60 protein-coding genes and 1 other RNA gene (2 of these 61 cut by a window edge) are annotated in these 57,671 nt (G+C 36.5%); 51 read left to right on the forward strand and 10 right to left on the reverse strand.

All coding sequences use genetic code 11. From position 1 onward, the window contains the following. Together V6S17_RS05070 and recU are read right to left on the reverse strand one after the other, a co-directional pair. Positions 1 to 483 carry the start of a transglycosylase domain-containing protein gene (locus tag V6S17_RS05070; protein WP_051536026.1) on the reverse strand. Its footprint begins 1,911 nt before the window's first position, so only the first 483 of its 2,394 coding nucleotides appear in the window; its start codon is at positions 481 to 483; the stop codon falls past the left edge of the window. Between the two features lie 19 nt (positions 484 to 502). Further along, on the reverse strand, positions 503 to 1,111 hold the full coding sequence (recU, locus tag V6S17_RS05075) for a Holliday junction resolvase RecU (RefSeq protein WP_029092606.1): 609 nt from the start codon (positions 1,109 to 1,111) through the stop codon (positions 503 to 505). 202 nt (positions 1,112 to 1,313) lie between these two features. Between recU and V6S17_RS05080 the strand changes: the two genes are divergently transcribed. From V6S17_RS05080 to V6S17_RS05195, 24 genes are all read left to right on the forward strand, one after another. Then, on the forward strand, positions 1,314 to 1,670 hold the full coding sequence (locus tag V6S17_RS05080) for a DUF1798 family protein (RefSeq protein WP_029092605.1): 357 nt from the start codon (positions 1,314 to 1,316) through the stop codon (positions 1,668 to 1,670). Beyond that, entirely contained in the window at positions 1,664 to 2,215 is a 552-nt protein-coding gene (locus tag V6S17_RS05085; RefSeq protein ID WP_029092604.1) for a DUF1273 domain-containing protein, read from the forward strand. The genes V6S17_RS05080 and V6S17_RS05085 overlap by 7 nt, the downstream gene beginning before the upstream one ends. Before the next feature lie 140 nt (positions 2,216 to 2,355). Continuing rightward, positions 2,356 to 2,670, forward strand: a complete 315-nt coding sequence (gene gpsB, locus V6S17_RS05090) for a cell division regulator GpsB (RefSeq protein WP_029092603.1) — start codon at positions 2,356 to 2,358, stop codon at positions 2,668 to 2,670. A gap of 50 nt (positions 2,671 to 2,720) precedes the next feature. Beyond that, an RNA gene (gene rnpB, locus V6S17_RS05095) (RNase P RNA component class B) lies at positions 2,721 to 3,090 on the forward strand. A 190-nt stretch (positions 3,091 to 3,280) separates the two neighbouring features. Beyond that, positions 3,281 to 4,435 (forward strand): THUMP domain-containing class I SAM-dependent RNA methyltransferase, encoded by a 1,155-nt coding sequence (locus V6S17_RS05100; RefSeq protein WP_036027758.1) that lies wholly within the window; start codon positions 3,281 to 3,283, stop codon positions 4,433 to 4,435. Positions 4,436 to 4,460: 25 nt separating this feature from the next. Further along, entirely contained in the window at positions 4,461 to 5,969 is a 1,509-nt protein-coding gene (locus V6S17_RS05105) for a carboxypeptidase M32 (RefSeq protein ID WP_029092601.1), read from the forward strand. Between the two features lie 239 nt (positions 5,970 to 6,208). Then, the gene (locus tag V6S17_RS05110) at positions 6,209 to 6,439 is read left to right on the forward strand and encodes a glutaredoxin family protein (protein ID WP_029092600.1); all 231 of its coding nucleotides are present in this window, start codon (positions 6,209 to 6,211) and stop codon (positions 6,437 to 6,439) included. Between the two features lies 1 nt (position 6,440). Continuing rightward, positions 6,441 to 6,824: a class Ib ribonucleoside-diphosphate reductase assembly flavoprotein NrdI gene (nrdI, locus tag V6S17_RS05115; RefSeq protein WP_029092599.1), complete on the forward strand. Its 384-nt coding sequence runs from the start codon at positions 6,441 to 6,443 to the stop codon at positions 6,822 to 6,824. Further along, a complete protein-coding gene (nrdE, locus tag V6S17_RS05120) occupies positions 6,799 to 8,970 on the forward strand; it encodes a class 1b ribonucleoside-diphosphate reductase subunit alpha (protein ID WP_036027755.1) in 2,172 nt (723 codons plus the stop codon). Before nrdI ends, nrdE begins: the two co-directional genes overlap by 26 nt. After that, positions 8,924 to 9,967, forward strand: coding sequence for a class 1b ribonucleoside-diphosphate reductase subunit beta (gene nrdF / locus V6S17_RS05125; protein ID WP_080712978.1), 1,044 nt, complete (start codon positions 8,924 to 8,926; stop codon positions 9,965 to 9,967). The genes nrdE and nrdF overlap by 47 nt, the downstream gene beginning before the upstream one ends. A 1,083-nt stretch (positions 9,968 to 11,050) precedes the next feature. After that, positions 11,051 to 13,132 carry an L-type lectin-domain containing protein gene (locus V6S17_RS05130; protein ID WP_029092596.1) on the forward strand — a complete coding sequence of 694 codons (2,082 nt, stop codon included), beginning with the start codon at positions 11,051 to 11,053 and terminating at the stop codon, positions 13,130 to 13,132. Between the two features lie 36 nt (positions 13,133 to 13,168). Further along, positions 13,169 to 13,522, forward strand: coding sequence for an LPXTG cell wall anchor domain-containing protein (locus V6S17_RS05135; protein ID WP_029092595.1), 354 nt, complete (start codon positions 13,169 to 13,171; stop codon positions 13,520 to 13,522). Continuing rightward, on the forward strand, positions 13,523 to 14,107 hold the full coding sequence (locus V6S17_RS05140; RefSeq protein WP_029092594.1) for a WxL domain-containing protein: 585 nt from the start codon (positions 13,523 to 13,525) through the stop codon (positions 14,105 to 14,107). Positions 14,108 to 14,166: 59 nt separating this feature from the next. Next, a complete protein-coding gene (locus V6S17_RS05145; RefSeq protein ID WP_036027752.1) occupies positions 14,167 to 14,847 on the forward strand; it encodes a WxL domain-containing protein in 681 nt (226 codons plus the stop codon). A gap of 21 nt (positions 14,848 to 14,868) precedes the next feature. Beyond that, positions 14,869 to 15,570 carry a WxL domain-containing protein gene (locus V6S17_RS05150; RefSeq protein WP_051457260.1) on the forward strand — a complete coding sequence of 234 codons (702 nt, stop codon included), beginning with the start codon at positions 14,869 to 14,871 and terminating at the stop codon, positions 15,568 to 15,570. Between the two features lie 115 nt (positions 15,571 to 15,685). Further along, positions 15,686 to 16,201: a DUF916 domain-containing protein gene (locus tag V6S17_RS05155; RefSeq protein ID WP_051536024.1), complete on the forward strand. Its 516-nt coding sequence runs from the start codon at positions 15,686 to 15,688 to the stop codon at positions 16,199 to 16,201. 2 nt (positions 16,202 to 16,203) lie between these two features. After that, positions 16,204 to 16,686 (forward strand): DUF3324 domain-containing protein, encoded by a 483-nt coding sequence (locus tag V6S17_RS05160; RefSeq protein WP_051536023.1) that lies wholly within the window; start codon positions 16,204 to 16,206, stop codon positions 16,684 to 16,686. 165 nt (positions 16,687 to 16,851) lie between these two features. Then, positions 16,852 to 17,277, forward strand: a complete 426-nt coding sequence (locus tag V6S17_RS05165; protein ID WP_029092592.1) for a VOC family protein — start codon at positions 16,852 to 16,854, stop codon at positions 17,275 to 17,277. Positions 17,278 to 17,279: 2 nt separating this feature from the next. After that, positions 17,280 to 17,999: a Type 1 glutamine amidotransferase-like domain-containing protein gene (locus V6S17_RS05170; protein WP_051536022.1), complete on the forward strand. Its 720-nt coding sequence runs from the start codon at positions 17,280 to 17,282 to the stop codon at positions 17,997 to 17,999. A 236-nt stretch (positions 18,000 to 18,235) separates the two neighbouring features. After that, positions 18,236 to 19,255, forward strand: coding sequence for a branched-chain amino acid aminotransferase (locus tag V6S17_RS05175; RefSeq protein WP_029092591.1), 1,020 nt, complete (start codon positions 18,236 to 18,238; stop codon positions 19,253 to 19,255). Between the two features lie 304 nt (positions 19,256 to 19,559). Further along, a complete protein-coding gene (locus tag V6S17_RS05180) occupies positions 19,560 to 20,141 on the forward strand; it encodes a xanthine phosphoribosyltransferase (protein WP_029092590.1) in 582 nt (193 codons plus the stop codon). A gap of 85 nt (positions 20,142 to 20,226) precedes the next feature. Continuing rightward, the gene (locus V6S17_RS05185; RefSeq protein WP_029092589.1) at positions 20,227 to 21,108 is read left to right on the forward strand and encodes a 5'-3' exonuclease; all 882 of its coding nucleotides are present in this window, start codon (positions 20,227 to 20,229) and stop codon (positions 21,106 to 21,108) included. A gap of 29 nt (positions 21,109 to 21,137) precedes the next feature. Beyond that, positions 21,138 to 21,512, forward strand: a complete 375-nt coding sequence (locus V6S17_RS05190) for a YrvL family regulatory protein (RefSeq protein ID WP_029092588.1) — start codon at positions 21,138 to 21,140, stop codon at positions 21,510 to 21,512. Between the two features lie 314 nt (positions 21,513 to 21,826). After that, a complete protein-coding gene (locus V6S17_RS05195) occupies positions 21,827 to 22,693 on the forward strand; it encodes an ROK family protein (RefSeq protein WP_029092587.1) in 867 nt (288 codons plus the stop codon). 81 nt (positions 22,694 to 22,774) lie between these two features. Here the strand turns inward: V6S17_RS05195 and V6S17_RS05200 are convergent, their stop codons facing one another. After that, a complete protein-coding gene (locus V6S17_RS05200) occupies positions 22,775 to 23,167 on the reverse strand; it encodes a ribonuclease HI family protein (RefSeq protein WP_029092586.1) in 393 nt (130 codons plus the stop codon). A 78-nt stretch (positions 23,168 to 23,245) separates the two neighbouring features. After that, positions 23,246 to 23,452 carry a cold-shock protein gene (locus V6S17_RS05205; RefSeq protein ID WP_029092585.1) on the reverse strand — a complete coding sequence of 69 codons (207 nt, stop codon included), beginning with the start codon at positions 23,450 to 23,452 and terminating at the stop codon, positions 23,246 to 23,248. 272 nt (positions 23,453 to 23,724) lie between these two features. Here V6S17_RS05205 and mntR point away from each other — a divergent pair, with 272 nt between their 5' ends. Next, positions 23,725 to 24,135: a transcriptional regulator MntR gene (mntR, locus tag V6S17_RS05210; RefSeq protein WP_029092584.1), complete on the forward strand. Its 411-nt coding sequence runs from the start codon at positions 23,725 to 23,727 to the stop codon at positions 24,133 to 24,135. Positions 24,136 to 24,229: 94 nt separating this feature from the next. Here the strand turns inward: mntR and V6S17_RS05215 are convergent, their stop codons facing one another. Continuing rightward, positions 24,230 to 24,499, reverse strand: coding sequence for a glutaredoxin family protein (locus V6S17_RS05215; RefSeq protein WP_029092583.1), 270 nt, complete (start codon positions 24,497 to 24,499; stop codon positions 24,230 to 24,232). Positions 24,500 to 24,952: 453 nt separating this feature from the next. Between V6S17_RS05215 and V6S17_RS05220 the strand changes: the two genes are divergently transcribed. From V6S17_RS05220 to V6S17_RS05245, 6 genes are read left to right on the forward strand one after another with little or no spacing between them, the layout of a single operon-like run. Continuing rightward, positions 24,953 to 26,629 (forward strand): formate--tetrahydrofolate ligase, encoded by a 1,677-nt coding sequence (locus V6S17_RS05220; RefSeq protein WP_029092582.1) that lies wholly within the window; start codon positions 24,953 to 24,955, stop codon positions 26,627 to 26,629. Positions 26,630 to 26,658: 29 nt separating this feature from the next. Further along, a complete protein-coding gene (locus V6S17_RS05225) occupies positions 26,659 to 28,557 on the forward strand; it encodes an ABC-F family ATP-binding cassette domain-containing protein (protein WP_029092581.1) in 1,899 nt (632 codons plus the stop codon). Positions 28,558 to 28,571: 14 nt separating this feature from the next. Continuing rightward, a complete protein-coding gene (locus tag V6S17_RS05230) occupies positions 28,572 to 28,829 on the forward strand; it encodes a NifU N-terminal domain-containing protein (protein ID WP_029092580.1) in 258 nt (85 codons plus the stop codon). Positions 28,830 to 28,843: 14 nt separating this feature from the next. Next, the gene (locus V6S17_RS05235) at positions 28,844 to 29,803 is read left to right on the forward strand and encodes a thymidylate synthase (RefSeq protein WP_029092579.1); all 960 of its coding nucleotides are present in this window, start codon (positions 28,844 to 28,846) and stop codon (positions 29,801 to 29,803) included. Between the two features lie 10 nt (positions 29,804 to 29,813). Next, on the forward strand, positions 29,814 to 30,299 hold the full coding sequence (locus tag V6S17_RS05240; RefSeq protein ID WP_029092578.1) for a dihydrofolate reductase: 486 nt from the start codon (positions 29,814 to 29,816) through the stop codon (positions 30,297 to 30,299). A gap of 33 nt (positions 30,300 to 30,332) precedes the next feature. Then, positions 30,333 to 30,497, forward strand: coding sequence for a hypothetical protein (locus tag V6S17_RS05245; RefSeq protein ID WP_154657753.1), 165 nt, complete (start codon positions 30,333 to 30,335; stop codon positions 30,495 to 30,497). A gap of 462 nt (positions 30,498 to 30,959) precedes the next feature. On the opposite strand, the gene hisJ is transcribed toward V6S17_RS05245, so the two are convergent. Further along, the gene (gene hisJ, locus V6S17_RS05250; RefSeq protein WP_029092577.1) at positions 30,960 to 31,793 is read right to left on the reverse strand and encodes a histidinol-phosphatase HisJ; all 834 of its coding nucleotides are present in this window, start codon (positions 31,791 to 31,793) and stop codon (positions 30,960 to 30,962) included. 601 nt (positions 31,794 to 32,394) lie between these two features. Between hisJ and V6S17_RS05255 the strand changes: the two genes are divergently transcribed. The 7 genes from V6S17_RS05255 to deoD are packed head-to-tail and all read left to right on the forward strand — an operon-like array spanning position 32,395 to position 36,567. Further along, positions 32,395 to 33,234 carry a DegV family protein gene (locus tag V6S17_RS05255; RefSeq protein WP_029092576.1) on the forward strand — a complete coding sequence of 280 codons (840 nt, stop codon included), beginning with the start codon at positions 32,395 to 32,397 and terminating at the stop codon, positions 33,232 to 33,234. A gap of 8 nt (positions 33,235 to 33,242) precedes the next feature. Further along, on the forward strand, positions 33,243 to 33,980 hold the full coding sequence (locus V6S17_RS05260) for a GDSL-type esterase/lipase family protein (RefSeq protein ID WP_029092575.1): 738 nt from the start codon (positions 33,243 to 33,245) through the stop codon (positions 33,978 to 33,980). 13 nt (positions 33,981 to 33,993) lie between these two features. Continuing rightward, the gene (locus V6S17_RS05265; RefSeq protein ID WP_029092574.1) at positions 33,994 to 34,593 is read left to right on the forward strand and encodes a YpmS family protein; all 600 of its coding nucleotides are present in this window, start codon (positions 33,994 to 33,996) and stop codon (positions 34,591 to 34,593) included. Positions 34,594 to 34,611: 18 nt separating this feature from the next. Next, positions 34,612 to 35,145, forward strand: coding sequence for a peptide-methionine (S)-S-oxide reductase MsrA (gene msrA, locus V6S17_RS05270; protein ID WP_029092573.1), 534 nt, complete (start codon positions 34,612 to 34,614; stop codon positions 35,143 to 35,145). A gap of 2 nt (positions 35,146 to 35,147) precedes the next feature. Next, a complete protein-coding gene (gene msrB, locus V6S17_RS05275) occupies positions 35,148 to 35,585 on the forward strand; it encodes a peptide-methionine (R)-S-oxide reductase MsrB (protein WP_029092572.1) in 438 nt (145 codons plus the stop codon). 16 nt (positions 35,586 to 35,601) lie between these two features. After that, positions 35,602 to 35,835 (forward strand): YozE family protein, encoded by a 234-nt coding sequence (locus tag V6S17_RS05280; protein WP_029092571.1) that lies wholly within the window; start codon positions 35,602 to 35,604, stop codon positions 35,833 to 35,835. Positions 35,836 to 35,859: 24 nt separating this feature from the next. Next, positions 35,860 to 36,567, forward strand: a complete 708-nt coding sequence (gene deoD / locus V6S17_RS05285; protein WP_029092570.1) for a purine-nucleoside phosphorylase — start codon at positions 35,860 to 35,862, stop codon at positions 36,565 to 36,567. A gap of 303 nt (positions 36,568 to 36,870) precedes the next feature. On the opposite strand, the gene V6S17_RS05290 is transcribed toward deoD, so the two are convergent. Next, the gene (locus V6S17_RS05290) at positions 36,871 to 37,506 is read right to left on the reverse strand and encodes an ABC transporter ATP-binding protein (protein WP_036027749.1); all 636 of its coding nucleotides are present in this window, start codon (positions 37,504 to 37,506) and stop codon (positions 36,871 to 36,873) included. Beyond that, positions 37,503 to 39,596, reverse strand: coding sequence for a bacteriocin-associated integral membrane family protein (locus tag V6S17_RS05295; protein ID WP_029092569.1), 2,094 nt, complete (start codon positions 39,594 to 39,596; stop codon positions 37,503 to 37,505). Before V6S17_RS05295 ends, V6S17_RS05290 begins: the two co-directional genes overlap by 4 nt. A 1,020-nt stretch (positions 39,597 to 40,616) precedes the next feature. Here V6S17_RS05295 and kdpA point away from each other — a divergent pair. The 7 genes from kdpA to V6S17_RS05330 all read left to right on the forward strand — a co-directional run bounded on the left by kdpA (position 40,617) and on the right by V6S17_RS05330 (position 50,634). Further along, positions 40,617 to 42,299, forward strand: coding sequence for a potassium-transporting ATPase subunit KdpA (gene kdpA / locus V6S17_RS05300; protein ID WP_029092567.1), 1,683 nt, complete (start codon positions 40,617 to 40,619; stop codon positions 42,297 to 42,299). 12 nt (positions 42,300 to 42,311) lie between these two features. Continuing rightward, positions 42,312 to 44,363 (forward strand): potassium-transporting ATPase subunit KdpB, encoded by a 2,052-nt coding sequence (gene kdpB / locus V6S17_RS05305; RefSeq protein WP_029092566.1) that lies wholly within the window; start codon positions 42,312 to 42,314, stop codon positions 44,361 to 44,363. A 14-nt stretch (positions 44,364 to 44,377) separates the two neighbouring features. Beyond that, complete coding sequence (gene kdpC / locus V6S17_RS05310) at positions 44,378 to 44,953, forward strand: potassium-transporting ATPase subunit KdpC (protein WP_029092565.1); 576 nt, start codon at positions 44,378 to 44,380, stop codon at positions 44,951 to 44,953. 16 nt (positions 44,954 to 44,969) lie between these two features. Further along, positions 44,970 to 47,654 (forward strand): sensor histidine kinase, encoded by a 2,685-nt coding sequence (locus tag V6S17_RS05315; RefSeq protein ID WP_029092564.1) that lies wholly within the window; start codon positions 44,970 to 44,972, stop codon positions 47,652 to 47,654. Beyond that, positions 47,655 to 48,341: a response regulator gene (locus V6S17_RS05320; RefSeq protein WP_029092563.1), complete on the forward strand. Its 687-nt coding sequence runs from the start codon at positions 47,655 to 47,657 to the stop codon at positions 48,339 to 48,341. A 726-nt stretch (positions 48,342 to 49,067) separates the two neighbouring features. Then, on the forward strand, positions 49,068 to 49,715 hold the full coding sequence (locus V6S17_RS05325; RefSeq protein ID WP_029092562.1) for an ATP-binding cassette domain-containing protein: 648 nt from the start codon (positions 49,068 to 49,070) through the stop codon (positions 49,713 to 49,715). Further along, a complete protein-coding gene (locus V6S17_RS05330; RefSeq protein WP_029092561.1) occupies positions 49,699 to 50,634 on the forward strand; it encodes a hypothetical protein in 936 nt (311 codons plus the stop codon). Before V6S17_RS05325 ends, V6S17_RS05330 begins: the two co-directional genes overlap by 17 nt. Positions 50,635 to 50,878: 244 nt before the next feature. Here V6S17_RS05330 and V6S17_RS05335 read toward each other — a convergent pair whose 3' ends face one another. After that, positions 50,879 to 51,502 carry an acetate uptake transporter gene (locus V6S17_RS05335; RefSeq protein WP_029092560.1) on the reverse strand — a complete coding sequence of 208 codons (624 nt, stop codon included), beginning with the start codon at positions 51,500 to 51,502 and terminating at the stop codon, positions 50,879 to 50,881. A 586-nt stretch (positions 51,503 to 52,088) separates the two neighbouring features. On the opposite strand from V6S17_RS05335, the gene V6S17_RS05340 reads away from it, so the two are divergent. Genes V6S17_RS05340 through V6S17_RS05350 form a run of 3 tightly spaced genes read left to right on the forward strand, consistent with a single transcriptional unit; the run spans position 52,089 to position 54,175 of the window. Continuing rightward, positions 52,089 to 52,289, forward strand: coding sequence for a hypothetical protein (locus tag V6S17_RS05340; RefSeq protein ID WP_029092559.1), 201 nt, complete (start codon positions 52,089 to 52,091; stop codon positions 52,287 to 52,289). A gap of 35 nt (positions 52,290 to 52,324) precedes the next feature. Further along, the gene (locus tag V6S17_RS05345) at positions 52,325 to 52,627 is read left to right on the forward strand and encodes a metal-sensitive transcriptional regulator (protein WP_029092558.1); all 303 of its coding nucleotides are present in this window, start codon (positions 52,325 to 52,327) and stop codon (positions 52,625 to 52,627) included. 33 nt (positions 52,628 to 52,660) lie between these two features. Next, positions 52,661 to 54,175, forward strand: coding sequence for a S41 family peptidase (locus V6S17_RS05350; RefSeq protein WP_029092557.1), 1,515 nt, complete (start codon positions 52,661 to 52,663; stop codon positions 54,173 to 54,175). A gap of 33 nt (positions 54,176 to 54,208) precedes the next feature. On the opposite strand, the gene V6S17_RS05355 is transcribed toward V6S17_RS05350, so the two are convergent. Then, on the reverse strand, positions 54,209 to 55,093 hold the full coding sequence (locus V6S17_RS05355) for a TetR/AcrR family transcriptional regulator (protein ID WP_029092556.1): 885 nt from the start codon (positions 55,091 to 55,093) through the stop codon (positions 54,209 to 54,211). 157 nt (positions 55,094 to 55,250) lie between these two features. Between V6S17_RS05355 and V6S17_RS05360 the strand changes: the two genes are divergently transcribed. From V6S17_RS05360 to V6S17_RS05370, 3 genes are all read left to right on the forward strand, one after another. Then, a complete protein-coding gene (locus tag V6S17_RS05360; protein WP_029092555.1) occupies positions 55,251 to 56,732 on the forward strand; it encodes a DHA2 family efflux MFS transporter permease subunit in 1,482 nt (493 codons plus the stop codon). Positions 56,733 to 56,957: 225 nt separating this feature from the next. After that, entirely contained in the window at positions 56,958 to 57,197 is a 240-nt protein-coding gene (locus V6S17_RS05365) for a hypothetical protein (protein ID WP_029092554.1), read from the forward strand. A gap of 221 nt (positions 57,198 to 57,418) precedes the next feature. Next, on the forward strand, positions 57,419 to 57,671 hold the start of the coding sequence (locus tag V6S17_RS05370; RefSeq protein WP_080712975.1) for a helix-turn-helix domain-containing protein. It continues 470 nt past the right edge of the window; 253 of the gene's 723 nt are visible here — the first part of the coding sequence; its start codon is at positions 57,419 to 57,421; the stop codon falls past the right edge of the window.

Below are 57,671 nucleotides of genomic sequence, written 5' to 3' on the forward strand. Positions count from 1 at the left end.
AAGTTTAATGACTTGTTGAGTTAACGTACTTCCTCCTTGAGATCCAAAACCACCTGTTACGTTAGCTACTGCTGCACCGGCTATACGAATGGGGTCGATACCATGGTGCTTATAAAAGCGCATATCTTCAACGGATATTAACGCATCAGTCACATCGGTAGGCACATCTTTGATATCAATATGTTCTCGTTGTTCTTTACCAATCTTAGCAAAAACCTTCCCCTCGATATCATAAAGATTCGATGACAACGTATCACTTAATGCTTGATCTGTTATTTTTGGTGCAGTATCAGCATATGTTTTGAAAACAATGAGGCCAGCGGTGATACCTACAATCATCAGTGCTAACATCGTGAAGACCAACCATTTTATTGCTCTCCATAGAATGCTTTGTTGTTTATTTTGTTTTTGTTGTTTCTTTTTAGCGGGTTGTTTTTTGTTGCTTTGATTCTTTTGAACCCGTGTTTGTGTTTGGTCCGACATTTAAAAAATTCCTCTCTGTTTACAAGTGATAGACGTTTTTAATCACTTGAATGTAATCTACTCTTGGGTGGTAGCCTAAAATAATAGGATGCCCAGTTGCTTCTATTTCTTTAAGTGCAATTGATTTCCGACCATCGTTAAGCATCCGCTGCCAATAGTAATGTAGTTGTTTGATATCTAATAGATAGGTTGATGATAAGTTTGTGAAGCGGATAATAACAAAGGCGATGCCGGACTGTTCATGGACTTGAAGCATGTGTTTTAATTGATGCTCATGGATATTTTTCAGTGGGAAAGCAGTGCTACTTGTGGTTTCTTTGGCTTCGAAATCAATATACTTTCCTTTAAAGACACCGTTGTAGTCCGTAGTAGACGCTTGTGAAAAATAGGCCTCCGTAATCAATGCTTGTGAACGACTAGGATATTTAACTTTCACAATTTTAATAGGAGTAGGTTTTTTATGTACTACCGCTATGTTGTGAGCTAAATAATAACGATTGCTGTCGTTAAGGTCATCTTCTAAGCTCATCCCACGCTTTGAATGGCTCATTTTTTTTAAGCTTGTTAATTTTTTGGGGGTAGTAGTTAAGGGTGTGTATTTTTTCCCGTTTGAATAATTGATTGTCATACACAAACCTCCCCATCTTAATTTAATAGCAATATCATCTATTGTACCAAAAAAAAAGTAAAAAAGAGAGATTTAACCCTAAATTTAGAATAAATCGTATAATTTTAGCATGCATAACTACATTGTAAGACGAGTAATGATATTATAGAAGAAAGTCATTATAAAATAAAGTGAGATAAGTTATAAAGGGGTTTTGATAAAAATGATAGAAAAACAAATACAAGCTGTTTTAGATGGTATAAAAGAGATTGAAGCTATCAAAAAACGAGCAGAAAATGGCGAGACGTTCGATTTTAGAACGGATATTGAACCATTTGTAAATCGTATGTCAGAAATAGCTGAAATTTATAAAAAAGAAGGTGTTGGTTATATTCAAAAAACACCAGTAAAGTATATGTCAGACGCACAGATCATTACAGCGGGTGACAATTTAAAAAGATTAGCTGTGAGTTGTTTTGCTCCTAAAGTGAATGAAACACAGTATAATCGTCATATTTATGCGGTGACATATACACAAGAACGCTTTTTAGAAGGACTTACTGGTGGTGAATTATTGTGAAACGAGTGGCTATCACAGGATATAAATCGTTTGAATTGGGTATATTTAAAGATAACGACCCTAGTGTAACAATTATCAAAAAAGTAATCCAACAGCGTCTTGAACAGTATATTGATGAAGGGTTAGAGTGGGTCATTATTTCAGGACAACTGGGCATTGAACTATGGGCTGGACAAGTGGTCATTGAACTGAAAAAAGAGTACCCGGAGTTACAATTGGCGATAATAGCACCTTTCATTGAACAAGACAGTAAATGGAACGAAACCAATAAATTAGCATACTCAACCCTGATTAATGCAGCAGACTATACGAATAGTGTCTCTCATTCACCGTATGAGTCACCACAACAATTTCGTGATAAAGATGTTTTTCTTATCAAAAACACGGATGGTGCTTTGGTCATTTATGATGAAGAACAAGAAGGTGGACCAAAATTTATTTTGAAATTGATGGCAAAATATGCAGAAACAACCGATTATATTATTGACCAAGTTGATTTTTTTCAACTACAAGATATTGCGTCAGGTGATGGGTTTATTGATTGAATTAAGGGCAAAACATTGACATCGTCGTTGATTTTTGGAAAAATAGAGTTATGATAAGCATATAGACGTTAATTTAGAGAAATATAAAAATATCGATATTAATAAAATGTGTTTAATAAAATGATAAAGGTGGTTATGATATGCCAGTAGAAAAATTCAACTTAACATCTCAAGAAATTTTAGACAAAGAATTCAAAACCGGTATGCGCGGTTACTCTGCAGAAGAAGTAGATCAATTTTTAGATTTGGTCATCAAAGATTATAATACTTATAATGATGAAATCAAACAATTAAAAGCCTCTATATCTCGTTTAGAACAACGTTTGAGTACTGAAACTCCTGTTGTTAAAGAAACTGTTGAGGCTCCAGAACAACAAGGGACAACTAATTATGATATTTTAAAACGATTGTCTAATTTAGAACGTCATGTTTTTGGCAGCAAAATGAACGATTAATACAAATAAACCTTGCAATTTCGCACAGTAGTTTTATAATTAAGGATGTAGTATTCGGGTAATCGCTGGAATAGCAATGTTTCAGAGGAAAGTCCATGCTCGCACGGTACTGAAATGTCCGTAGTGTTTGTGCTCGGTGAAAAAATAAGCCGAGGCCCGCTTAGGCGGTGATGGCGAGTGACACACCTAAGTCTTTGATATGGTGTTAGCTCTGAAAGTGCCACAGTGACGTAGTCTTTTTGGAAACAAAGAGAGTGGAACGAGGTAAACCCCACAAGCGAGCAACCCAAATTTTGGTAGGGGCACTTTGTTCACGGAATAACAACGTAGAACAGAGGCGAATAGTTCGTAGACAGATGGTTATCGCTCTTGTATCCGTTAAACCTGGCGGTATAGGAGTACAAAACATGGCTTATAGAATACTACATCAGGTTTTTAATTAACAAAAACGTCAGTAGTAACTGGCATTCAAATATCACGCCCGAACCTAGTTTGGACATAGTCCTTCGCGTATCCATGTGAAGGACTTTTATATTGTGTTGAGACCGAAGTGGATTTTTATCTGTGACGGGTTAAAATAGAGATAAAAGAGAAGAAAGTGGGAAAATACATGTCGAAAAAATATCAGTTAGTTGCCACAGCAGCATCGGGTTTAGAAGCTGTAGTTGGGCAAGAAATGCGTCATTTAGGTATTGAACATAAGGTTGAGAACGGGAAGGTTTATTTTTCAGGGGATGAGCATACAATCGCGAAAGCCAATTTATGGTTACGTGTAGCCGATCGTGTGAAGATTATTATTGGAACGTTTAAAGCAACAACATTTGATGAATTATTTGAACAAACAAAAGCATTACCATGGGAAGATTATTTGCCGCTTGATGCCGCTTTTCCAGTTGCGGGTAAAAGTGTCAAATCAACACTTTATAGTGTCCCAGATTGCCAAGCAATTACTAAAAAAGCAATTGTTGATCGCTTGAGTACTGTGTATCATCGCTCATCACGTCTTACTGAAACGGGATCGCTTTTTAAATTAGAAGTGGCAATTTTAAAAGATGAAGTAACATTGACGCTCGATACTTCAGGTGCTGGCTTGCATAAACGTGGGTATCGTGTGGCGCAAGGTGGCGCACCGTTGAAAGAAACAATGGCAGCAGCGTTAGTATTGCTTACTAACTGGCACCCAGACCGCCCATTCGTTGACCCGCTTTGTGGTTCAGGAACATTAGCTATTGAAGCAGCTTTAATTGGACAAAACATCGCACCAGGGTTTAATCGTGAATTTGCTTGTGAAGCATGGGATTGGATGCCTAAATCTGTCTTTGAAAAAGCTCGACTTGAAGCAGAAGAAGCTGCAAACTATGATCAGGTCTTGAATATCAAAGGTCGCGATATTGATCATCAAATGATTAAAGTCGCAACACAAAATGCAATTGAAGCCGGTTTAGGAGATATTATCGACTTTAAACAAATGCAAGTGCGTGATTTTTCAGACGATGCAGAAGCTTATGGTGTTATTGCAACCAACCCGCCTTATGGTGAACGTTTGTCAGATGAACCAGGTATTATTGAAATATACCGTGATATGGGAGCGTCGTTTAAACAATTAACTAATTGGTCTTTCTATGTATTAACTTCGTATGAAGATTTTGAAATTGCTTTTGGCAAACGCGCAACCAAAAAACGCAAATTGTATAATGGTTTTTTACGTACTGACTATTATCAATTCTGGGGCCCACGCCCTAAACGTCCACAAAGAGATGCATAAAATATAATTTCAAGGAGTGAGTAGGATGACGGAAATAAAAACGGTAAGTATCAATTTTACTAAACAATGTCAGACCATTAAATCATATGAAGAAGCTTTAGCGCTTGTCTATTGGGATATGCGTACAGGGATTCCTCCCAAAGGAACGCAACAGCGTTCTGAAGTTGTTGGTCTTTTATCAGCAGAGATTTTTCGTTTATCTACTGCTCCTGAATTTATGAAAAACTTAACGTTTTTAAAGACAGTGCAAGATGAAGTAGAGCCATTAGTTCAAGCGCTAGTAATTGAGATGTCTAAAAAGGCCGCGTTATTTGAAGCGATCCCTGCTGATGAATATGCAGCATATGCTGTTTTGCAATCAAAAGCAGAAGCTGCTTGGTCAGAAGCACGCGACCAGTCAGATTATAAGATTTTCCAACCACATCTAGAAGAAATTATTGCGTACAAGAAAAAATTCATTGGTTATTGGGGCAAAAAAGCAACCGCCTATGATACACTACTAGATCAATTCGAACCAGGAATGACCGTAGCCATCCTTGACGAGGTTTTTGCAGAGGTTCGTGAAGCAGTGATTGCTTTACTTAAACAAACGCAAGCTGCGCCACATCAGCCTAAGTCTAATTTGCTGGAACGTTCATTTGCCAAGGATAAACAAATTGCGTTTAGCCGTGAAATATTGACTAAAATGGGTTTTGATTTTGAAGCGGGGCGTATCGATGACACCATTCATCCTTTTGCGATTACAATGAATCAAGGCGATGTGCGAATTACAACGCGTTACGATGAAATGAATTTTAAAATGGCTGTGCTTGGCTTGATTCATGAAGGCGGTCATGCCATTTATGAACAAAATATCGCGCCGGAATATGATGGAACACCATTATCTGAAGCTGTATCGATGGGGATTCACGAATCACAATCACTCTTTTATGAAATTATCTTAGGTTCAAGCCGCGCTTTTTGGGAAGATAATTATGCGCGTTTCCAACACTATGCTGCACCATCGTTCGATGATGTTTCTTTTGAGTCATTCTATGAAGCGTTAAATGTGACTGAACCGTCACTCGTTCGTATTGAAGCTGACATATTAACCTATGCATTGCATATTATTATCCGCTATGAAATTGAAAAAGCGATATTTAACGATGATTTGGATGTTAAAGAGCTTCCAACAGTTTGGAAGGCTAAGTATAAAGAGTACCTCGGTATCGAGCCAAAAAACGATTTAGAAGGCATTTTACAAGATATTCATTGGGCGGGTGGCGATTTTGGCTATTTCCCTTCTTATTTGCTTGGTTTGCTTAATGCTGCACAGTTAGAAGTCGCAATGCGTCAAACGATTGATATTGAGGCAACTGTTGCTACAGGAGACTATACAGCTATTAAAAACTGGTTGACAGAAAACGTCCATCAATTCGGTAAAGCAAAAGAACCATTAGCTATTATGGTTGATGCAACAGGGGAAAAATTAAATCCAAAATACCTCATTGACTTCTTGACAAAACGATACAAAGATGTCTATAAACTAAAATAAATTTTCAAAAAAAATTCTATAAAAATATTTTAATTGTGCAAACATGCGTGGTAATTGACTTCTTCTTGTCAAGTGTTTTTTTGAGAAGACATAACACTACATTTTGTGTTTATGATATGATAGAATAGTTTTTGTACACAATATGATGTTATGTGAAAGAAAGCGTTCCTGTCGTTTTAGGTTATCAAACGAGCTGCGGGAAGGTCTTTTCTTTTTTTGTAACGAAGGAGGAGCAGAACGTGAGTAAAACAATTGTATATACGAAATACGGGTGTCCACAATGTGATATGACGAAAACATTATTAGCAGGTGAAGGTATTGATTTCGAGATACGCAATGTGATGGATGATGAAAAAGCTTTAGCATTCTTGAAAGATAGTGGTTACAGCAGTACACCAGTTACTTTTAAAGATGGCTTTGATCCGATTGTTGGCTTTGCTCCAGATAAATTAAAAGGATTAGCTGATTAGAATGATTGTTGTTTATATGACTTTGACTGGTCAGTCAAGGCGATTTGTCAATAAACTACAATTTGAAAGCTATGAATTATCGACAGCTTTTCCATCTAAAGAAATGACAACGGATTTTGTTGTTGTTGCACCTACTTATGATTATGAAATGACAAGTATTATCGATGATTTTATCGATTACAAAAATAATGGTCACTTTTTTAAGGGAGTAGCAGGAAGTGGTAATATCAACTTTGCGGATTTATTTGTCTTCACTGCGAGGGATATTGCTAAGAAATACAATGTACCGATTATCGCTGAATTTGAATTTAGCGGTACTGAAACGGACGTTGAAAAATTTATTAAAGGGGTTGAGTCGATTGGAAACACCTCGTTTACAGAGTAAACCAAAAGAAATAACATATTTTAAGCTTAACAATGAATTGAATCGACCTGTTGATGGTAAGATTCCTTTAAACAAAGATCGTGAAGCAGTTCATGCCTATTTTTTAGAGCACGTTAATCCAAACACTGTTTTTTTCCACTCATTACAAGAAAAATTACATTATTTAATTAATAATGATTATATTGAACGTGAATTTATTGAACTTTATTCAGGTGAATTTGTGAAAAAAGTTTTCCAAAAAGCCTATGCAAAAAAATTCCGTTTCCGCTCGTTCATGGGAGCGCATAAATTTTATACACAGTATGCTTTAAAAATGAATGATGGTGAGCGTTATTTAGAACGTTATGAAGACCGAGTATCATTTAATGCTTTATACTTTGCAAATGGTGATGAAGAATTAGCGCTTGATTTAGTTGACGAAATGATTCATCAACGTTATCAACCAGCAACGCCTTCATTCCTTAATGCAGGACGTAAACGCCGAGGAGAACTTGTTTCGTGTTTCTTGATTCAAGCAACCGATGATATGAACAGTATTGGGCGTATTGTTAACTCAGCATTACAATTGTCACGTATTGGTGGTGGTGTTGGAGTATCTCTTTCTAACCTACGTGCAGCTGGTGATCCAATCAAGGGTTACGAAGGTGCCGCAAGCGGTGTCGTTCCTGTTATGAAGATTCTTGAAGATTGCTTTAGTTATAGTAATCAACTTGGTCAACGTCAAGGAGCAGGTGCTGTATACCTAAGTGTCTTCCATCCTGATGTCGTATCTTTCTTAGCAACTAAAAAAGAAAATGCGGATGAAAAAATCCGTGTTAAAACACTTTCACTTGGGCTAGTTGTTCCAGATAAATTTTATGACTTGGCTAAAAATGATGATTTTATGTATCTTTTCAGTCCTTATGATGTTGAGCGTGTATATGGAAAACCATTTTCATACGTTGATATCACAGCAGAATATGAGGCAATGGTTAACAACCCTGACATTCAAAAATCAAAAATTCGCGCACGTGAGTTAGAGACAGAAATCTCTAAATTACAACAAGAATCAGGTTATCCGTATGTTATTAACATCGATACTGTTAATAAGGAAAACCCTGTTGATGGTAAAATTGTTATGAGTAACCTTTGTTCAGAAATTTTACAAGTACAAAAACCATCAATCATTAATGATGATCAAACGTACGAAGAAATGGGAACAGATATTAGCTGTAACCTCGGATCTTCAAATATTGTTAACTTAATGGCTTCGCCAGACTTTGGTAAGTCTGTTCGAACAATGACACGTGCCTTAACATTTGTTACTGATTCATCATCAATTGAAGCAGTACCTTCAATCAAAAAAGGTAATGATTTAGCACATACAATTGGTTTAGGTGCAATGGGATTACACACGTATCTTGCGATGAATAAAATGTCATATGGTTCAGAAGAATCACTTGATTTTACCAATATCTACTTCTTGTTATTAAATTATTGGACATTAGTTGAAAGTAATAACATTGCTAAAAATCGTAATGAAACTTTTGATGGATTTGAAAAATCTAAATATGCTGATGGTTCATACTTTGATAAATATACAGATAAAACATGGGCGCCAGAAACAGATAAGGTAAAAGACATCTTTAAAGATATCTTTGTTCCAACGCCTGAAGATTGGGCTGCCTTACGTACTGAAATTATGGCAACTGGTTTATACAACCAAAACCGTCTTGCAGTAGCTCCTAACGGCTCTATTTCATATGTGAATGAAACAAGTGCATCATTGCACCCAATCACGCAACGTATCGAAGAACGCCAAGAGAAAAAAACAGGTAAAACTTATTACCCAGCGCCTTATCTTTCGGATGAAACGATTCCTTATTATACATCTGCTTATGATATGGATATGCGTCGAGTGATTGATGTTTATGCAGCAGCACAACAACATATCGATCAAGGTATGAGTTTAACGTTGTTCATGCGTTCGACAATGTCGACTGAGATTTATGAATGGAAAAAATCTGAGAAACAAACAACACGTGACTTAACAATCCTACGTCACTACGCACATCGCCAAGGTATTAAATCGCTTTACTACATTAGAACATATACTGACGATGCTGAAGAAGTGGGAAGCAACGATTGTGAAAGCTGCTCAATCTAAAGCAAGCGCATGTGAGAAGGAAGGGGTAATACCAGTGACTACTAACAATAAAGCATATACAGCAATTAACTGGAACGAGATTGAAGATGTTCTTGATAAAAAAACATGGGAGAAATTAACTGAGCAATTTTGGTTAGATACACGAATCCCTATTTCAAATGATTTAGATGACTGGCGTTCACTTTCTGATGTTGAAAAACATCTTGTTGAGCGTGTGTTCGGTGGTTTAACATTATTGGATACATTACAATCACAAGATGGTATGGCATCATTACGTGAATCTGTACGTACACCTCATGAAGAAGCAGTATATAATAATATTCAATTTATGGAGTCTGTTCACGCAAAAAGTTATTCATCGATTTTCAGTACACTTAATACACCAAAAGAAATCAATGAAATTTTCTCATGGACAAATACCAATGAATTCTTACAGAAAAAAGCATTGATGATCAATGAAGTGTATCAAAATGGTACTGCTCTTGAAGCGAAAGTTGCCAGCGTTTTTCTTGAAAGCTTCTTATTCTATTCTGGTTTTTATACGCCGCTTTACTTCTTAGGTAACAACAAGCTACCTAACGTAGCGGAGGTTATTAAACTTATCATTCGTGATGAAAGTGTTCATGGAACTTACATAGGTTATAAATTCCAGTTAACATTTAATGAAACAAGCGAAGCAGAGCAAGAAAAATTAAAAGGTTGGGTTTATGCTTTCCTTTATGAACTTTATGAAAATGAAGTGAAGTACACTGAATCTTTATATGATGCAGTTGGTTGGACAGAAGACGTTAAGGTCTTCTTGCGCTACAATGCAAATAAAGCCTTGGCTAATATGGGCTTCAGCCCACTTTTCCCAGATACTGCCGATGATGTGAGCCCAATCGTTATGAATGGATTATCTACTGGAACAAACAACCATGATTTCTTCTCACAAGTGGGAAATGGTTATTTACTTGGACAAGTAGAATCAATGTCTGACAGCGATTACCTCATCTAATCGTAAACTTTTAAACTAATAAAAAGATATAAAAACATCCTATCAGTACATTACTTTGAAAAAAGTTTTGCTGAGAGGGTGTTTTTTTGTGCTACTATCGTAGCGAATTTATTCGCTTTACGAGAGTAGTATGGGACGGAAATTGCGATAGCAATTGAGTACCAAACCTTCAATGAATTGAGTACCACACCTTATGTTAATGTCATGAGAGTAGGAGTCCTTAAGAGTATCACACCTTATGTTAATGTCATGAGAGTAGGAGTCCTTAAGAGTATCACACCTTATGTTAATGTCATGAGAGTAGGAGTCCTTAAGAGTACCACACCTTATGTTAATGTCATGAGAGTAGGAGTCCTTAAGAGTACCACATCTTATGTTAATGTCATGAGAGTAGGAGTCCTTAAGAGTACCACACCTTATGTTAATGTCATGAGAGTAGGAGTCCTTAAGAGTACCACTTCTTATATTAATCTTTTGAGAGCATCAGCCTATTTGAGCTCCATTCGACTAAGTTTTCAAAATTTATTATCAAGGATGTCACACTTTGTGTGGCTTTTTTTGTTGCTAGTAATGTGATTTTTTTGATTACGAGAGTGCTATTCAACTAATTCAGTTTAAAGTTATCTAGGCAGTTGCTTTTTGTTAGTGATTTATTTTAATAAACTCACACAAAAATTATAGTGAAAAAATATAATTAATACCCCTATAAAGCTAAAAATTACGCTTTTTAACAGTATTGAATATCAAAAATTACATTATTAGATGGATAAAATGAAAAAGACCATTCAAATATATATTTTTGAACAACATGTTTTGAAACCTTCATCCTGTTATGAGTGCTAAATTTACTATGTATTGTAATTTATTGACATTTTTAACAATGTTTTATTGAGTAATAATCACTGTTTTTAGTTGAAATGCTTTATATATAGGGCTTAACCACAGATTCCAAATACAGTTGTATGTTGCTCTTAGAATGGGACACGCAGACATAACAAATATTATATAGTTATACAAGTAGGCAAGAACCGTGGTTAAGAGTGTAGTAAATATTCAATATAATAACGAGGGGAGACTATCAATTTGAAAGACACACGAAAGAAAATTAACGGTTTGTTAGCATTAGCGATTATGGGCGTGGGGTTTACAATGGCACCGACAATGACGTCGGCATTGACGCTGCCTGAGCCTAGCGCAATAGCACCGGATGCTCTGGATTTGACAAATATTTTTGAAGCAGCTTCTGGAGGTACAAGTAGGATTATTGATGAAGGTGTTGGTCAGTCAGTGGTTGTAACTGATAATAGCCTTAATCAAGTCGGCGCAATATTTTCAACCGATGATTATAGAATTAAATTAACAGAAGACTACCATGCGCGTTTTGCTTTGTACTTCGGCAGCTCTGATCCTTCGAATGCTGGAGACGGAATGGCCTTCGTTATACATAGTGATCCTAAATATGCAAAACAGATTTTAGCAGAAGCTAAAGGTCAGCGTTTAGGTGTGTATGGGAAAGATACTGTGTCGAATAAAGGAGCGAATGCAATAGCAAATTCATTTGCAATTGAATTTGATGCATTTGCAAACCAAGATTATAAAACTGCTGATGGATCAAACTTTGATTACGGCGGGGATTTTTCAAAAGAAGCCAACCATATTGCGTATAACTATCCTTCAAAACCAGCAACATATATCGAGAATAGCCATGGTGGCGTTTTAGGTATAGGAGCTACTAAATCAGTTAAGATAATCCATAATAACTTGCAATCAAAGAAATTTGTTGATAATAAGTGGCATTATTTAGACATTAGCTATGAATTATCGTTAAATCAATTAACCTATCAATTTGATAACCTTCCGCCGGTCAAAGCCATAACTTCTAACGCAGATTTCGGAGGAGCCAATGATTTATATTGGGGATTTACAGGTGCGACAGGTCAAAAAAGTTTAAATCAAAAAGTGCGTTTTGTAGAGTTGCCAGGTTTGGTTAATGCGAAAATTTCGATGTCTGCTGAGGTAGCTACAGGTGACGGTTTGGGTTGGAGTGATTTACCTAACGGTACAGTTGTTGAACCTAATCAACGCGTGAAGCATATAGCATCATTACATTATACAGATGGTAAACAAGGGTGGGTAAAACCACAAGTGCAAATACCTTTAGATGTAAATGAAGAATTGGTACCAAATACTACAAAATATATTAGTGCTGGTAATCGAGATGCTAAGATTTCAGATGATGATTGGATAGTAGGTGCTGACGGGCAATTAACACTAAAAACTACAGTTCCTGATCTGAATGGTATAAAGTATTTCACAGATGTTACCTATGAAACACGTCCCAAAAATGTAAAAACAGAGACCACTGTTACAAATACATATGATGTTGTTGGTAAGAATTTAATTAAAAATTTAGAAACAAAACCAACTTATAAAATCGCTGCAAATAAAAAACCTGTTATACGTTGGCCTGATGCCTACAAGTCATTTGAGATTGGTCGTTCAGAAGTAATTGAAACTTATGCCAATGTCAGTGATGTTGACAGTGACTCTGTTGATGTTTTCTATAGATTAAATAGTGCTCCTTATAAAAAATTTGGAACTGTAAAAGGTAAACAAAAAGAAGCAGTTAAAGTTCCCTTTGAAATTAAAGGAACTGATTTAGTCGAAGGTAAAAATACCATACAAGTAGTAGCGACAGATTCATTAAATGCTGATTCAGATATTGATGTCGGAACTATTGCTAGTAATGTTTTCTTAGTTGGAAAACTAGAAATGATGTCGATTCCGAACTTCAGTTTCGGGGATTATACAATAGATCAATTACCTCAAACTGCAAAAATAACGGTGGATAAGCCATTGATAGTTTCAGATTTCCGTGAAAAAAATCAAACGTGGAAATTATATGCACAAATGAAAACGCCTTTTAAAAACGAGGATGACCACATTGGATTTGTAGAAGGATTTACGTACACTTCACCAATTAGCGGTGCAACAGTAAGTGATATATCTAATAATACTTTGATTATAGAAGGTAAATCAGGCGGTAAAGAAGAAACGCTAACGGTAGATCAACTACAAGACAGTTTTAAATTAACTATTCCGGATGGAATCCGTAGTGGAAATTATACTGGGATAATAACGTGGACATTTTCAGAGACACCCTAAATACCTGTAAGAGTAATAACAAAGGAGGTGCGTTTGATGGATACGATGATGAAAAAAGTGTTAGGTGTTTTGTTAGTGGCAGTAATGTTAATTCCGATGTTGATGAATGTTGCTTATGTTAAAGCTGCAGAAAGCAAAAGTAGTATTTCTATTCGCTTTACGAATGAAGGTAAAGATAACGGAACTGATAAGGGAACTAGCAATGGTACTGGATCTGATAACGGTAAAGGAACTGGTAATGTTAACAAGTCTGATAACGGAGGTAAGTTACCAGTGACAGGTGAACAAACACAGGGTTTTATCTTATTGATGGGGCTTGTATGCGTGATGGTATTTGCCGTTAGAATAAGGCAAATCAGAGTAGTTACAAATAAAAAGGAGGAAATTTAAATGAAATTAGTAAAACCTTTGGCTACATTAGGAATGGCTTCAGCCATTCTCTTATCAGCGAGTAATATTGCTTTTGCAGATACAACAAGTACGGCATCCTTTACATTAAAAGCATCTGAGGGTGGTGAATCGGGTGCGGCCACAATCGATGAAATTTCTGCAATTGAATTTGGCGAAAAAACACTTTCAGACAAAGAAGAAACATACACTGCAATCAATCCACTTCTCATGAAAGTGAGTGATACGCGTGGAACAGGTGAAGGTTGGGCCTTAAACGCTAAAATAACAAAATTTGTTAAAGAAAATGATACAAGCGTCGAGTTACGTGGTTCAGTGTTGACAATTGCTCAAGGGGAAGTGACGTCACCGAGTGGTTCAGCTTCAGAAAAACCCACAGCGGCTAAAAATGTTGTCCTTAACGACGAAGAACACACTTTATTTGCTGGACGAAGAGATCAAGGTTTGGGTACATGGTTAAATACCGTCAGTGCCTCAGGTGTTACTTTGAAAGTACCTAACGGTAATAACGCTGGTAAATACACTGCCACAATTAGTTATGTATTGGCCGCAGCACCACAAAGTTAATTAGGCAACACAGATAGACCACATAGATACTACTTAAAACAACTAGGAGGAAGAGTAACATGAAATTAACTAAAACTTTGGCAGTAACAGGTTTGGCAACGGCATTAATGATTACAGGAAGCGGAATCGTATCTGCTGACGAAACAGCACCAAAAGCAGAAACAGGTTCAGCAAGCGTTATCTTATCAGGTAGCAACGGCGAAACACCACCAGAAATTATCGATCCAACTTTACCAGTTGATCCAGAAAACCCAGGCGTAGACCCAGGTGAAACAGGACAAACAGGTCCATTGACAATTGACTATGTGCCACACTTTGATTTTGGTTCAGTTGAAATTGGTGAAAAACCAACAGTAACAGCTGCAACAAACGCAAAAGCATCTGTTCAAATCAGTGACCGTCGTGCATCAGGTGAAGGTTGGTCATTAACAGCGTCATTAAGTGAATTTACAGATGCTGAAGATAAGACTCAAGAACTTAAAGGTGTGTCAATCACACTTCCAGCAGGAAAAGCGACAACAACAGAAGGTAACGTATCACCAGAAGCTGTGACATTAGCGGCAGATTTAAAAGCAAATGGTGAAAGTGCAACAATCTTCAAAGCTGATGAAAACGCTGGTTTAGGTTCATGGGCAAACGTTATCACACCAGGTGATGTTAAATTATCTGTTGGATCAGGTAACCTTGCAGGCGATTACTCAGCAACAATGACTTACACTTTGGCAAATGCACCAAAATAAGTGTAGATTGGAGTGGATGTAATGGAACGTTTTAATAAAAGAATTGCGAGTAGTTTGGTCGTTCTGATTGGTCTTCCACTAATGACGATACCTAGTGTTAGTGCAAATGAAACCACTGTTTCAGCACCATCAGAAATGATTATTCGTTTTCTTCCGGGATCAACTGGTCCAACGGCACCAATTAACCCAATCAATCCAGGTGAAAAACCTAAGCCTGATCCAATCGACCCTACTAATCCTGGGACAGGTCAATCAGGAACACTAACAATTGATTTTCTGTCGAATTTCAAATTTGGTGAACAAGCATTGGGTAAAAAAGAATATTATGCGGTTAATGAAAACCCCTACATGCAAGTAACTGACAAACGTGGTCTTTCTAACGGTTGGGTGTTAACGGCAGCCGTTTCGCCCTTTGAATCAGCAGATGGTCGTTCTCAATTAACTGGAGCAGAATTAACGCTTGGTAAGGGGAATGTAAAGTCTTTGGCTGGTAATATCTCATCAGCGCCAATTGCACAAGCGGTTACTTTTAAAAATAACGATAGTTTCACAGTGATGAAAGCTGGCAACGGTGGTAGTCGTGGAACATGGGTCAACGTATTGAGTGGCAAAGCGGGAAGTAATGAAAAAATAAAATTAACTGTACCCGCAGGAGCAAAAGCTAATGTAGACTATTCAGCAGTAATGAAATGGCAATTAGCAGATGCACCAGTAGGTCTATAAAAGAGTGGGAAGCAGGGTTACGTTATGTGACCTCTGCTTCTTCTCCCTTTTTTTAATTATGAAAGTTCGCAAATAGTGGTGATTCACTATTCTTAAAATAGAAGGAGGTACAAAGATGAAAAAAATGATTTATGCAATAATGGTGTTAACGATTTTACTGGGATTTAACCTGAAAGCTGAAGCTGCCTCAATGGATTACGGTGTTAAAAGTATTTTACCTGAAAACCAATTAAATAAAAATGTGACATACTACGATTTGAAAATGAAGCCGGGTGAAACACAACAAGTTGAGTTATTATTTGAAAACAATGCAACTGAAACGGTAACATTGAATACGAAAATACATACTGCGAGTACTAATGCAAATGGCGTTATTGACTATAGTCGTAACCTTAAAAAACAAGATGAAAGTATGAAATACCAAATTGCAGATTATGTAAAAGGCCCTAAAACAGTGACATTAAAAGCAAAAGAAACGCGTAAAGTAGCCTATACAATTACAATGCCTAAACACTCTTTTGATGGCATTTTACTTGGTGGTTTTCATGTGTCTAAAGAGAAAAGTAAAGCAGAAGAAAAAAAGAACAAGGCCAACAAATTAAAAATGAATTCGCCTATGTTATTGGGTTGAAATTGACAGAAACAAACAAAAAAATTAAGCCGGAATTGAAATTGATTGATGTTAAGCCAGCTTTAGAAAACTACCATACAGTTGTGAAGGCGTTTATTCAAAATCCAACAGCTTCGATTATTTCGGATTTAAAAATTGAAGCTCAAGTAACAAAAAAAGATTCTAAAACGGTATTGCATGAGATTAAGAAAGAAAATTATGCGATGGCACCTAACACTAATTTCGGTTTTGCCATACCTTGGGATAACCAAGAATTAAAACCGGGGAAATACACAGTGAGTGTTAAAGCCGAAGATAAAACCAAAGAAAAATGGGAATTTACACGTGATTTTGAAATTAAAAAGGAAGCAGAATCATTGAATAAAGAAGCTGTAGATATTGAAAAACCATTCCCTTGGGGATGGACAATTGCAGGAGGAATAGTACTCCTAGCCATTATTGCAGGTGCTGTTTACTTTATCATTAAGAAGCGTCGTAAAAATTAATAATTAAAATAATAGCTAAAACACAAGCGCATGTTTTTAAATGTGAGTTTGTGTTTTTATTTTTGTTTAAGTGCAATTCATTTATCGATGTAAAAAAAACTGATAAGATGAAGTCATAATGATTTTTTAACGTTCTTACAGTGAATAACATGAGGTGATTCGATAATGACACAGGGTGCTATACATCATATTGAGATATATGTGGCAGATTTAGCTGAATCAGAAAATTTTTGGGGTTGGTTGCTAGAAAGTTTGGGTTATACGCCCTATCAAAAATGGGATAAAGGAATAAGTTGGCAATTAAAAGGTCAATATTTAGTGTTTGTGCAAGCAGAATCGCAATTTACAGAATCAGGCTATCACCGAAAACGTATTGGTTTAAATCATCTTGCGTTTAATGTTGAGTCGTCTGCTAACGTTGACGACTATAAAGTGAAGTTAGAAGAACGTGGGAGTCGTATACTCTATTTGGATAAACATCCGTACGCAGGAGGTTCAGAAAATTACGCGATTTATTTTGAAGATCCTAACGGTATAAAAGTTGAACTTGTCGCAACAAGAGCAAAGAATGAGAATGAAGGATGTGACTGATAATGACAACAAATTTATTTTTATTCGGTGGAGGTCCGCCTTTCACAAATAAACTTGCAGAACGTTTTCGTAAAATTGCAAAAAAACACACAGGTAAAGTGGTTGTTTTATATATAGAAAAAAACTTACAAAAAGATAAAACATACACAAAAAAATACATTAATACCTTAAGGAAAAAGGGGTATAATGATTTTTGTTTGTTACCTTTAGGGACAACAAAAGTAGCAGAAGTAGAAAACAGTGCAGGTATTATAATAGGTGCAGGTAACACACTTGTTTACGCTAAGCACATTGTTGATACAGCAATTGGTAAGGCTATAAAAGATGCGTATGAACGAGGGGTGCCAGTTGCTGGATTTTCAGCAGGTGCTTTAATTAGCCCAAGTGAATGTGTAATATCACCAAGGGATAATAAAGAACGACTTTTTAAACAACGAAAAGGGCTAGGACTTCTCAACAATACGGTGTTAGTTGCACACTATCAACAATGGGAAGAAAGCAAGCATCTGCGAGAAACAGCAACGGCTTTTCCAACGTTTCAAAATTATGGAATAAATGAGCACACCGATATTTATTTTAGAGATGGGACGTTTTTTGAAATGGAAGGTGACGGGGTTTTTACTATTATTGACCAACAGTTGCACGCCGTTATAAATAAAGAACCTGTATCCAAATTGAAGCTATGGCAAAAAATAAGGAATTTTTTCTTAAAGGTTAGATAAGCTAACAATATTTGATGTACTCTCTGCTAAATAAAGGTATAATAAGAATACAATAGGATGTTTTATGTAGTAATGCGAACAGAAGTATCGTGCTGATAGATTAGAGAGACAATATAAATTAATTTACACTAATTGTTTAAATTTTCTGTTATTTATAAAAGTAGTTTGATATACTAAGTAAATACTTCTAAGCATCACATACAGACATTGATAAAATACACAAAGGTGGGGTTCAAATGAGTGCAAAAGATATTGATTTTAACAATTTAGGTTTTAGTTATATAAAGACAGATTTACGTTATATTTCTTACTGGAAAGATGGTAAATGGGATGATGGGCAATTAACGGAAGATAATGTATTGCATATCTCTGAAGGCTCGCCATCGTTACATTATGGTCAACAAAGTTTTGAGGGCTTGAAAGCATATCGTTGTAAGGATGGTTCAATTAACTTGTTCCGACCTGATAAAAATGCGGAACGTATGCAAGCAAGTTGCGATCGTTTACTGATGCCTGAGGTTCCAACAGATGTGTTTGTAGAAGCGTGTAAACAGGTAGTGAAGGCGAATGAAGCATACCTTCCACCATACGGCACAGGCGGTTCGTTGTATTTACGTCCATTTATCATTGGTACTGGTGATAACATAGGTGTTAATGCCGCACGTGAGTATATCTTTTCAATTTTCTGTATGCCTGTTGGCCCTTACTTTAAAGGTGGCATGACGCCACATAATTTTGTGGTATCTAGCTATGACCGTGCAGCACCTAACGGTACCGGTGCGGCTAAAGTAGGCGGTAACTATGCAGCGAGCTTATTAGCGGGTAAAGAAGCACGCGAACGTAAATTCAGTGATGCGATTTATTTAGATCCAGCAACACATACTTTAATTGAAGAGGTTGGCGCAGCTAATTTCTTTGGTATTACAGAAGATGATGAATTTGTAACGCCTTTATCACCGTCAATTTTACCAAGTATCACTAAATATTCATTGTTATATTTAGCAGAGCACCGCTTAGGTTTAAAAGCGACTGAAGGTTTAGTACCGATTGATGGACTGGAGCAATTTAAAGAAGCCGGAGCTTGTGGGACTGCTGCAGTTATAACACCTATCGGTGGTATTCAAAATGGTGATGACTTCCATGTGTTTTATTCAGAAACAGAAGTAGGTCCAATCACTACAAAACTTTATGATGAATTAGTGGGTATTCAATATGGTGATGTTGTGGCACCGGACGGTTGGATTTTTAAAGTTTAATCACCGATTTATCAGGTTGTTAGAAAAATAAGAAACTCTGTAAAAAAGCATTTTGACGTTTTGTTAAAATGCTTTTTTTTTGCTGAAAAATAATGCGTTTCAATTGTTTGAATTATGAGTATTTTGACGTCATTATAGAAATTATTTGAGGTGAAATAGACAAAATAGGGTCATAATATCAAATCGCGAACATTTGCTGGAAATTACTTTCTATTTGATAATAATTTCCGTGAATAACGGCATATCTATGCTATAATAAGAGATAAATTCAGTTAATTAATAGATAATATAGGGGGACTTTTTTGTGAAACAGTTAGAAACAATGATTCTTGAAAATGGTAAGGTACTAGGCGAGGATATCTTGAAAGTTGATGCTTTTTTAAATCATCAAATCGATCCAGTTCTTATGAAAGGTATTGGTGAGGTGTTTGCAGAAGCGTTTAAAGATAGTGGTATAACTCGTATCTTAACATTAGAATCATCAGGAATAGCACCTGCAGTTATGGCTGGTTTAGAATTGGGTGTGCCCGTTGTATTTGGACGTAAAAGTAAATCATTAACGTTAACAGATGGTCTTTATACTGCAGAAGTACGTTCGTATACTAAGAAAACGGTCAATGAAATTGCTGTTTCAAAAAGTTTTTTAAATAAAGATGACGTCATTTTAGTGATTGATGATTTCTTGGCAAATGGTCAAGCAGCACTAGGTTTAAAATCACTCGTTGATCAAGCGGGTGCAACATTAGCGGGCATGGGAATTGTTATTGAAAAAACATTCCAACCTGGTCGTGGTATACTGGAAGATCAAGGCGTGAGAATGGTATCACTCGCTCGTATTGAAAAATTCGAAGCAGGTAAAGTTGTTTTTGCACCGGCAGACATTTAATAAATAGCAGTACAATAGCCAGGCTGATGTGGAAATCACACATTAGTCTGGCTATCATTAATAATGTGATAAAGGAGAGAATAGAGTGGAAAAAAAGAAAGTTTTATTGGTTGATGGAATGGCGTTATTGTTTCGTTCATTTTATGCAACAGCCGTTTCCAATCAATTTATGTATAATGAAGCAGGTGTCCCTACAAATGGCGTACAAGGGTTTGTAAAGCACTTGTTAACAGCGATAGAAGAACATCAATCGGACCACGTAGGTGTTTGCTGGGATTTAGGAGGAGGGACGTTTCGGAATGAAATGTGGAGCGAGTACAAAGCTCATCGTTCTGCGCCTCCTGCAGAATTAATTCCACAGTTTGATTACGCTAAAGAAATCGCAGATGCGCTTGGGTTCATTAATATTAGTTGTCAGGGGTATGAAGCTGATGATTGTTTGGGTACATTGGCAGATCATTATCGCTCTCAAAATGCGCACACAACGATTGTCACCGGTGATAAAGATATTTTACAGTTAGTGGATGAGGATACTAATGTTTGGATTTTACAAAAAGGTTATGGCAATTATAAAAAGTATGATCCGATTACATTTGTAGAAGAGTGGGAAATTCAACCAAAACAATTAATTGATTTAAAAGCATTTATGGGTGATACAGCGGATGGTTATCCTGGTGTTAAAGGTATTGGTGAAAAAACTGCCACTGCTCTGATCAAAAAATACGGTAATGTACAAACAGTTATTGATAACGTATCTGAGCTGTCAAAAGGTCAAATGACAAAAATACAAAATGATTTAGAGATGTTGGATATGTCTTTGAGACTTGCGGAAATAAATTGCAGTGTGCCTATAACAGTTGAAATAGATACACTGTTTTATAAAGGTTTTACAGCTGATAGCCTTGATATTTGTGGTTATTATGGCTTGAAAGTTGTACGCCGTGAAATTGAAAAATTATTAGGTTAATATTAATTTTGAAAGATTGAAGGAGTAGTATGAGAAAATTAGCAGGAAATGTAGTTGTCGCAATAATTATCGCCTTGTTTCTTTTAGTATTACTAGCAATTATCACAGGGACTTTTATAGGTGTTTTGAGTTTTGTTGGAATTACTTATAGCAGTATGGGTTCGCTTTTTTTGTTTTTTGGTGTGATTATTTTAGTTGATAGTGCCATCTACTTGCCTGCTAGACTCATTCGACGTCATCTACCTACGCAGTTTTTATTTGCTGTATATATTCTGGAAAATCTCATCGCTTTGTTTTTTGCGGATTTATGGATGAGTAGTGTGTCGCTAACAATTGGAGCCCTCTTAGGTGCTAGTGTGATTTTTGGATTACTGGAGTACGCTTTGTCTGATAATGAGCGCTGACTAGTGTGTGTTACTTTTTGAACACCACAAATGATAGTTAAAAAGAATACTACGACGAACCATTGATTTATTTTAATGACTCGTCGTTTTTTTATAGCTTAATGTGATTTTGTAAAAAGAGTCCCCTGTAGTCAGGTTCTGCAATTTAAAGGAATTGACTTTTTCACATGAAATGCTTTTTCATTTTCTGTTTTACGTATCGTTTAATGCTTTATAAAAATAAAATGAAAGGGTTTACATCTAACCGTTGGACCTATATAATTTATACGAGTACGCAATGCGAGATAAGTATTGTTTTCGAGGGGGAGAAAAGCATGTCAGTATTATGTTTTGATATTGGGGGGTCAGCCGTAAAATACGGTTTGTTTCACAATGAAAATTTGATTGAACAAGCGAAGTTTACCACACCCGTAAACTGGGAATTAATGGTAGCAGAGATGCAAGCAGTAAAGAAGAAGTTCGAAGAAACACACATTCTAAGTGGTGTAGCTATCAGTAGCCCAGGGGCAGTTAATCAAGTAACAGGTATGATTGACGGTGCAAGTGCCGTGCCATATATCCATCATTTTGAAATAAATAAAGCATTAGAAAACGCTTTAGGCTTACCGGTGACAATTGAAAACGATGCGAATTGTTCTGGATTAGCTGAAGTTACTTTTGGGGTAGCTAAAAATGAAGATTCTGCGCTTTTTATTGTTTTAGGTACGGGTGTAGGTGGGTGCTTGATTATTGACAATAAAGTACATCATGGCCATCAATTACATGGTGGTGAATTCGGTTATATGTTGTTGGATGGCGAACGTTCATTTAGCGAGCTAGGCTCAGCTGTAAATATGACGAGACGTTATAATGAAGTGATGTTGACTGATTTATCAGGTGAAGAGGTATTTGCGGCTGCGGTAGCTGGCGATGAAGTCGCACTAAAAGAAGTTGAAACATTTTATCATTATTTAGCATTAGGGATATATAATTTACAGCATGCGTTTGATCCAGCATGTATCGTTATCGGTGGTGGGGTATCAGCTAAAACTGATTTAGTAGCTGAAGTCAACCATCGTATTCAAGCGATTAAAGCAACAGTAGAAATTGCAACTTTAACGCCAGATGTGCGTGTTTGTCAGTATCATAACGATGCTAATTTATTAGGAGCAGTGGTTAACTTTAAACAATTACAAAAATAGGTACTATAAAAAGGATCACTTTCTTCTGGTAATAGAAGTCAGTGATCCTTTATTGTATCTTATTCTTAATTTTGAGAGAGATTAATCAATACTTTTTACGATAGCTGCTCTGGCTAATTGATCAGCTTTTTTATTTTTATCGCGTGGAATCCAATTACAAAAAACAAGCTCATAAGTATCAAGCAACGTTAATATAGTTTGAAGATATGCTGCATAGGGTTCTTTTTTAGCATAACGCTTCTCAATGGCAGAGATAACAGCTTGCGAATCGGAAAATAATCTGATAACGCTCGATTCGATTTCCTTACATTGTTCAAGCCCCCATATAGCAGCTAGAAATTCTGCTTCATGATTGGTATAACGACCAATTGTTTTGTTAAGTTGTTGTTGTTGGTTGTTGTGCAAAATGACAACACCAATGCCGCTATTTCCAGGATTACCAGCGCTAGCTCCATCGACATATAAAGAAATCATCGCTTAGTCTCCTTCAACATAAAAAAGACATCAAAAAAAATGCCTTTAAGTTTTTTTACCTTTGGTTAATTGTGTATATTAATTTTGTGTTTTAACTACATTAGCCGCTTGAGGACCACGCGTACCTTCAATAATATCAAATGTAACAGCTTGACCTTCATCTAGCGTTTTAAAGCCTTCGCCTTGTATTGCTGTAAAGTGAACAAAAATATCTGAGCCACCCTCAGTCTCTAAAAAACCGTAACCTTGTTCATTATTAAACCATTTAACTTTTCCAGTATGCATTATAAAATCCTCCTTGCTTTAAGTAGTAGATTTTCAATGTTGAATAGTCGCTTTATACTACGAATAATAGCTTAATTGTTATCTTTAGTCAACTTATACCTACTGAAAAAAACGAAAGCGAAATAAAGGGGGATAAATACTGATGAAATAAGGGGGAAACAGCTGTTTTAATTATCAGATAAATCACTTGTGCAAAAGTTTGTCTTTGCGAAAGTTTTTTGATTGGTGTACAATAATGTTAGAGAGTATAACAATGTACTGGAGGGATTTAAATGACTACGCCAAGTATGGAAGATTATATAGAACAAATTTATCTATTGATAGAACAAAAAGGCTATGCACGGGTTTCAGATATTGCAGATAGTTTAAATGTACACCCGTCCTCTGTAACCAAAATGGTACAAAAGTTAGATAAGGACGAATACCTTATCTATGAAAAATACCGTGGCTTGATTCTCACGCCTCACGGTAAAAAAATGGGTAAACGCTTGGTTGAACGCCATGAGTTATTGGAAAAATTTTTATTGCAGATTGGTGTAGATGAAGAACAAGCTTATAAGGATGTTGAAGGAATTGAGCATCACTTGAGTTGGGATACCATTGATTCAATTGGGAACTTAGTGGATTATTTAGAAAATAACCCAGAAGCAAAAACAGCAATTATAAATAAAAATAAAAAATAAGATTACTGTATCAATAGGGGGAGTTAGGCGATATTTTATGTCTGACTTTTTTTGTGTAAAAAAAACAACTAGCCTTAGCTAGTTGTTTTTAAACTTATAAAGTGATGTGTTTTTCCATGAAAGGAATAATTGTATCTGGTTTAGAATCACTAAGCACTTCGCTAGATGCAACATCGATAAAAGTCGGAACAGTTAAGAATTCGTATTTGCTACGTAATTCAGCAAAACGCTCTTCGTCGTCTTCACGGTTGATAAATTCAATATGATCATTATAGTCACCTTCGAGTGCACCGTTAAGAACAACTTTCGCACGATCACAGTAAGGACAAACAGTTTGAGTTAACATTAAAACTTCTTTAGACATAGTTAAAACCCCTTTCAAATTTCTATCTTAATTATAGCATCTATCAGAGAAAGTTGAAAAAATTCTGCTTTAGCAAAGGGAGGTTATTAAAAAAATTTACTAAGGGCAATTTTTTTGCTAACTTCTTTTTAGTAAGGAAAACTATATTTAAACTAATGACATGTAAGCGCTTCTATATGCTTTAAGTATCGTCTGAGTCATGATAAAATGGTAAGGTAGTGAATTGTCAGAAAAAGAAGAATAAAAAACGCTCACTGCAACTAGGTAGGTAAATAGTGTTAAGGCTAATTGTTCTCATGCTGACTAGCATATGGCGATTATTAATCCGCATATTGTAGGCTGTTCAAGCCAATAAAAAGTGTGATGTTAACACAACAACTGTTACTTGAACTAAGACATGAAGGCACCACCTGTAAGCACATAGTAAAATACACTGAAAATGGGGGAATTATAATGGTAGCATCTGATATTCAAATCGCGCAAGAAGCTCATTTAGATTCAATTTTAGCTGTGGCAAAAAAGGTCGGTTTAGAGGAAAATGATTTAGAGCTTTATGGTAAGCATAAGGCTAAGTTAACATACGATGCGTTAACACGTATTGAAAATCAAAATGAAGCAGGGCGTTTGATACTTGTAACAGCAATTAATCCAACAGCTGCTGGTGAAGGAAAATCAACTGTTACTGTCGGTTTAGGTGACGCTTTAACAAAAAGTGGTCGCAAAACGATGATTGCTTTACGTGAACCGTCTTTAGGCCCGGTGTTTGGCCTTAAAGGTGGTGCGACAGGTGGAGGTTATGCTCAAGTTATTCCAATGGAAGATATCAATCTACACTTCACGGGCGATTTCCATGCGATTACATCAGCGAATAACTTACTATCGGCAATGTTAGATAACCATATGCAACAAGGTAATCTGAAGCAAATTGATGGACGTCGTATCGTTTGGAAACGTGTAGTTGATCTCAATGACCGTGCTTTACGTCAAGTTGTTATCGGCTTAGGTGGCCCATTCCAAGGAGTTCCTCGTCAAGATGGATTTGATATCACAGTTGCTTCCGAAATAATGGCAATCATCTGTCTTGCGCGTGATATTGATGATCTGAAAACACGGATCGGCAATATTGTAGTAGGGTATGATTATGCAAGACAACCGATTACCGCACATGATATTGGTGCAGAGGGCGCTTTAACAGTTCTACTAAAAGATGCATTAAAACCGAATTTAGTTCAAACATTGGAGCATACACCAGCATTAGTACATGGTGGCCCATTTGCTAATATTGCACATGGTTGTAACAGTATTATGGCTACAAAATCAGCGTTGCACTTAGCGGATTATACAGTCACTGAAGCAGGCTTTGGTGCCGATTTAGGAGCAGAGAAATTTTTAGATATTAAAGTGCCACAATTAGGAAAAGTACCCGATGCCATTGTTATTGTTGCAACGATTCGTGCTTTGAAATTACATGGTGGCGCAAATAAAAACAACTTAAAAGAAGAAGATGTGTTAGCATTAGAGAAAGGCTTTGCAAATCTTGCGAAACATATTGAAACAATTGAGCAATATGGCTTGCCGTTTGTTGTAGCAATCAACCGTTTTGTTGGCGATAGTGATGCCGAATTACAAGCATTAGAAGCTTGGTGTACAGCAAACAGTGTAAGTTATTCATTAACAGAAGTTTGGGAAAAAGGCGGTAATGGTGGTCTTGACCTAGCGGATAAAGTAGTGAATGCAATTGATGAACATACGGGCACTTATCAACCAATTTATGATCAAGAACAATCAATTGAAGAAAAAGTGACGGCAATTGTTCGTAAAATATATGGTGGCAAAAGCGTTGAGTTTACTTCTAAAGCACGAAAACAATTAAATGAATTCAAACAACATGGATGGGATAAATACCCTGTATGTATGGCTAAAACGCAATATTCATTATCGGATGATGCAACGCTTGTGGGAAGACCTGAAGGGTTCGTTATCACAATTCGTGAATTTGTACCGAAGATGGGCGCTGGTTTTATTGTTGCTTTAACAGGTGACGTAATGACGATGCCTGGTTTGCCAAAACATCCAGCAGCATTAGATATGGACGTTGATAATACAGGGCGTATTAGTGGTCTCTTTTAGGTTGAATGATAAAAAAAAGGATGTTGAATGTGAAACAAATTACAGTTGAAAATATATCACAAACGTATGGTGAACGAGCACTATTTAAAGATCTCTCTTTTGTAATGAACGAGGGTGAAATCAGTGGATTACTAGGGATTAATGGAACTGGTAAGTCAACATTGATGAAGATGATTGCAGGGATGGATACGCCAGATTCTGGTAAAATTATTCACCCGCGTGATTATCGTATTCATTACTTACAACAACAACCTGTCATGGACGATTCGTTGACGATTATTCAGCAAATGTTTGTGGGAAACAGTCCCGAATTACGAGCATTGCAAAATTATCAAACGGCAATGGATGGGCTAACTGTTTATCCAATGGAAGAAAAATGGCAATTAGCATTTGAACGTGCCAGTGAAGAAGTTGAATCAACGAATGCGTGGGATACGCAGACACGAGCAGAGATGATTTTGAATAAATTAGGAATTGAAGATATTCATCAGTCGATTAGTGAGCTCTCTGGTGGACAATTGAAACGTGTGGGACTCGCGCAAGTACTGTTGCAACCAGCTGATCTTTTGTTGTTAGATGAACCGACTAACCATCTAGATTATCCATCAATTCAATGGTTGGCAGATACACTGAAAAATTATCGTGGTGCTGTATTAATGATTACCCATGACCGTTATTTCTTAGATCAAACGACTAACCATATTTTTGAATTAGATAAAGGACAACTGTATCGTTATGAAGGAAACTATCAGATTTATCTTGAGAATAAGGCAATGCGTGAAGAACAAAAACGCAGTGAAATGAACAAGGCAAATAATCTGTATCGTAATGAACTAGCGTGGATGCGTAAAGGTGCGAAAGCACGTACAACCAAACAAAAAGCACGTATTGATCGTTTTAGTGATATTGAAAAAGTAGTGAAAGGTGCTGAAGAAGAGTCTGACTTAAGCATCAGCCTACAAACAAGCCGTCTTGGAAAAGATGTGTTTGAATTAACAGAGGTCGGGCAAACATTTGATGAAACTGAATTATTCCGTGATTTTACAACAATCGTGCAAAATGGCGATCGTATTGGGATTACTGGTTTTAACGGTAGTGGAAAAACAACGTTGCTTAATATGTTAGCAGGGCGTTTAACGCCTGAATCGGGAACGTTGAAAGTCGGTCAAACAGTGCGTGTTGCATACTACACACAGCATAATGAAGGTTTAGACGACAGCAAACGCATTATTAGTTTCCTCGAAGAAATTGCCCAATCTGTTGTTAACGCTGAAGGTGAACAAGTCAGTGTGTCGCAATTGTTAGAAACATTCTTGTTCCCACCAAGTGAACATGGTAAGCTTATTAAAAGTTTATCAGGTGGTGAAAAGCGTCGTTTGTATCTCTTGAAATTACTAATGACAAAACCAAATGTTTTATTATTGGATGAGCCTACAAACGATTTAGATACAACAACGTTAACTGTTTTAGAAAACTACCTTGAAACGTTTTCCGGTACGGTTGTTGCTGTTTCCCATGATCGTTATTTCTTAAATAAAGTGGCTGATAAATTATGGGTGTTTAACCAAGATCATACAATTTCGCCCTATTTGGGAACGTATTCTGAATGGTTAGAAGAGTATGGCTCAGTGAAGCCAGAAAATAAACAAAAAATTATGGCTACTGCACAAAAAACAACAAAAATTAAACAAGAAGTTACACAAGAAAAAAAGAGTTTAACGTATAAAGAGCAATTAGAATGGGATGTTATCGAAGATAAAATGCTAGCGCTTGACGAAGAAGTTAGTGCTTTGCGTGAACAACTCGAAGCTGTAGGTGCTGATTATACAAAAGCACAACAACTCAGTGAACAAATTGATGCAAAAGAAGCTGAGTCTGAAAAAACAATGGAGCGTTGGGAATACCTTTCTCAATATGCAAAAGGATAGAAGGACGTGATAAAGTGAAACTGACTAAAGTTGAACGGACACCTAATCCCTTAGCAATGAAATTATCTGTTGACGAGTATTTGGAAGCAGGCACTGTTGGTGTAACTTATACACGCAACCAAAAGGGATTGCCGCGTGATATCATGCGCCTATTTACGATACCGGGGTTGCATCAAATGTATCGTTACGCTGATTTTATTACAGTGGAAAAGACAGTAGATAGTGACTGGAAAGATATTCTACCGCAAATTAAAAAGATTTTAAACGGATAAGGGGAGACAAACACATGACAAACCAAGCAGATGCAGCGTATCTTGAAATGTGCCGCCATATACTAGCAAATGGTAATAAGCGTGGCGATCGTACGGGTACAGGAACCTATTCGGTGTTTGGTTATCAGATGCGCTTTAATTTACAAGAGGGTTTTCCGTTATTAACGACCAAACGTGTGGCATTTAAACAAATTAAGAGCGAGTTACTTTGGTTCTTAAAAGGCGATACAAATATTCGTTACCTCTTGCAAAATAATAATAATATTTGGAATGAATGGGCATTTGATAAATGGATCAAAAGCGCTGAATATAAGGGCCCGGATATGACTGATTTTGGACACCGTGTTTTAACTGATGAAACCTTTAAAGAGAGTTATCTTTCTGAGATGGCACAGTTTAAAGAACGCGTGTTAACGGATGATGTTTTTAGTGAAAAATATGGTTCATTAGGAAATGTTTACGGTTCGCAATGGCGTCATTGGGAAACGAAACGAGGAGAAGCAATTGATCAAATTCAAGATGTGATTGATACAATAAAAACAGCACCAGAATCACGCCGTTTAATTGTATCTGCATGGAATCCTGAAGATGTACCTAGCATGGCTTTACCACCTTGTCACTCGTTATTTCAATTTTATGTTCATGATGGCAAGTTATCTTGTCAGTTGTACCAACGCAGCGCGGATACATTTTTAGGTGTGCCTTTTAACATTGCAAGTTATGCATTGTTAACACATTTAATTGCGAAAGAGTGTGGACTTGATGTGGGCGATTTTGTGCATACATTCGGTGATGCACATCTCTATCAAAATCATCTAGAACAAGTTAATACACAGCTTTCACGTGAAGCGCGTGAATTGCCGCGTTTAATTTTAAATGAATCAGTTGAGTCTGTGTTTGATTTTGATATGGACGATATCCAGATTGAAGGCTATGATCCTCATCCTGGAATTAAAGCACCCATAGCGGTATAGGAGGTTACCAATGTTAAGATATATTTGGGCACAAGATAAAAATGGCGTAATTGGTTACAAGAATGATTTACCGTGGCAATTGCCGGCTGATTTACGTTATTTTAAGGAACAAACAGTTGGTAAAACAATCATCATGGGTCGTAAAACGTATGAAGCAGTGGGACGTCCATTACCGAACCGTGTTAATATTGTTTTGACAACAGACACTAATTTTAAGGCAGATGGTATTGTTGTCATGCATACAAAGGCAGAAGTGTTAGAGTATGCTAAACAAGCAGATCATCCGATTATGATTACGGGTGGTTCATCGATTTTTGAACTGTTTAAAGAGGACGTTGATGAATTATACGTAACTTTAATAGACGAGACATTCCCTGGTGATACGTATATCCCTTCATTTGATTGGGAAAATTATCAGTTAGTATCAGATGTGGAAGGTGCCGTAGACGAAAAAAATATTTATCGTCACCAATATCAAATTTATCGTAAAAAATAATAGGGAAAAGCTTTGTTTTAGGAGGATTATAACGTGAGTGTAACTGTATTTATTCTTTTACTCGTAGCCGTTCTTGCAATTTCAGGTGGGTCAACCTATGTGGCTTTTAAAATGATCAATGCCACAAAAGTACCACCTAAAGATCCTAATTGGGATAAAGATGAATGGAAGCAAGATGACTGGGATAAAGATGAATAGAAAAATGGTAAATAGATAAAAAAACAATACACTCATCAATAGGGGTGTATTGTTTTTTATCTAGCTATCACAATAACACCAATTTAAAAATGGAGGTTATATATGAAGACGTTTATGCTCGGAGACTTTATGTTTTTACTAGTGTCCTTATTGATCCGTAACTATAATCATTTTAGTTATTTATTTAATCAAAGAAGTGAGTCGTCGCAATAAAAAGATGGCATTGTTAGAAGAACGTATCAAAAAGTTAGAAAAATAAAGCTGTTTTTAGATAAATAGTAGAACAAAATCACTGACTGAGCAAAATTGAGCTTATCAGTGGTTTTTTATTTGGTAAGTAGCAGTTAAGGTCTGTTTAGCAGATAATCATCGTTCGTTTAAACGTTTGTTTAATTATTAAGCGGTTGTTTTTAAAAATAGGCAAAAAAAAGAGTGGGAAGCCCACTCTCACATATAAGTACATTAACGGTACATATCAATAAATTTATCATATCCACGACCAACCTCGTCAACACTGTGAGCATCAGAACCAAAAACAAATGGAATTCCTTTTGCAAGTGCCATTCGCGTTAATTCTTTACCAGGATAAGTTTCACCACAATCAACTTTATAAAGACCAGCAGTATTGAAATCAAGACTATAATTTTGTGATGCAATTTGGTCAAGTAGACAAGAAAGTTGATGTTTTTGTTTCAGAGAATAGCCAATTTCAGCAGGTGTATAGTTTTTTTGGAATTTTTGGACAAGTGAAAGATGACCTAAACGAGTCGGTTTGAATTGCCCAATATCCCATGAAAGTGCCTCTTTTTGCATTTGGATATATTTATTTTGAACAGCGGTAAATGAGCCATAATGTTGAACCAAACCAGAATCAAAATCAGCAGCACTATAATCGATAAAGCGCCAGCCATCTTTCCCTGGCATAAAGTGCACAGATAAAATATTGTCAGATAGATAGGGACCGTATTCATTTAAAAAATTGCGAATATCATCTGTGTTTTCAGGTAAATAATCAAGTTCAAAACCGAAACGAATCGTAAGGTCAGATTGATATTTATACTGTAGTCGTTTTATTTTTTTGATATAATGCTCAACATCATTCATGTCCATCGCTGTCGTTGCTATTTCAGCAGCTGTGTTAGGCATCATCTCTTTAAAAGATGTTGGTAAAGGTGGATGTTCAGTGATGCTATAATGGGTGAATCCCATTTTAATCGCGCGTTCTATCATCAATTCAACATCTTCACCACTGCCATGCGGACAGAATTCAGTATGAGTATGCCCTTCGTATTTCATTCCCTTTACCCCCTATGTATAATTATTTTTGTGTGAGCTATTTTTTGACTAATAAAAATAATATTAATTTAATTTATAGCTATAGTAGATATCATCTAATTTTAATGGTTTTGTATATGCTAGCAAAGGGTACAATGCTGTTAGGCTTGTTATTTTAGAATAACGTGACAGACCGCTAATTGCAAGACAATAAAACGTTTTCAGTGAAAATATGTCAACAGCTATCATAGTAACTAGAACGAAGACGATTTTAGCTTATCGGTGTATCTATTTAAAAGGATGAAATTTACAGAAAATATCTATGTCGTTATCGTTTGCTTATCTGTACTAAAAGAAAAGGTAAGTAAAGTAACTATTATATTTACCATAAACAGAAAAATAGTGAAATTTTTTCAGAGTAGCAAAAATAGAACGATGAAAAGTTATAAATCTTTCCAAAACGGATTTAATGCTATAATTTTAGTGGAAAATGATGATTTAAAAAGGTTCAAATGAAAGATATTAAGAAACTTCATTAAAAAATAACTGAAATAACAGTTTAGTTTGTCAATTGGGCTAGTAAAAGGATATAATAAGATTAATATCTAGAAGGAGGCAAATTATGCCCAACATTAAAATAGTTACAGATTCGACAGCAGGATTAACAACGAAAGAAATTGAAAATTTTAATATTACGGTACTCCCATTAACTGTTAGTTTAAATGGTGAGGAGTGGGTACCAGATGAAAATATGGATTACGAAGGTTTTATTGATCAAATGGAAGCTGCAAAGGAATTACCGCGAACATCACAACCGGCAATCGGTAAAATGGTAGAAGCGTTAGAAAACTTAACTGCTGATGGCAGTTCAGTTATTGTGATTTCATTGACGGAGAAATTAAGTGGTACGGTGACAACTTTCCAACAGGCAGCTGATATGGTAAGTGGTGATGTTACTGTCGTTGATTCTAAATTTATTTCACGTGCTTTAGCATTCCAAGTTATAGAAGCAGGGGAAATGGCAAAAGCAGGTGCTACAAAAGAAGCTATTTTGGAACGTGTAAAATTCATTCAAGAACATACTAAACTCTTTATTGTTGTACTTAATTTAGATAATTTAGCGAAAGGTGGTCGTATTGGAAAAATGACATCGGCCATTGGACACTTATTATCAATTAAATTGATTGCAGAGCTTGGTGAAGGCGGTTTAGAAGCGAAAGCAAAAGTACGAAGTGAAAAACAAATCATTAAATTCTTTAATAGCCATTTTGAAGGTGTAACAGAGAATGTGAAATATATAGATATGATGCATGCCATGAATAATGAACTCAGTGAAAAAGTAGCGAACTCAATTAAGGTGATTAAGCCACAAATTAAAGAAATTCCGCAATTTTTTGTTGACCCAATTATCGCAACTCATGCCGGTAAAGGCGCAGTTGCAGTCATGTATTGTACAGAATAGGTGATAGAATGAATAAAATTTTCAAATGGTTAAGTATTTTTATTATAGTGTTGGCTTTGGCAGGAGGTGCGACTTACCTATTCAAAGACCGTTTATTTCCCGAACCACCTAAAGATATCAACATTGTGGCGTTAGGCGATTCGTTAACTTATGGTGTGGGATCAAGTGAAGCAAACGACTATGTGACACGCTTAAAAACGCGATTGGAACGTTTAGAGACGATTGATGAGGTAACCACTTCTAATTTTGGTGTTACTGGTAATACATCTACTCAAATCCATCGACGATTAGTCGAACAAAAAGACATACAGCAAGCGGTTAAAAAAGCCGATATTGTAACCATCACAGCTGGCGGTAATGATTTAATGGCAGTTGTACGTCTTACTATGCTGCGAACAAATGCAAGTAGCTTTGAAGCAGCGTTAACGACTTACAAAAAAGAAATGAAAGCCATTTTAGATACGATTCACAAAGAGAATAACAAGGCAAAAGTCTATGTATTCGGTATCTATAATCCATTCACACAAATATTGGGTGATAATGAAGAGGCTGATGAAATACTAACAACATGGAACAACGCTTTAGCATCGATAACTAAAAAAGAGCATGCTGAGTTTGTCCCGATTGCAAGTGAATTTCATAAAGCAGGCGCAACTTTTATTTCACCAAAAGACCAGTTTCATCCAAATGATGAGGGTTATGCGTTAATGACGAAAAAACTATATGATAAAATAGAAGATAAGTAAGGGCGGAATGAACATGTCACGAGAAACAAAAACAACAAAAAAGCTTAACATTTGGAAGTGGACAACGATACTGTTATTAGCGATGATTATCATCCCGACGATTATCATTTTCATTCAAATAACGGATAGTTCAGGCTCTAAACCATTAAAAGAGCCACTGCCACAAAACACACCTAAGGTAACAATGTATTTTTCACCTGATGATCTTAATAAGGTAATTGCTGGTTATCTAAGTGCCAATACAAAAGATAGTTCACAGTATCGAGTGACTGCCGAAGGTGATAGCATTTCATTTAAAACCAATTTTGAATTTCTTAATCAAAACGTTGATCTTAAGTTAACTTTCAAACCTGAATTAGATTCAGCTGGAAATGTTATTCTTCATCAAGAGAGCATGACGTTAGGAAAAGTGAAATTACCAGTAAAATTGGTTATGAGTGCAGTTAAGAAAAATTTTGATTTCCCTAACTGGGTTCATGTTCAAAGTAACAAAAAGCAAGTCTATTTAGCGCTTGATGAAATTGAATCAAAAACTTTTCCGCGTTTAGCGATCGATTCCTTTGCATTAGACGAGGAACGTATTACAATAACATTATTACTACCAACGAAATAAATAAAGGGGGATACGCAAATGACAAAAGAACAATTAGAAGTCGCAACATTTGCAGGGGGATGTTTCTGGTGTATGGTCGAACCATTTGAATCACAACAGGGCATCAAAACGGTCGTTTCTGGTTATACAGGGGGTCACGTTGAAAATCCAACATACGAGCAAGTATGTTCACATACAACAGGGCATACAGAAGCGGTCCAAATAACATTTGATCCTACTATTTTTAGTTATGAACAATTACTGACTGTTTATTGGCAACAAACGGATCCAACAGATGCAATGGGTCAATTCGCTGACCGCGGTGATAGCTATCGCCCAGCTATTTTTTTCCATTCTCCCGAACAACAAGCAGCTGCCGAAGCATCGAAACAGGCATTGCAAGAAAGCCGTCGTTTTAGCAAAGATATCGTTACGGAAATCTTGCCAGCTGTCGCTTTCTATCCAGCAGAAGATTACCATCAAGCATTTTACAAAAAAAATCCCGTCCACTATGAACGTTCACATGAAGGTAGTGGTCGTGCAGGTTTTATTCGCGAAAATTGGGAGGGTTAATGATGGATGTTAATAAAAAAGCAGCTCGTCTAAAAGAGTTAACACCGTTGCAATTGGATGTAACTCAAAATGCCGGAACAGAAAGACCGTTTACCCATGAGTACAATGATAATCACCAAGAAGGTATCTACGTCGATATTGTTTCAGGAGAAGCATTATTCTCTTCTAGAGATCAATATGATGCGGGATGTGGTTGGCCGAGCTTTACAAAACCAATCAACCAAACAGAAGTTGCCGAACACACAGATGATACACTAGGCATGCGCCGTGTCGAAGTACGTTCAACAACTGCTGATTCACATTTAGGTCATGTTTTCCCAGATGGACCACAAAAAACAGGTGGTTTGCGTTACTGCATTAATGGTGCCGCATTAAAATTTGTTCCAGTAACAGAGCTTGCAGAAAAAGGTTATTCCGACTATATCAAGTATTTCGAGTAAAGATTGGGGCAATAGTATGGCACGAACGTTTTATCATTATTTAATGACCTATCGCGATCCATTCAAAAAAGATGATGCAACAGCGTTTGCAAATTCTGCCTATCGCGATCATGGTTTTCCTAAACAAGAAAAAAATTATCATAAAGTGAGTGACTATTTGGAAACGCAAGTTGATTATATTGACTCGCTGAGCTTGTTTGATGATTTATGGGATCAGTATCTATTAGACGAAGATAAAAATCGTCGCTAATTAAAAATTGGAGGTAGTCAAACAATGAGTATTCATATCGAAGCAAAAAAAGGTGAAATAGCAGAAACAATTTTATTACCGGGAGATCCATTACGAGCAAAATATATCGCGGATACATTTTTAGAGGACGTTGTTCAATATAATGCAGTCCGTAATATGTTTGGTTATACAGGAACTTATAAAGGTAAACGCATCTCTGTTCAAGGAACAGGTATGGGGATTCCTTCGATTTCAATCTATGCTAATGAGTTAATGATGGAATATGGCGTTAAAAATCTAATTCGTGTCGGTACAATGGGTGCTTTATCAACAGACGTACATGTACGTGATGTTGTTATTGCACAAGCTGCTTCAACAGACGCACAAATTAACCGTAACACATTCTCACATGGTGTTGACTATACGCCAATCGCAGACTTTGACTTGTTACACACTGCTTATCAAAAAGCGACGGAAGCAGGTTTAAGTGTTCGTGTAGGTAATGTTTTTTCAGCAGATCGTTTTTATAATCAACAATTGGATAAACAACAATTAGCTGATTATGGTGTGTTAGGTATTGAAATGGAAGCTGCAGCTTTATATACATTAGCAGCACAATACAAATGCCGCGCGTTAGCTATATTAACAGTTAGCGATCATATCTTCTTAGATGAAGATACAACAGCTGAAGAACGTCAAACAACATTCGTTGATATGATGAAAATTGCTTTGGATACAGCAATCGAATTTTAAATAGAAGCAACAGAAAAAAGCAGCCTATTTGTGGCTGCTTTTTTTGGTTCTATATTTTAGGGTATTAGTGAGCTGTCAGTGAAGCCAATTTTTTTGCGAAATAATGAGAGACATTTTCAAATATTCTATAAAGTTGTTTGTGACATATTTATAAGTGGACTTGAACAGGTCCTTTACTACTTCTAGTAATATCTTAAATTCATCTGGAATTATAGATGGAGATATTTCTTTTTCAAAAGAGGTTCGTTAAAACAAATGGTTAAGAAGCAAATTTACATAGATAACCATATGTTGTTAGTACTCTTAAATCGTGATGATGCTGTCGTAATAGTCATCAAAATGATTGTCATGTGTCACCATAATAATTGTACAACCAGAAGCATTAATCTTTTTTAAGAGCATCATTATGGCTGTCGCGTTTTCATTATCAAGCGCAGCCACTGGTTCATCGGCAAAGAGTAAGCGTGGTTGGCGAAGTAAGCAGCGGGCAATCGCAACGCGTTGTTGTTCGCCACCACTTAAACGAAAAATTGATTCAGTTAACAGGGTAGCATCTAAATTAACGGCAATTAAGGCTGCTTTACAACGTATTTGAATTTCTTTTTTTGATAATTTTTCATACTTAAGCGCAATATTTAAATTGTCGCGTACCGTTTCATTTTCCATCAATCCGAAATTTTGTACGATAAAACTAATTTCTCTACGGTACAAGCGACTTTTTTTATACCACTGTAAGCGTGTGACATCCTTTTCATCGAAGTAGATTTTACCATTACTAGCAGGTTCAATCAGCGCTAAACAATTGAGTAAGGTTGTTTTACCAGAGCCGCTTTTTCCCTTAATTGCAACAAATTCCCCTGCTGAAATCGTTAAATTAAGCTGTTCAAACAGATAATTGTCATCAAATTGTTTAGTGAGTTTGTCCATCGTTACTTTCATAAGAGACTTCCTTTCAATAACTTGTATTTAATGCGATATAAACACACATAAAGGATTGTAAATTCGATAAAGCCGATTAGTGTAAAGAGGCCTGTGTTCACCGAACGTTGCGTAATAATTAAATTGTAAGCCGTTAATAGCAACCAAGGGCTACAACCGATCAAGAAAAGCAAGCAGTAGATACGAGTAATTGGATAACCTGCTTGTAGAAGTACCTGTGCTTTTTGGATGTTTAACAACAGATAATTGTGTATAAAAGATAACGTTAACAGCAAGTATAAACTCAGCGTGATAATAATAATGGTGAGAAATAAAGAAATTACTAAATTATGATCAGTGAAGCGCTCTTTCAAAAAAATTTGAGCCGGGATAATTTCGGGATAAGTTTTTTGTAACTGATTTTTTTCAACAATGTTTTTAATAGCGCTCATTGATGTTTGAGTGTTCCCGATAAAAAATGTATCTGCGCGACCACTAATACTATCAGCATAGGCTGATAAATTCTTATCGACATTATTTTGTGTTAATACCTTTATGAGTGGATTTTTAAGCGGACGTTGATGGGGTAAGAGAGTGAGCAGGGCTTGGTTATCGCGTATCTCAATGTAGCGGAATTTAACTTTTTGCGGCGTTGCTTTTAAACCGAAATTTTTTCCAACTTCATTATTTTGAAAATTATGTTCTTTTTCAATATAGGATTTAATTTCCGGTAATAAAGCATAGTAAGTTGTCGGAACAAGTGTAATTAATGTTTTTTCATGGTTGTTAATTTTAATTTCAGTGCCATTAATATCATATAGGGGATTTAACTTCAAGTAATCAGGCGAAATCAACAGAACATTATTTTCAAATTTTTCATGTCCAGGATTATACTCATCATCTAATAATTTATGTTCGGTATCATCCTCAAGTCGAAATAGTAACATCCCATGATTGTAGTAGTCATTGAATAAGTGGTTGGTACGTACTAAATTATCTAATTGAGCGTTATCATCCGTGGAGGACACGTCGGATAGTAAAGGTAAATAAAAGCGATGTTCAACTGCTTTGAGTGCGCGTTGCGTTTGTGCTTGTTCGACAATGAAATAATAGATTTTTTGGCCGCTGAACTGAAGTGTAAATAGTAAAAAGATACTTAAAATGATTTTGACAGCGAGTAAGAGGACGACGAGTTTTTTTTGTGGCGATTCGCCTTTTGATGAGCGTGAGTTGAGGGGATAAAAAATTAGAAAACTGGCGATTAATAAATAAGTCAGTAATAACACGGTTAAACCAAGTAATGTCGCAAATATGGCGATGTTAAAAGCAGGTTTAATAGCGTTTATAAAGTAATAGTAGCTTGCGAGACTGAAAGTAATCAATGGAATCATCAATGCATAAGGCAATTGGCGTTTGATAATGTCACTCAGTAACGTAATATGGCGATAACCGACCATAAGTTTAATGCTGTTTTGGCGATATTTAATATAATAATCGCTGACAATGATGAACATTAAAATCCCGCTTGTGATGAAGATACTAAGAAAAATTATTATTTTAGAAAAGAGCACTTGTGGATGAGATACCTCGGATTGCTTATCTAGTGCGATGTTAACGCCCGTTTTATTTGAGAGGTCTTTTATTATTACAGAAATATGAGGCGATTGTTTACTTAACTGAATAACGTAATTGCCACTTTTTAGTTCCGTATTCTTTAGGGAGGTGAGAGGGGAAAGGAGTAGTTGATTGAATTCTGAATAGACATGTTTTTTATTTGTGTACTGTTCATTACCGAAGGGTTTCAAATCGAGGCCAGCAGTGATTTTTTGTTTATGATGGTTTAACTGGGCGTATACCATCAGTTGATTCGTTATTGAACTTACTGATTCTTTGTAGATATTAAAATGATAGGTTTGACTGCTTGTTATCATTTTTGCTGTCCAATCGTTAGCAGTTTGAACATCTGCGTCATCAGCTACTGTGACGGTATAGGCACTTTCTTTTTTGATAGCGTTATATGTTTGGAATTGGTGTGTTGTTAAAAAAAGTTTTGTGGAAAAAAATAATAACAAGGCGATCGTGAAAAAACTTAAAATAAAAGCCTTTTTCATACGTAACACACCTTTCAGAGGTTATCGAGTAGCCAATACGAATTATTTGAAGAATAGCTCCAATACCAAGGCGTTTTAGCTGTTGCTGTGATTTTTGGATTTTTCCAATCAGAGCGTATACTCTTGCTATTCATCATCGAAGTTGTTCGATGTTGTTTCTTATTGTGGTCATATTCGCTTTTTTGCCTAGCTTGCCCCCAAATTGACCATTGCACCATGTACCTGAAAGTGTCGCCACCCACCTTAACGATTTTTCGAGTTAATGAATGGTTACTGCTACTATTTTTTCTGTCGTATAAGCTTGCCCAGTTTCACTTGTAGCATAGGCGGTTGTTGCGAGAGAAGTTGCGATAAAGATGACTACGATGAGGATGATTTATTTTTTTATTTATTTGAAATCCTCCTTTTCTTATGATTGTGTCAAGTATACAGTAAATAGAATCTGAGTACAATGTAAAGGGAATTAAGTGTCGATAAAAGCTTTTTTGGAACTGAAAAAGATAGAGGGAAGGAACTCTCAAGGCATTAACATAAGGTTTGGTACTCTCAAGGCGTTAACATAAGGATTGGTACTCAATTTCTTGAAGGATAGGTACTCTCAAGGCGTTAACATAAGGATTGGTACTCAATTGCTATCACAATTTCCGTCCCATACTGTTCTCGTAAGCGGATAAATCCGCTACGATAGTAGCAATTCGCAACGATAAGAGCAGAGGATTGGTACTCAATTGCTATCGCAATTTCCGTCCCATACTGTCTTTGTAAGCTCATAAATTCGCACAATGTCAGCACCCATACTACTCTCGTAAGCGGATAAATCCGCTACGATAGTAGCAGTCTTAACGTTTTCTTAACACGGGGGGCTATTTTCTTAACACTATCTTTCGTTTTTCAGCGTTAAACTAAATTTATCTTAAACAAGGGAGTTGCAATGATGACTGCTATTATTTTAATTGCTGGCATACTAGGATTATGCCTCTTCATTTATTTACTAATTATATTGTTTTGGGGGGATAAAGCATGATGACCATCGTGATGAGTTATTTATTATTTTTTATTGTGTTGCTTGCGCTTGGTATTCCGCTTGGTTTTTATATCTATCGTGTGATGACAGGTCAAAAAGTTTTTATGACACGAATAATAGCACCAGTCGAGGGGTGGATTTATCGGTTTATCGGTAAACCAGCAAAACAGGAGATGACTGCTAAAAAATATATTGGCTCAATTGTTGCTTTTAGTTTGTTTAGTTTTTTAGCTATTTTCTTACTGATGTTGTTTCAAGGTGTTTTACCATTAAATCCAGCGGGGCTAAAAGGGACTTCGATTGGGTTAGCGTTTAACACTGCGATTAGCTTTGTAACAAATACAAACTGGCAGGCTTATTCAGGAGAAACAACCTTATCGCCACTGACACAAAGTTTAGCACTCACCGTGCAAAACTTCGCTTCAGCTGCCGTCGGAATTGCCGTGCTTTTTATTTTATTACGTGGTTTTGTAGCAGAGGGAAAACGTAAACTTGGTAATTTTTGGCAAGATATCACACGAATCACACTCTATCTTTTGATTCCTGTCTCATTTGTGATTGCCATCCTTTTAATGTCACAGGGTGTGGTGCAAACTTTCCAAGCAACAACGACCATTACAGAACTTGAATCAGGTCTAAAAGCAGTTATTCCGTTAGGTTTAGCTGCGAGTCAAATTGCGATTAAACAATTGGGTACAAACGGGGGAGGCTATTTTGGAGCTAACTCAGCGATGCCTTTTGAAAACCCAACGGTATTCAGTAACTTTGTAGAAAACATCGCGATACTGTTGATTCCAGTTGCTTTGATTATGGCATTTGGTTTATTCGTTAAAAATCGTAAACAAGGTCGCACGATCTTTATCGTATCGTTTGTATTGCTTATTTTAGCGCTTATCGGTGTTACTCTCAGTGAACACCTGAATGGACCTGTTTTTGATGCTGTCGCACACAGTGGCAGTATGGAGGGGAAAGAAGCACGATTCGGTATTGGTTGGTCGAGCTTGTGGGCAGTGAGTACCACAGCAGCATCAAACGGTTCCATTAACGCCATGCTAGATAGCTTCACACCTTTGGGTGGTTTGATTCCGATGTTCTTAATGCAACTTGGTGAAATTGTCTTTGGTGGAGCCGGCAGCGGTTTATATGGCATGATTGCTTTCGTATTACTTACCGTTTTTATTGCAGGATTACTAGTGGGTCGTACACCGGAGTATCTTGGTAAAAAAATTGAACCTGCAAATATGAAAATGGTTTGTTTGGTCATATTGACACCACCATTATTAGTCTTGATAGGATCAATGAGTTATGTGTTGATGTCTCAACCCATGCTAGGTTTGGTGAACACAGGTCCTCATGCTTTTTCAGAGGTACTGTATGCTTTTAGCTCGTTAGCGAACAATAACGGGAGTGCGTTTGCTGGTTTAGCAGCGGATACGCCTTTTATGAATAGTGTCGGTGGCATCATTATGTTGTTGGTGCGCTTTATTCCAATGTTTGCGATTGTTGTACTGGCACATCAATTAGGCCAAAAAAAATGTGTTGCAAGTACAGATGGAACATTATCAACAACCGATGGTACCTTCACTGGGATGTTACTGGGTGTTATTTTATTAATTGGTGCACTCAGCTTTTTACCCGCATTGGCTTTAGGACCATTAGCGGATTACTTTATGAGATAGGAGCAATCACAAATGACTGAATCTAAACAAGGCATCTTTAAAGATGCATTCAAACAATCATTTTATAAATTATCACCCCGTTTACAAGTGAAAAATCCCGTGATGTTCGTGGTTTATTTGGGAGCTTTGGTCACTAGTGGGTTATATGTTTTAGCTTTTTTCGGTATCCAAGACAGTTCGCCTGCTTTTACGCTCAGTATCGCTGTGATTTTATGGCTAACCCTCTTGTTTGGTAACTTTGCGGAGGCAATGGCGGAAGGGCGTGGCCGTGCGCAAGCAGAGAGTTTAAAAAGTGCCCGACAAGAAGTAATCGCTAAAAAAATGACAGATATTACCAATAAAGCGCAACTCGTCGATATCTCATCAGCACTTTTGAAACGTGGCGATATGGTATACGTCGTGGCAGGTGAACAAATTCCGATGGACGGTGATGTGATTGAAGGGGCAGCATCAGTTGATGAAAGTGCCATTACAGGTGAATCAGCCCCAGTCATTCGTGAATCGGGTGGCGATCGTAGCGCTGTTACAGGTGGTACAACGGTTGTATCGGATTACTTAGTCATTCGCGTTACAGCTGAGGAAGGTGAAAGCTTTTTAGATAAAATGATTGCGATGGTAGAAGGGGCTGCCCGTAAGAAAACACCTAATGAAATTTCACTTCAAATACTATTAGTGACCTTAACGCTGATCTTTTTAGTGGTATGTGCATCTTTGTTACCGTTCACCCAGTTTGCGACAGTTGCATCTGGCAAAGGTGACGCTTTATCACTCACCGTGATTGTGGCATTGCTCGTTTGTTTGGCGCCTACTACCATTGGTGCACTGTTATCTTCAATTGGAATTGCCGGTATGAGTCGTTTAAATCAAGCAAATGTGATGGCGATGAGCGGTCGTGCGATTGAAGCTGCTGGAGACGTTGATATTTTAATGCTGGATAAAACAGGGACTATCACATTGGGAAATCGCCAAGCAAGTGAATTTTTACCTGTTCCTGGTGTCACTGAAGAAGAACTAGCTGATGCGGCTCAACTTTCTTCATTAGCAGATGAAACGCCAGAAGGTCGTAGTATAGTTGTATTAGCAAAAGAACGGTTTGCGATACGTGGCCGTGATTTATCGGATAATCAAGCTGTTTTTATTGATTTTTCGGCTAAAACACGTATGAGTGGAATAGATTATCAAGGGGATGAAATTCGTAAAGGTGCCGCTGATACAGTAAAACAATTTGTGAGTGCCGCAGGTTATGATTATCCTGTAGCATGTGAAACGATTGTTAGTCAGATTGCAAACTTAGGGGGAACACCACTTGTTGTTGTTAAAAACAAACGCGTTCTCGGTGTTGTTTATTTAAAAGATATTGTAAAAAAAGGTGTAAAAGAACGTTTTAATGATATGCGTACAATGGGCATTAAAACCATTATGATTACGGGGGATAATCCGATGACTGCTGCGGCTATTGCTGCTGAAGCAGGAGTAGATGACTTTTTAGCAGAAGCGACACCCGAAGCAAAACTGGAACTGATTCGCGAATATCAACAAAAAGGTCATTTGGTAGCGATGACTGGTGATGGTACGAACGATGCACCAGCATTAGCGCAAGCTGATGTAGCAGTCGCTATGAATACCGGAACACAGGCAGCAAAAGAAGCCGGCAACATGATTGATCTTGATTCAAGTCCAACAAAATTGATTGAAATCGTTCGTATCGGAAAACAATTGTTGATGACACGTGGGGCATTAACTACGTTTAGTATCGCCAACGATGTTGCAAAATATTTTGCGATTATTCCGGTGTTATTCTATAGTATTTATCCACAATTGAACGCATTGAATATCATGCATCTCAGCTCACCAACAAGCGCGATTTTAGCAGCAATTATTTACAATGCTTTGATTATTATTGCGTTAATTCCGTTGTCTTTAAAAGGTGTGAAATATAAAGAATTACCCGCTAGTAAGTTGTTACAACACAATTTATTTGTATACGGTTTAGGTGGTTTGATTACACCATTTATTGCAATCAAAGTGATTGATCTTATTATTACAGCCTGCGGTTGGGCATAGGAGGAGAGAGAAGAATGAAAATAATCAAAGAGATTATGATGCCAGGTTTGAAAATGCTCCTTGTCTGGACGGTAATTTGTGGCGTGATGTATACTTTATTATTGACGGGTATTGGTCAACTTTTTTTTCCGAGCCAAGCTAATGGTAGTCTCGTCAGTGCTAAAAGTGAAACAGGTGAAAAAGTCGTGGGTTCAACACTTATTGGTCAAGCTTTCACAGCTAATTATTATTTATGGAGTCGTCCTGATACAGGCGAAGCAGCAAGCCAACTGGCTCCAAATAGTGCAAAAGAAAAAGCACGTGTTGCCGAACGTGTAGCAAAAATCAAAGCAGCTGACCCAGCTAATAAAGCAGCAATTCCAATGGAATTAGTCACAGCTTCTGCTAGTGGGGTTGACCCTGATATTTCAACAGCGACGGCTGCTTATCAAGTCAAACGAATTGCCGAAGCACGCCATTTATCTGTTGCTAAAGTTGAGAAAATAATTCAAAACAATACAAGTGGCGTTAAATTTGATAAAATGGGAACAAAGCTTGTACATGTTCTGCCAGTCAATCTCGCACTTGATCAATTGGCACCCATGAAATAAAGGAGTGAAGGACATGATTGAAGACGAACGTCCAAATCCAGATGCAATACTTAAACAAGTCACACAACAGAACCGCCAAAAGACCGGAAAACTCCGTGTCTTTTTTGGCTATGCTGCAGGAGTGGGTAAAACATATGCAATGTTACGTGATGCGCATGAACAGCTGTTACAAGGGAAAAAGATTATGGCAGGTTATATTGAACCGCATGTTCGCCCTGAAACGCTTGCTCTTCTAGAAGGAATTCCAACAATACCAGTGAAACAAATGTCGTACAAAAAGATGACGTTAAGTGAATTTGATTTGGATGAGGCATTACGATTAAAGCCAGATATTGTACTCGTAGACGAGTTGGCACATACAAATGTTATTGGCTCACGCAATAAAAAACGTTACCAAGATATTGATGAATTATTACATGCGGGTATTGATGTCTACACGACTGTCAATGTACAGCATATCGAAAGTCTGAATGATGTTGTTGAAAGCATCACACACGTACAAGTTGTTGAAACAGTGCCCGATACATTTTTAGACCAAGCCTATCTAAGATTAATTGATATTGAACCGGAAGAATTATTAGAACGTTTACGAGCTGGGAAGATTTATCGCCCCCTTCAAGCTAAGAAAGCGATGCAACATTTTTTCGCCCTCGAGAATTTGAAACTTTTGCGTGAAATTGCTGTGCGCCGTGCTGCTGATCACATCGGAATGACGAATCCAATTGAGGAAGTTTCTGTCCGAGTAAAATTACTCACTTATTTAGACGAGGAACATATTCAAGGGACCGAAAAATGCTTGCGTTGGACCGCGCGATTAGCTGCGGCTTTTCGCTCAGAATGGACGTTATTAGTCATTGAAAACGAAGAGGATGAACACGATGATTTGATGAGAGAGCAACGCTTCAAAGTTATGAAGCTCGCTCAAAGTCTAGGTGCGGATATTGTGACATTAAGCGGTCATGATACCCTTGATACGCTCACTCATTATGCTAAAATGACGGGTGTAACAGATATTATAATCGCCAAACAACGGAATCATTCACACGTCCACCGTTTATTTAAACAAGAGCTTGAGGATGATATAATTCAACGATTACCACAGGTGGATTTGCATATTATACCCTACCATGACAAAAGGGAAGGGCAAAAAAGAAACCGTCTCAACCATATAAATTTTATACAACGCCATTTTTCAGCGGCTGACTTTATAAAGATGCTCTTTTATATCTTAGTTGCAACGTTACTATCAAAAATTGTTTTATTAATGCATAGTGGCGATCAAAACGTTATTATTGTGTATTTGTTTTTTATTCTTATTATCTCCCGTGTCACACATGGTTATTTTTATGGTGCACTCGCTTCCGTTATTTCCGTTTTATTGTTCAACTGGTTATTTGTTGATCCACTCTACTCTTTAACAGTTTATAAGCCAGGCTATCCTGTGACTATGGTAATCATGTTATTAGTCGCACTGTTTACGAGTAACATGATGATCCGGGTGAAGAGTCAAGCGAAAGAAGCCGTGCGTAAGGAACATCGTATGACAATCCTTTATGAATTGAATCAGCAGTTACTCGCGAGCCAAAGTTTAGCAGGAATGATGGCCATTGCTAATACGAAGGTGATGGAAACGATGGGACGCAGTGTAATTTTCTATAGCGGCCTACCTGAAGGGAAAAGTGATCGGAAACTGTCGGTCTATCGTGGTGATCCAACAGCTGCAGCTTTAACAACACCAGAAGAAGAAGCGGTCGCTCACTGGGTTTATCTTAACCAAAAATTTGCTGGATCAGGCACGGATACTTTGAATGGTGCCGCGGGGTATTATTTCCCAGTTGTGTCGCAGGGGCGTAGCTTAGCCGTTATTGGTCTCCGGGTTAATCCGGAACGGCCTTTGCACCGTGAAAATTTGAACTTTTTGAAACTGCTAACCTCACAATTATCATTAGCCTTAGAACGACATCGTTTAATGATTGAACAGCAACAAACAGTGATTGAAAATGAAAAAGAAAAAATGCGTGGGAATCTTCTGCGCGCGATATCACACGATTTACGAACACCACTCACAGGCATCTTAGGCGCCAGTTCTGCCATTATTGAAAATCATGAAAAGTTTTCAGCAGAACTAACCTTGAATTTAGTAAAAGATATCAAAGAAGATTCGGAATGGTTGATTCGGATGGTCGAGAATTTGTTATCCGTGACGCGCATTGATGAAGGTACAATGAAAGTAAAAAAAATACCGGAAGCCATCGAAGAAATAGTGGGTGCAGCCGTGCGACGTATTCGTAAACGATTCAAAGAAACCGATTTAACGGTGCGTGTTCCTGAGGAATTATTATTGGTACCAATGGATGGGACTTTAATTGAACAAGTGTTAATCAATCTTATTGAAAATGCCATTAAGCATGCGGAAAGCACAGCGATTTCAGTGATTGTTAAACAGCGTAAGCAACGCGTGATCTTTGAAGTGAGCGATAATGGCAAAGGATTGCCAACACAAAGATTAGAAACGCTGTTTCGCCCTTTTAATAATGAACAACATTCAGAAATCCCCGTTGATGCAACACGAGGAATGGGGATTGGTTTATCAATTTGTCAAACAATTGTTGCTGCGCATGGTGGTACGATTGAAGCGTGTAATAAAACACAAGGTGGTGCAGTTTTCCGCTTTACGTTGCCAATAAAGGAAGGTGATTAAATGGATACAACAATACTTGTAATTGAAGACGATAGTGCCATCTCTAACTTTATGCGTGCCATTCTAGAAGGCAATGAATATACCGTGCATAATGCGGAAACGGGTAAACATGGTATTACGTTATGTGCGACGTTAGCACCTGATATTGTGATACTGGATTTGGGTTTGCCTGATATGGATGGGTTAGATGTGTTAGCAACAATCAGAGGTTGGTCAGAAGTGCCTGTTCTTATCGTTTCTGCTCGCGGAAATGAAATCGAAAAAGTCGCTGCATTGGACGCGGGTGCCGATGATTATATCACAAAGCCCTTTGGGACATCAGAGCTATTAGCTCGTATTAGGGCAGCGCTGAGGCATGCTCAACCACAAGGCGTCACCGAAAGTAAATATGTCACTGGTGAGCTTGTCATTGACGTTGCCAACTTTCAAGTAGCACTTGCTGGAAAAGCGTTACATTTAACACCGATTGAATTTAAAATATTAAAATTACTCGCACAAAATATGGGGAAAGTACTGACACATGATTACATCACTAAAGCCATATGGGGACAATACACAACTGAAAATCAAGCGTTGCGCGTTAATATGTCTAATATCCGTCGTAAAATTGAGCTTAACCCAGCAGAACCGATTTACATTGTAACTGAAGTCGGTATCGGTTACCGTATGATATTAATCGGTGAGTAGTTACAGCTTTTAATAAAAAATAAAGGGTTACACCAAAGAAATGATAACACTCGAAAATGAATGTGTTTTATGGCATTGATTGAGTGCATTTCTTTGGTGTTTTTTAAATTCATAGAAAATAAAGTTTTTATAAGCATATAATTTAATAAAACAGTTATAACAGTTTATTGAAATAGTTATTTAAGATTAAAAATGTATTGTTTTTTTAGTTAAAAAGTAACTTTTGTATTTTTGACACAAACAAATAAGTTTGATAATATAGGTTTTATAACTAGTTAAACGTGAATAAGAGTTTGGGATGAAGAAGAAAAAGTGGTTAAGAAAAGTTATAATCATTTTAATGCTGGCATTGATTACTGCCCCCGAAGTAGTTTCTGCTGGGAGTTATTCTCAAAGTTTTTCAAGAGGGATATTCAGTACATGTGTTGGTCTGAGTCACAATTTTTATGAATAACAAGTAGTACTAATATAACTAAGTCATATGCTACACAGCAAAGAAGCAGGTTATTAGTGAATTTAAAAGGTATGAAAAAAACAGGTATCTCCACAAGTAAAACACACTATTATGACTCGAATAAAGAGTTGCTATAAGGGGAACAGGTAGCTGGAGTGATGAACGATCTTTATCGATCGTTTGACTGTAACACATGAAGGGAAATCTTCAGTTAAATAAATATTTAATTTTCGAATCATACGCTACTACTTTTTAGAAAAAGAGGAGTTAAAATGATATCTATACAAAATTTCGCGAAAACATATAATAAAAAACACATTATAAAACACTCTAGTTTTAAAATACCACAAAATCAAATTACTTTTTTAATGGGAGAAAATGGTGCCGGAAAAACGACTTTTATAAAATGTGTGACGGGTTTGGAAAAATGTGAAGGTGACGTGACGTTTACACAGGGGAAAGATTGTTTTGTTGTATGGGACGACACCCCTTTTTATCAAAATTTATCTGGGGTAGATAACCTGTTAATACTTGGCGATAGCAAGCTAACAAAAAAAGAAGTGATACATAACTGTCAAAAATACGTGGATAATGCTTTATTAAAGCGCAAAGTTAAACATTATTCATATGGGCAGAAGAAAAAACTTTCTTTGGCATTAGTAGCGCTTCTTAGACCGAAATATTTAATAATGGATGAAATCTCTAATGGTCTAGATTTTCAGTTTAGTAAAGAGTTGAAAAAAATAGTATTAGATTTATCTAAAGAGACGACAATTTTACTTACTGGTCATCAGTACGATTTTTATAACGATATAATTGATAATTTGTTGGTGTTTGAAGATAAAAAAATAGTGATGCTGGAGAAGAATTTTAAATCTGAAAAGAAAAAATTGGAGACGATATATGATTCGCTTTATTAAAATGGAACTTAGACATGCCATGAAATCAAAAATAGTTGTGAAGTTTATCATAGTAGCGACTGTACTGTTTTCGATGATTCTGTTGATGAACTTTGCAGCTGTGAATTCGACCCACAGTGATTTTCAAACGCAAGTTAAATTTGCAAAAGAAAACGGCGAAGATATTAACGTCGAACTAAAAAAAGAGTATAAAGTGACTGAACAGAGTTCAAATAGTACCCACATCGAGAACCTGTTGTCGTTTTACAAAGAACTATTAGATAAATCAATTTTTGCCAGTAGCAATGAGTATCGTTTAACGCAAATTTTTGAGTCTTCAATCGTATTGTTTCCAATTGTATTTGGTGTATTAGGTATTTTTAATGCCACATACGATTATCGATTTAAGACGATAAAATTAAAAGCAGTGAATGTCAATCGTAAAACGCTCGCAACAGGTAAACGCCTAACAAGTTGGCTTATTAGTATTGTTATATTAGTGGTAAGTATTTCTTTAGCATGGTTGGTAGGATGGGCAATTAACAGCTATTTACAGCAATTGCATACTTTCAATACGACAGTGTCATTACCGCTAAGAGATATGGGATTGAAGGTAGCATGGACCGTTTTTTTAGCGATATTCTACTGTGAATTAGGCTATACAATCGGGTATATAACTAAAAATAGTTCTATCAGTATTATCGCCATATTTATTGTTAGTTATATAATGCCGATGTTGAATTTTAACTTGGGATATTTTGATATTAACAAAGCGATTTTAGCCATTTCAGCTCAAGTATTTGACTATTATGGCGTGATTCAAAATGAATTTATCATTCACCCTTTTTCATTTTATTCAATAGCTACCCTTGTTTTTTATGCGTTACTTATGGTTATAGTCAATAAAACAATTGCTTCAAACAGAAGTAATTTCGAATAGTTGAAATGAAAAAATATGTATATAGTTATACTTTTAGGTCTATCAATTAGGGTGTTGGTGAATTTTCACTAATGCCTATTTTTCAAATGATAGCGAGAGTAAAAAAATTGTAAAATTGCTACCATAAAAAAGATAGCGTTTCGCTGATTTAAAAAATAGGATTCTAACAGTAAAGTACGTCTTTATTGATAATATAGTGTGTGTTAGATAAAAAAACCCCCCAGAAAATTCTGGGGGGTTAAATTTATTTGTTTTGTGATGCTTTAATGATATTGAATTTCTTGCCAATTGGTAGAAATACAAATCCGAAGTGAGCGTTTAAAAGAGCAGCAGCACTTCCATAAAAAGCCAGGATTGAAACAATTAGTTCAGCAATTGCTGCAACATTATGGAAAAATTCTGGTAAAAATCCTAATGTAGAAAGTGATAAACCAAGGAATAAAAAGTTAATGAAGAAGAAAATAAAGAATAATACTTTATTTGTTTCTAAGGCACCGATTGTCATAAAGAGCGTAAAAATCAGGTAACCAACAAAGGCAAAACCAATTTGTTTAGGATCATAGCTGACTTGTAGTGCATTACCAAAAACACCACTTTGAATCATCCAACTGAAAGCAGTCGCAATCCAGAAAAGACCATATCCGAAAAAGGCAGTTGCACCAAAAACGTTTTTAACTTTTGCATCGTAAAACGCTGCGATTATTTGACCGATACCACCAAGGATAACTGCCCAAGAAATAACACCGCTGACACTTTCTGTCCAACCTAATTTTTGTGAAGAGGCAACCAAGGTTACAATTGCTAGTCCGAAAAGTCCAATCGCAGTTGGATCAATTCCGCTGTGTTTAACATGTACTTCGTTTTTCATTTTAAATCTCCTATCAGTATATAATAACAACCTTTTAATAGTACCATTTATTCAACCGGAAATATATAGTAATATATTAGTAACTAGTTTTATGTTCAGTAAAAAAAGCGCTAATCATAGTAATGGTTAGGTGTTTTTTATCTTTCATGCTTTTTTATATGTTTGATAGTGTAATACTCCTTACTTATTAGAATGTATACACGTTTCTAATGAAACAATTACAATACAAAAGATATTGAGTACTAATTACAATTAACTTTTTCAAAAATACTGTATAATCATTATATAATTGATGATGGAAGTTTAACTGTTTAAAATTGCCTTTTGATAATGACTTAAAATCATTTTATGTAACTACGGTGCCAAAGGTGTGATTTATAAAAAGTGGGTGACTGATATAAACGCCACATCAAAAGTAACGTTAACTAAGGTGAGTGTTTTATAGAAGTATTTTCTTGGATTTTGTCGATGTTACGACGATTAAGGATGAACTGCCAACAGACGCGTTCAACCAATTGTCAAGGGTATCGTTGACTGTTATACTGAGGAGGAAGTTAAATTAGTGTAGTTTGAGAGGACGATGAGGATGAAACTGAATTTTGAAGCTAAAAACCTGATTAAGGCACGAGTGCTTTTGCAAACATTAATATTTATGGCAGCTTATTATATTATTGCCCAATATCAAGGGAAATTTAGTTGGGGTTACTTTGCATTGATTTCCTTCTTAGTATGGTCGGTATTTGCTTTCACACCAAAAAAAGATCGATCAGAAAACAAACCAAAATAACTGGGTAATAACGTATTAACACATAGGAGGCTAGGATGATGGAAAAACATGAACATGCGTTAGAGTGCATGTCTGAAAGTAAAAAGGATGCCATCCAGAAAAGGCTTCGACGTGTAGAAGGACAGGCACGAGGAATACAAAAAATGGTTGAAGAAGATCGTTATTGTATTGATATAATCACACAGATTTCAGCAGCTAATGCGGCACTAAAAAAAGTATCATTAGAATTGTTAGAGCACCATACGGAACATTGTATGGCAAAAGCAGTCAAAGATGGTAATGTTGAAGGTATGAGTGCTGATATCATGAAAGTAGTTAATCAAATTAACCGTATATAATATATAGAACTGATTGAAGGAGTAGTGAATAACATGACAGAAGATTCCGCAAATAAACAACCAGAAAAACAACCAGAAAAACAACCAGAGAAACAGCCGAAAATGCTTGTAATTCGTCGCCGTTCGCTTGTATTGGCCCTCATCAGCCTTTTTGTTGTAGGTGCGCTTGTGATGGGTATTTTCTCAGTGACATATTTCAATACTAAGAGCAGTAATAACAATGGAACAAAGGCAGGTTCAGACAACGCCTCATTTGAAAAAATTTATGAAGTATATGATAATATTACCGCCAATTATTATAAAAAAGTTGATTCACAAAAACTAATTGATGGTGCAATTTCAGGTATGTTAGATTCATTAGATGATCCCTATACAACATACATGAATCAGGAAGAAACCAAAGGCTTTAAGAGCGATATTTCTTCATCGTTTGAAGGTATCGGCGTCGAAGTCCAAATGACAGATAAAACACTCACTGTCGTATCACCTATTAGTGGCGCACCAGCAGAAAAAGCAGGCTTGAAGCCCAATGATCAAATTTTAGAAGTTGATGGTAAATCAATTCAAGGTAAAACATTGTCTGAAGCAACAAATAAAATTCGTGGTGAAAAAGGGACACGAGTATTATTAACCATTCAACGTCCAGGAGAATCGGAAACACGTAAAGTGAGTATCAAACGTGACACAATTCCAATTGAAACAGTGAGCACAAAAATGTTAGATAATAAAATTGGTCATATTAGTATCACAAGTTTCTCTTCACATACACACGAAGAAGTTTTAGAAGGTCTTAAAAAGTTAGATAAAGAAGGTATGAAAGGGCTTGTTGTAGATGTCCGACAAAACCCAGGTGGTTTGTTAGACCAAGCAATTGATATTGCGAGTCTCTTCATTGAAGATGGAAAACCAGTTGTTTCGATTGAAAATAGAGCAGGGCAAAAAGAAGTCTACAAAGCGGATTCATCGAAAGATGGTGATTTCAAAGTAAAAGTACCTGTCACTGTTTTAACAGATAAAGGAAGTGCTAGTGCTTCTGAAATTCTAGCAGGTGCTTTAAAAGAATCAGCAGGCTCAACATTGGTTGGTAATACAACCTATGGTAAAGGCGTTATGCAAACAGCTGGTGAGTTGGATGATCAGTCAGAAGTGAAATTAACAACAGCAAAATGGTTAACCCCCGATGGCAACTGGATCAACAAAAAAGGGATTAAACCAGATGTCAAAGTAGATGCGCCGAAATACGCAAACATCTCATTATATGATGTGACTAAAACATATCAAAGTGGAGATGTATCAAGCGCCGTTCAAAGTATCCAGCAAATGCTTAATGTGTTTGGTGCTGATTTAAAACAAGCAAAAGGAAGTTTTGATGATGCAACTGTTGCAGCTGTAAAAGCTTTCCAAGCAGAACATAAATTGCCAGAAACAGGTAAAGTAGATACAAAAACAAGCACAGTTCTCATTACAGAGTTACAAGAAAAATTAAGCAGTAACGATACCCAACTTAAAAAAGCACAAGAGGTAACTGCTACTAAAGTGAAAAAATAGAAAACTAAAAACCGCCAAATTTTGGCGGTTTTTTTATAGTGCTATTTTAATATAATGCCAGAGATGCATGGCCAATTCTTTTGAAACACCAGAGACAGGCGTCTTTTCAAATGTTTGGCGAAAACCAGGTAATATCGATTGAATGATGTGATATTTTGGTGTTTCTTTTTGTAATTCAGCCAGAATGAATACAGCATATTCAAAACCTTCTGGATTATTTTTTACAGAATTAATAGCGATGAACAGTTCAAATTCACTTATTAATGCCGCTTGAGTAAGTGGACTAAGGTCGATGTTATTACGAATGCTATCCAACATTTCAACTGAAATAGAAACTTCTTTGGTGCGAAGCATATTTGGTAGAATAGCCTTGATGTTTGCTAATGACCGGCGGATAATTCGCTCCGGTTCAAACTGTGTTTCACCCGAACCAACAATGATACGGATAACGTGATGAATCATCCCAAAAGTAAGAACGGCAGCTTCATAGCTATAGGGTTTTACCTCTTCACCATGGACCTCCACAAGACGATTAGACAACCAGTCTAATTCTGTTAAATGATGTAAATTTACGACTTTTTGAATTTCTTTATCATCCGAATGATAAATAGATTCGAAGATACGCACAAGATTACGTTCTTTATTGATCCGCATAAAAACACCAATTTGACGAGCAAGGATATCTTCATCTGCTAATTTTGATCCAATCGCTAATTCATTTCGCAAGAGCGTAGCTTCTGCACGGCTTTCTTCTAAGATAGCAATCAAACACTCACTCTTAGAAGTAAAGTGGTTATAAAACGTACCTTTAGAAATTTGAGCAGCGGTAATGATATCAGTCATAGAAGTATTAGTGAAGCCTTTATCGATGAATAGATCACGAGCCGCATTTATAATTTGTGTTTTACGTAGGTTCATATCTGCTCCTTTTTAATTGTTATATACCATTATTCTAACGTCAAAGGGTTGATTTATCAAGAGTACAATAAAAAAACAAAAAATATATTGCTATAATTAGACCGATGGTATAAAATTGTTCTAGCATGGAAAATGAATCGATAAGGAGATACAATTAATGACAACCGAAAAAATCGTACAAAAAGCACCAATTGGGATGATAGTTATTTTGTTTATTGGAGCGTTCGTAGCGTTTCTTAATAATACATTATTAAATATAGCATTACCAACAATTATGAAAGACTTTAATATCACTTACTCAAAAGTACAATGGGTAACAACAGGGTATATGTTAGTCAGTGGGGTATTGATTCCTGCTTCTGCCTTTTTCATTACTCGTTTTAAAACAAAAGGGCTTTATATTACGGCAATGGCCATTTTTACAGCCGGTACAGTATTAGCTGCGTTGTCACCTAACTTTGGGACATTGCTTGCTGGACGTATGATTCAAGCAGCAGGGGCATCAGTGATGTCGCCGCTATTAATGAATGTTATGTTAAAAAGCTTCCCGATTGAAAAACGTGGAGCGGCAATGGGAACCTTTGGATTAGTTCTCTTTGTTGCTCCTGCAATTGGACCCACACTATCAGGGTATATTATCCAAAGCCATGATTGGCGCATGTTATTTGAAATGATTGTGCCATTCGCAGTAATTAGTTTATTACTCAGTGTCTGGAAGTTAGAGAATATTCTTGATACGCGTCATGTGAAATTGGATTACCTTTCATTAGTATTATCAACGGTTGGATTTGGTGGTTTATTATATGGCTTCAGTTCTGCAGGTGATAAAGGTTGGTCAAGTCCCATCGTCTACGGCATGATTGCTGTTGGAGCGGTAGGGTTAGTGTTATTTATTTTACGTCAATTACGCATGAAAGAACCAATGTTACAGATGCGTGTTTATAAATACCCAATGTTTGCATTAGCTTCTGCTATTTCGATGATTTTATCGATGGCGATGTTTGCCGGCATGATTTTAACACCTGCATACGTACAAAGTGTGCGTGGTATTTCACCTTTACATGCAGGTTTGATGTTATTACCAGGTGCATTAGTCATGGCGATTATGTCGCCAATTACAGGTCGCTTATTTGATAAATTTGGTCCAAAGATTTTAGCGATTACTGGGTTAGTCATCACAGCAGTCGCAACATATTTCTTAACGCAATTAGAAGTAGATTCAACGTATACGTTTATTATTTCAATTTATACAATCCGTATGTTTGGTATTTCATTAGTGATGATGCCGATAATGACGAATGGTCTGAATCAATTGCCACAAGAATTGAACCCTCACGCAACAGCTGTTAATAATACGGCGCAACAAGTCGCAGGGGCGATTGGTACAGCTATATTGATTACTATTATGGATAAACACATTGTGACGCGTGCAACGGAGCTAGCAGCAACCGCTAAAGAAAAAGCAATTCAAGCAGGTGCAGCAATGTCTCCAGATCAAGTCGCTGCAGTGAAAGCTCAAATTACACAAACGGCTTTACTTGATGGTATTAATTATACGTTCATGGTTGCCACAGGTATTACAATTCTAGCATTAGTGTTATCGTTCTTCTTGAAACGTTCGAAACCTTTCGGAAAATAATCAACAAATGCTTAAACAAGCACCCTCTATTTTGGATAGTGGGTGTTTTTGTGCAGAGAAGAATTTTTTAGTTTTCAATATAACAGCTTATTAATTTAACTGTTTTCCAAAAGTTTTCTTTATGAAAAGTGTATTGACAGAGTTTATGTGCTAACATAAAACTAATGAAACGCTTTTAAACCTATTTACTAAAGCCGTAATTAAATGAGAGAAGAGGTTATAAGTATGCTGAAAAAAACCGTAGTAGCCTTAGCGCTATTTTTTATGATTTTAATAGTAGGTAATATAATGTATTCTTTTTTAACTGAAAAAACAGGTTTTGATTATCCGATATGGCTGCAAATTGTGATGGTTATTTCTTTTAGTGTTCTTGCTATTATGAAAGTTCAAACGAAAAATTACATCGTAACGCTGGCTGCTAGTCTAGCAATTATCTTACTTATTACAAGCCTATTAAATACGTGATTTTTGAATAACTGAGTTAAAGAGTGTAGACATTGAATTGTCTACATTCTTTTTTTATAGTTTTAAGGTGAGAATCATGCCACCAGTGGTTTAGTTTGGTGTGATGGAGTATAAAATAATAATTAGAGTCCAATAGATAAAAAAGTTAAAAGTTAAATTGTGCTGAAGTTAAGTATTAAATAGAGCGCTTACAATATATAGTTTTAGTGGGGGGAGCAAACATGATAAACAAAAGATTCAATCGTATTATTGTGGAGTTAGCTAAGAAGGAAGAAAACATTATTACAAAAGAACAACTGATGTTCTTCTTGTCTTGTTCAGAGAGTAAAGCGCTTGAGGAAATAGATAAAGTTAATATGAATTTAACTTTACTCGGTCTTCCGTTAATTGAACAAACAGGTGATCAGTTTTTCATTTCGGCATTAGTTCAACATCGTTGGAACGAAGTAATCATTGGTCGGAAATTCGCGACAA

Source organism: Brochothrix thermosphacta DSM 20171 = FSL F6-1036 (assembly GCF_036884295.1).
In the GTDB taxonomy this organism is placed as follows: Bacteria; Bacillota; Bacilli; order Lactobacillales; family Listeriaceae; genus Brochothrix; species Brochothrix thermosphacta.

What these genes read in the sequence shown, in the direction of transcription:
- recU (WP_029092606.1), bottom strand. Translation starts at nt 1,111, where the DNA reads ATGACAATCAATTATTCAAACGGGAAAAAATACACACCCTTAACTACT.
- V6S17_RS05080 (WP_029092605.1), top strand. Translation starts at nt 1,314, where the DNA reads ATGATAGAAAAACAAATACAAGCTGTTTTAGATGGTATAAAAGAGATT.
- gpsB (WP_029092603.1), top strand. Translation starts at nt 2,356, where the DNA reads ATGCCAGTAGAAAAATTCAACTTAACATCTCAAGAAATTTTAGACAAA.
- V6S17_RS05100 (WP_036027758.1), top strand. Translation starts at nt 3,281, where the DNA reads ATGTCGAAAAAATATCAGTTAGTTGCCACAGCAGCATCGGGTTTAGAA.
- V6S17_RS05105 (WP_029092601.1), top strand. Translation starts at nt 4,461, where the DNA reads ATGACGGAAATAAAAACGGTAAGTATCAATTTTACTAAACAATGTCAG.
- nrdI (WP_029092599.1), top strand. Translation starts at nt 6,441, where the DNA reads ATGATTGTTGTTTATATGACTTTGACTGGTCAGTCAAGGCGATTTGTC.
- nrdF (WP_080712978.1), top strand. Translation starts at nt 8,924, where the DNA reads ATGCTGAAGAAGTGGGAAGCAACGATTGTGAAAGCTGCTCAATCTAAA.
- V6S17_RS05135 (WP_029092595.1), top strand. Translation starts at nt 13,169, where the DNA reads ATGGATACGATGATGAAAAAAGTGTTAGGTGTTTTGTTAGTGGCAGTA.
- V6S17_RS05140 (WP_029092594.1), top strand. Translation starts at nt 13,523, where the DNA reads ATGAAATTAGTAAAACCTTTGGCTACATTAGGAATGGCTTCAGCCATT.
- V6S17_RS05145 (WP_036027752.1), top strand. Translation starts at nt 14,167, where the DNA reads ATGAAATTAACTAAAACTTTGGCAGTAACAGGTTTGGCAACGGCATTA.
- V6S17_RS05150 (WP_051457260.1), top strand. Translation starts at nt 14,869, where the DNA reads ATGGAACGTTTTAATAAAAGAATTGCGAGTAGTTTGGTCGTTCTGATT.
- V6S17_RS05155 (WP_051536024.1), top strand. Translation starts at nt 15,686, where the DNA reads ATGAAAAAAATGATTTATGCAATAATGGTGTTAACGATTTTACTGGGA.
- V6S17_RS05165 (WP_029092592.1), top strand. Translation starts at nt 16,852, where the DNA reads ATGACACAGGGTGCTATACATCATATTGAGATATATGTGGCAGATTTA.
- V6S17_RS05170 (WP_051536022.1), top strand. Translation starts at nt 17,280, where the DNA reads ATGACAACAAATTTATTTTTATTCGGTGGAGGTCCGCCTTTCACAAAT.
- V6S17_RS05175 (WP_029092591.1), top strand. Translation starts at nt 18,236, where the DNA reads ATGAGTGCAAAAGATATTGATTTTAACAATTTAGGTTTTAGTTATATA.
- V6S17_RS05190 (WP_029092588.1), top strand. Translation starts at nt 21,138, where the DNA reads ATGAGAAAATTAGCAGGAAATGTAGTTGTCGCAATAATTATCGCCTTG.
- V6S17_RS05195 (WP_029092587.1), top strand. Translation starts at nt 21,827, where the DNA reads ATGTCAGTATTATGTTTTGATATTGGGGGGTCAGCCGTAAAATACGGT.
- V6S17_RS05200 (WP_029092586.1), bottom strand. Translation starts at nt 23,167, where the DNA reads ATGATTTCTTTATATGTCGATGGAGCTAGCGCTGGTAATCCTGGAAAT.
- V6S17_RS05205 (WP_029092585.1), bottom strand. Translation starts at nt 23,452, where the DNA reads ATGCATACTGGAAAAGTTAAATGGTTTAATAATGAACAAGGTTACGGT.
- mntR (WP_029092584.1), top strand. Translation starts at nt 23,725, where the DNA reads ATGACTACGCCAAGTATGGAAGATTATATAGAACAAATTTATCTATTG.
- V6S17_RS05215 (WP_029092583.1), bottom strand. Translation starts at nt 24,499, where the DNA reads ATGTCTAAAGAAGTTTTAATGTTAACTCAAACTGTTTGTCCTTACTGT.
- V6S17_RS05220 (WP_029092582.1), top strand. Translation starts at nt 24,953, where the DNA reads ATGGTAGCATCTGATATTCAAATCGCGCAAGAAGCTCATTTAGATTCA.
- V6S17_RS05235 (WP_029092579.1), top strand. Translation starts at nt 28,844, where the DNA reads ATGACAAACCAAGCAGATGCAGCGTATCTTGAAATGTGCCGCCATATA.
- V6S17_RS05240 (WP_029092578.1), top strand. Translation starts at nt 29,814, where the DNA reads ATGTTAAGATATATTTGGGCACAAGATAAAAATGGCGTAATTGGTTAC.
- hisJ (WP_029092577.1), bottom strand. Translation starts at nt 31,793, where the DNA reads ATGAAATACGAAGGGCATACTCATACTGAATTCTGTCCGCATGGCAGT.
- V6S17_RS05255 (WP_029092576.1), top strand. Translation starts at nt 32,395, where the DNA reads ATGCCCAACATTAAAATAGTTACAGATTCGACAGCAGGATTAACAACG.
- V6S17_RS05260 (WP_029092575.1), top strand. Translation starts at nt 33,243, where the DNA reads ATGAATAAAATTTTCAAATGGTTAAGTATTTTTATTATAGTGTTGGCT.
- V6S17_RS05265 (WP_029092574.1), top strand. Translation starts at nt 33,994, where the DNA reads ATGTCACGAGAAACAAAAACAACAAAAAAGCTTAACATTTGGAAGTGG.
- msrA (WP_029092573.1), top strand. Translation starts at nt 34,612, where the DNA reads ATGACAAAAGAACAATTAGAAGTCGCAACATTTGCAGGGGGATGTTTC.
- msrB (WP_029092572.1), top strand. Translation starts at nt 35,148, where the DNA reads ATGGATGTTAATAAAAAAGCAGCTCGTCTAAAAGAGTTAACACCGTTG.
- V6S17_RS05280 (WP_029092571.1), top strand. Translation starts at nt 35,602, where the DNA reads ATGGCACGAACGTTTTATCATTATTTAATGACCTATCGCGATCCATTC.
- deoD (WP_029092570.1), top strand. Translation starts at nt 35,860, where the DNA reads ATGAGTATTCATATCGAAGCAAAAAAAGGTGAAATAGCAGAAACAATT.
- V6S17_RS05290 (WP_036027749.1), bottom strand. Translation starts at nt 37,506, where the DNA reads ATGAAAGTAACGATGGACAAACTCACTAAACAATTTGATGACAATTAT.
- V6S17_RS05295 (WP_029092569.1), bottom strand. Translation starts at nt 39,596, where the DNA reads ATGAAAAAGGCTTTTATTTTAAGTTTTTTCACGATCGCCTTGTTATTA.
- kdpA (WP_029092567.1), top strand. Translation starts at nt 40,617, where the DNA reads ATGATGACCATCGTGATGAGTTATTTATTATTTTTTATTGTGTTGCTT.
- kdpB (WP_029092566.1), top strand. Translation starts at nt 42,312, where the DNA reads ATGACTGAATCTAAACAAGGCATCTTTAAAGATGCATTCAAACAATCA.
- kdpC (WP_029092565.1), top strand. Translation starts at nt 44,378, where the DNA reads ATGAAAATAATCAAAGAGATTATGATGCCAGGTTTGAAAATGCTCCTT.
- V6S17_RS05320 (WP_029092563.1), top strand. Translation starts at nt 47,655, where the DNA reads ATGGATACAACAATACTTGTAATTGAAGACGATAGTGCCATCTCTAAC.
- V6S17_RS05325 (WP_029092562.1), top strand. Translation starts at nt 49,068, where the DNA reads ATGATATCTATACAAAATTTCGCGAAAACATATAATAAAAAACACATT.
- V6S17_RS05330 (WP_029092561.1), top strand. Translation starts at nt 49,699, where the DNA reads ATGATTCGCTTTATTAAAATGGAACTTAGACATGCCATGAAATCAAAA.
- V6S17_RS05335 (WP_029092560.1), bottom strand. Translation starts at nt 51,502, where the DNA reads ATGAAAAACGAAGTACATGTTAAACACAGCGGAATTGATCCAACTGCG.
- V6S17_RS05340 (WP_029092559.1), top strand. Translation starts at nt 52,089, where the DNA reads ATGAAACTGAATTTTGAAGCTAAAAACCTGATTAAGGCACGAGTGCTT.
- V6S17_RS05345 (WP_029092558.1), top strand. Translation starts at nt 52,325, where the DNA reads ATGATGGAAAAACATGAACATGCGTTAGAGTGCATGTCTGAAAGTAAA.
- V6S17_RS05350 (WP_029092557.1), top strand. Translation starts at nt 52,661, where the DNA reads ATGACAGAAGATTCCGCAAATAAACAACCAGAAAAACAACCAGAAAAA.
- V6S17_RS05355 (WP_029092556.1), bottom strand. Translation starts at nt 55,093, where the DNA reads ATGAACCTACGTAAAACACAAATTATAAATGCGGCTCGTGATCTATTC.
- V6S17_RS05360 (WP_029092555.1), top strand. Translation starts at nt 55,251, where the DNA reads ATGACAACCGAAAAAATCGTACAAAAAGCACCAATTGGGATGATAGTT.
- V6S17_RS05365 (WP_029092554.1), top strand. Translation starts at nt 56,958, where the DNA reads ATGCTGAAAAAAACCGTAGTAGCCTTAGCGCTATTTTTTATGATTTTA.